This window comes from Nonomuraea sp. 10N515B (assembly GCF_052245915.1).
Taxonomy (GTDB): domain Bacteria; phylum Actinomycetota; class Actinomycetes; order Streptosporangiales; family Streptosporangiaceae; genus Nonomuraea.
The window spans coordinates 57,078-113,648 of record NZ_JBQQBQ010000032.1 but is presented as its reverse complement, the minus strand read 5'-3'; the positions used below and the strand labels follow the sequence as shown (position 1 = coordinate 113,648).

General features: G+C 70.3%; 51 protein-coding genes, 1 other RNA gene and 1 pseudogene (2 of these 53 running past the window's edge). 22 read left to right on the top strand and 31 right to left on the bottom strand.

Annotated elements, in window-relative coordinates; genetic code table 11:
- Positions 1-771, bottom strand: the 5' portion of a protein-coding gene (locus tag ACTWQA_RS36420; RefSeq protein WP_443163509.1) for a hypothetical protein. It extends 102 nt beyond the left edge of the window; the window shows 771 of its 873 coding nt (coding positions 1-771); its start codon is at positions 769-771; the stop codon falls past the left edge of the window.
- Positions 772-844: 73 nt separating this feature from the next.
- Here ACTWQA_RS36420 and ACTWQA_RS36415 point away from each other — a divergent pair, with 73 nt between their 5' ends.
- Complete coding sequence (locus ACTWQA_RS36415; RefSeq protein ID WP_443163508.1) at positions 845-1,639, top strand: tyrosine-protein phosphatase; 795 nt, start codon at positions 845-847, stop codon at positions 1,637-1,639.
- 55 nt (positions 1,640-1,694) lie between these two features.
- Here the strand turns inward: ACTWQA_RS36415 and ACTWQA_RS36410 are convergent.
- Together ACTWQA_RS36410 and ACTWQA_RS36405 are read right to left on the bottom strand one after the other, a co-directional pair.
- A pseudogene (locus ACTWQA_RS36410) lies at positions 1,695-2,734 on the bottom strand (Gfo/Idh/MocA family oxidoreductase).
- 155 nt (positions 2,735-2,889) lie between these two features.
- The gene (locus tag ACTWQA_RS36405; protein ID WP_443163507.1) at positions 2,890-3,798 is read right to left on the bottom strand and encodes a proteasome assembly chaperone family protein; all 909 of its coding nucleotides are present in this window, start codon (positions 3,796-3,798) and stop codon (positions 2,890-2,892) included.
- A 114-nt stretch (positions 3,799-3,912) separates the two neighbouring features.
- On the opposite strand from ACTWQA_RS36405, the gene ACTWQA_RS36400 reads away from it, so the two are divergent.
- Positions 3,913-4,293 (top strand): ankyrin repeat domain-containing protein, encoded by a 381-nt coding sequence (locus tag ACTWQA_RS36400; protein ID WP_443163506.1) that lies wholly within the window; start codon positions 3,913-3,915, stop codon positions 4,291-4,293.
- A gap of 34 nt (positions 4,294-4,327) precedes the next feature.
- Here the strand turns inward: ACTWQA_RS36400 and ACTWQA_RS36395 are convergent, their stop codons facing one another.
- The gene (locus ACTWQA_RS36395) at positions 4,328-5,344 is read right to left on the bottom strand and encodes a terpene synthase family protein (protein ID WP_443163505.1); all 1,017 of its coding nucleotides are present in this window, start codon (positions 5,342-5,344) and stop codon (positions 4,328-4,330) included.
- A 116-nt stretch (positions 5,345-5,460) separates the two neighbouring features.
- Entirely contained in the window at positions 5,461-7,473 is a 2,013-nt protein-coding gene (locus ACTWQA_RS36390) for an ATP-binding protein (RefSeq protein ID WP_443163504.1), read from the bottom strand.
- Positions 7,474-7,836: 363 nt separating this feature from the next.
- Between ACTWQA_RS36390 and ACTWQA_RS36385 the strand changes: the two genes are divergently transcribed.
- Positions 7,837-8,286, top strand: a complete 450-nt coding sequence (locus ACTWQA_RS36385) for a GNAT family N-acetyltransferase (protein ID WP_443163503.1) — start codon at positions 7,837-7,839, stop codon at positions 8,284-8,286.
- A gap of 75 nt (positions 8,287-8,361) precedes the next feature.
- Here ACTWQA_RS36385 and ACTWQA_RS36380 read toward each other — a convergent pair whose 3' ends face one another.
- Entirely contained in the window at positions 8,362-8,679 is a 318-nt protein-coding gene (locus tag ACTWQA_RS36380; protein ID WP_443163502.1) for a hypothetical protein, read from the bottom strand.
- Positions 8,680-8,717: 38 nt separating this feature from the next.
- Here ACTWQA_RS36380 and ACTWQA_RS36375 point away from each other — a divergent pair, with 38 nt between their 5' ends.
- From ACTWQA_RS36375 to ACTWQA_RS36365, 3 genes are read left to right on the top strand one after another with little or no spacing between them, the layout of a single operon-like run.
- Positions 8,718-9,461: a sensor histidine kinase gene (locus ACTWQA_RS36375; RefSeq protein WP_443163501.1), complete on the top strand. Its 744-nt coding sequence runs from the start codon at positions 8,718-8,720 to the stop codon at positions 9,459-9,461.
- Positions 9,458-9,889: a response regulator transcription factor gene (locus ACTWQA_RS36370; protein ID WP_443163500.1), complete on the top strand. Its 432-nt coding sequence runs from the start codon at positions 9,458-9,460 to the stop codon at positions 9,887-9,889. Before ACTWQA_RS36375 ends, ACTWQA_RS36370 begins: the two co-directional genes overlap by 4 nt.
- 55 nt (positions 9,890-9,944) lie before the next feature.
- Positions 9,945-11,048 carry a serine hydrolase domain-containing protein gene (locus tag ACTWQA_RS36365; RefSeq protein ID WP_443163499.1) on the top strand — a complete coding sequence of 368 codons (1,104 nt, stop codon included), beginning with the start codon at positions 9,945-9,947 and terminating at the stop codon, positions 11,046-11,048.
- Here the strand turns inward: ACTWQA_RS36365 and ACTWQA_RS36360 are convergent.
- Entirely contained in the window at positions 11,041-11,889 is an 849-nt protein-coding gene (locus ACTWQA_RS36360) for an ABC transporter permease (protein ID WP_443163498.1), read from the bottom strand. The genes ACTWQA_RS36365 and ACTWQA_RS36360 overlap by 8 nt on opposite strands.
- A complete protein-coding gene (locus ACTWQA_RS36355; RefSeq protein ID WP_443163497.1) occupies positions 11,886-14,570 on the bottom strand; it encodes an alpha/beta fold hydrolase in 2,685 nt (894 codons plus the stop codon). Before ACTWQA_RS36355 ends, ACTWQA_RS36360 begins: the two co-directional genes overlap by 4 nt.
- 171 nt (positions 14,571-14,741) lie before the next feature.
- Between ACTWQA_RS36355 and ACTWQA_RS36350 the strand changes: the two genes are divergently transcribed.
- From ACTWQA_RS36350 to ACTWQA_RS36340, 3 genes are read left to right on the top strand one after another with little or no spacing between them, the layout of a single operon-like run.
- Positions 14,742-16,025, top strand: coding sequence for a cytochrome P450 (locus tag ACTWQA_RS36350; RefSeq protein ID WP_443163496.1), 1,284 nt, complete (start codon positions 14,742-14,744; stop codon positions 16,023-16,025).
- Between the two features lie 59 nt (positions 16,026-16,084).
- Positions 16,085-16,879, top strand: coding sequence for a class I SAM-dependent methyltransferase (locus ACTWQA_RS36345; protein ID WP_443163495.1), 795 nt, complete (start codon positions 16,085-16,087; stop codon positions 16,877-16,879).
- A 48-nt stretch (positions 16,880-16,927) separates the two neighbouring features.
- Positions 16,928-18,106, top strand: a complete 1,179-nt coding sequence (locus ACTWQA_RS36340; RefSeq protein WP_443163494.1) for a hypothetical protein — start codon at positions 16,928-16,930, stop codon at positions 18,104-18,106.
- Here the strand turns inward: ACTWQA_RS36340 and ACTWQA_RS36335 are convergent.
- Together ACTWQA_RS36335 and ACTWQA_RS36330 are read right to left on the bottom strand one after the other, a co-directional pair.
- On the bottom strand, positions 18,064-19,095 hold the full coding sequence (locus tag ACTWQA_RS36335) for a copper resistance D family protein (RefSeq protein ID WP_443163493.1): 1,032 nt from the start codon (positions 19,093-19,095) through the stop codon (positions 18,064-18,066). The two genes, ACTWQA_RS36340 and ACTWQA_RS36335, sit on opposite strands and share 43 nt — an antisense overlap.
- A complete protein-coding gene (locus ACTWQA_RS36330; RefSeq protein ID WP_443163492.1) occupies positions 19,092-19,817 on the bottom strand; it encodes a copper resistance CopC family protein in 726 nt (241 codons plus the stop codon). Before ACTWQA_RS36330 ends, ACTWQA_RS36335 begins: the two co-directional genes overlap by 4 nt.
- A gap of 83 nt (positions 19,818-19,900) precedes the next feature.
- Between ACTWQA_RS36330 and ACTWQA_RS36325 the strand changes: the two genes are divergently transcribed.
- Positions 19,901-20,665 carry a class I SAM-dependent methyltransferase gene (locus ACTWQA_RS36325; protein ID WP_443163491.1) on the top strand — a complete coding sequence of 255 codons (765 nt, stop codon included), beginning with the start codon at positions 19,901-19,903 and terminating at the stop codon, positions 20,663-20,665.
- A gap of 6 nt (positions 20,666-20,671) precedes the next feature.
- Here ACTWQA_RS36325 and ACTWQA_RS36320 read toward each other — a convergent pair whose 3' ends face one another.
- Both ACTWQA_RS36320 and ACTWQA_RS36315 read right to left on the bottom strand, forming a co-directional pair.
- Entirely contained in the window at positions 20,672-21,646 is a 975-nt protein-coding gene (locus ACTWQA_RS36320) for an AurF N-oxygenase family protein (RefSeq protein WP_443163490.1), read from the bottom strand.
- Positions 21,647-21,710: 64 nt separating this feature from the next.
- Positions 21,711-22,310, bottom strand: coding sequence for a TetR/AcrR family transcriptional regulator (locus tag ACTWQA_RS36315; RefSeq protein WP_443163489.1), 600 nt, complete (start codon positions 22,308-22,310; stop codon positions 21,711-21,713).
- Between the two features lie 300 nt (positions 22,311-22,610).
- On the opposite strand from ACTWQA_RS36315, the gene ACTWQA_RS36310 reads away from it, so the two are divergent.
- The 3 genes from ACTWQA_RS36310 to ACTWQA_RS36300 are packed head-to-tail and all read left to right on the top strand — an operon-like array spanning position 22,611 to position 26,343.
- Complete coding sequence (locus ACTWQA_RS36310; protein ID WP_443163488.1) at positions 22,611-23,777, top strand: acyl-CoA dehydrogenase family protein; 1,167 nt, start codon at positions 22,611-22,613, stop codon at positions 23,775-23,777.
- The gene (locus tag ACTWQA_RS36305) at positions 23,774-24,799 is read left to right on the top strand and encodes an acyl-CoA dehydrogenase family protein (RefSeq protein ID WP_443163487.1); all 1,026 of its coding nucleotides are present in this window, start codon (positions 23,774-23,776) and stop codon (positions 24,797-24,799) included. Before ACTWQA_RS36310 ends, ACTWQA_RS36305 begins: the two co-directional genes overlap by 4 nt.
- Positions 24,799-26,343, top strand: a complete 1,545-nt coding sequence (locus ACTWQA_RS36300) for an AMP-binding protein (RefSeq protein WP_443163486.1) — start codon at positions 24,799-24,801, stop codon at positions 26,341-26,343. Before ACTWQA_RS36305 ends, ACTWQA_RS36300 begins: the two co-directional genes overlap by 1 nt.
- 17 nt (positions 26,344-26,360) lie before the next feature.
- Here the strand turns inward: ACTWQA_RS36300 and ACTWQA_RS36295 are convergent, their stop codons facing one another.
- The 4 genes from ACTWQA_RS36295 to ACTWQA_RS36280 form a co-directional block, all read right to left on the bottom strand.
- Positions 26,361-27,317 carry a helix-turn-helix transcriptional regulator gene (locus tag ACTWQA_RS36295; RefSeq protein WP_443163485.1) on the bottom strand — a complete coding sequence of 319 codons (957 nt, stop codon included), beginning with the start codon at positions 27,315-27,317 and terminating at the stop codon, positions 26,361-26,363.
- 55 nt (positions 27,318-27,372) lie between these two features.
- Positions 27,373-27,726 (bottom strand): VOC family protein, encoded by a 354-nt coding sequence (locus tag ACTWQA_RS36290; protein ID WP_443163484.1) that lies wholly within the window; start codon positions 27,724-27,726, stop codon positions 27,373-27,375.
- 33 nt (positions 27,727-27,759) lie between these two features.
- Entirely contained in the window at positions 27,760-29,196 is a 1,437-nt protein-coding gene (locus ACTWQA_RS36285) for an Nramp family divalent metal transporter (protein ID WP_443163483.1), read from the bottom strand.
- Between the two features lie 65 nt (positions 29,197-29,261).
- Positions 29,262-30,044, bottom strand: a complete 783-nt coding sequence (locus ACTWQA_RS36280) for a GNAT family N-acetyltransferase (protein WP_443163482.1) — start codon at positions 30,042-30,044, stop codon at positions 29,262-29,264.
- A gap of 97 nt (positions 30,045-30,141) precedes the next feature.
- On the opposite strand from ACTWQA_RS36280, the gene ACTWQA_RS36275 reads away from it, so the two are divergent.
- On the top strand, positions 30,142-30,543 hold the full coding sequence (locus ACTWQA_RS36275; RefSeq protein WP_443163481.1) for an SSI family serine proteinase inhibitor: 402 nt from the start codon (positions 30,142-30,144) through the stop codon (positions 30,541-30,543).
- Positions 30,544-30,589: 46 nt separating this feature from the next.
- Here the strand turns inward: ACTWQA_RS36275 and ACTWQA_RS36270 are convergent, their stop codons facing one another.
- A complete protein-coding gene (locus tag ACTWQA_RS36270) occupies positions 30,590-31,618 on the bottom strand; it encodes a dipeptidase (protein ID WP_443163480.1) in 1,029 nt (342 codons plus the stop codon).
- Between the two features lie 61 nt (positions 31,619-31,679).
- Complete coding sequence (locus tag ACTWQA_RS36265; protein WP_443163479.1) at positions 31,680-33,134, bottom strand: flavin-containing monooxygenase; 1,455 nt, start codon at positions 33,132-33,134, stop codon at positions 31,680-31,682.
- Between the two features lie 116 nt (positions 33,135-33,250).
- On the opposite strand from ACTWQA_RS36265, the gene ACTWQA_RS36260 reads away from it, so the two are divergent.
- The 8 genes from ACTWQA_RS36260 (at position 33,251) to ACTWQA_RS36225 (ending at position 39,810) form a co-directional block, all read left to right on the top strand.
- Positions 33,251-34,051: a Nif3-like dinuclear metal center hexameric protein gene (locus tag ACTWQA_RS36260; protein WP_443163478.1), complete on the top strand. Its 801-nt coding sequence runs from the start codon at positions 33,251-33,253 to the stop codon at positions 34,049-34,051.
- A gap of 2 nt (positions 34,052-34,053) precedes the next feature.
- Positions 34,054-34,794, top strand: a complete 741-nt coding sequence (locus ACTWQA_RS36255; protein WP_443163477.1) for a zinc ribbon domain-containing protein — start codon at positions 34,054-34,056, stop codon at positions 34,792-34,794.
- On the top strand, positions 34,791-36,008 hold the full coding sequence (locus ACTWQA_RS36250; protein WP_443163476.1) for a bifunctional RNase H/acid phosphatase: 1,218 nt from the start codon (positions 34,791-34,793) through the stop codon (positions 36,006-36,008). The genes ACTWQA_RS36255 and ACTWQA_RS36250 overlap by 4 nt, the downstream gene beginning before the upstream one ends.
- Positions 36,009-36,059: 51 nt before the next feature.
- Positions 36,060-36,449, top strand: an RNA gene (gene rnpB / locus ACTWQA_RS36245) — RNase P RNA component class A.
- Between the two features lie 268 nt (positions 36,450-36,717).
- Entirely contained in the window at positions 36,718-37,128 is a 411-nt protein-coding gene (locus tag ACTWQA_RS36240; protein ID WP_305922331.1) for a TOBE domain-containing protein, read from the top strand.
- A gap of 11 nt (positions 37,129-37,139) precedes the next feature.
- Positions 37,140-37,931, top strand: a complete 792-nt coding sequence (gene modA, locus ACTWQA_RS36235; protein ID WP_443163475.1) for a molybdate ABC transporter substrate-binding protein — start codon at positions 37,140-37,142, stop codon at positions 37,929-37,931.
- 5 nt (positions 37,932-37,936) lie between these two features.
- Positions 37,937-38,782, top strand: coding sequence for an ABC transporter permease (locus ACTWQA_RS36230; protein WP_443163474.1), 846 nt, complete (start codon positions 37,937-37,939; stop codon positions 38,780-38,782).
- Positions 38,779-39,810, top strand: a complete 1,032-nt coding sequence (locus ACTWQA_RS36225; RefSeq protein ID WP_443163473.1) for an ABC transporter ATP-binding protein — start codon at positions 38,779-38,781, stop codon at positions 39,808-39,810. The genes ACTWQA_RS36230 and ACTWQA_RS36225 overlap by 4 nt, the downstream gene beginning before the upstream one ends.
- Before the next feature lie 15 nt (positions 39,811-39,825).
- Here the strand turns inward: ACTWQA_RS36225 and ACTWQA_RS36220 are convergent, their stop codons facing one another.
- The 13 genes from ACTWQA_RS36220 to ACTWQA_RS36160 all read right to left on the bottom strand — a co-directional run.
- The gene (locus ACTWQA_RS36220) at positions 39,826-40,740 is read right to left on the bottom strand and encodes a serine hydrolase (protein WP_443163472.1); all 915 of its coding nucleotides are present in this window, start codon (positions 40,738-40,740) and stop codon (positions 39,826-39,828) included.
- Between the two features lie 593 nt (positions 40,741-41,333).
- Positions 41,334-41,720, bottom strand: a complete 387-nt coding sequence (locus ACTWQA_RS36215) for a hypothetical protein (RefSeq protein WP_443163471.1) — start codon at positions 41,718-41,720, stop codon at positions 41,334-41,336.
- 392 nt (positions 41,721-42,112) lie between these two features.
- Positions 42,113-43,489, bottom strand: coding sequence for an L-serine ammonia-lyase (locus ACTWQA_RS36210; RefSeq protein ID WP_443163470.1), 1,377 nt, complete (start codon positions 43,487-43,489; stop codon positions 42,113-42,115).
- Entirely contained in the window at positions 43,486-44,049 is a 564-nt protein-coding gene (locus tag ACTWQA_RS36205; RefSeq protein ID WP_443163469.1) for a sarcosine oxidase subunit gamma, read from the bottom strand. Before ACTWQA_RS36205 ends, ACTWQA_RS36210 begins: the two co-directional genes overlap by 4 nt.
- Positions 44,042-46,816: an FAD-dependent oxidoreductase gene (locus ACTWQA_RS36200; RefSeq protein WP_443163468.1), complete on the bottom strand. Its 2,775-nt coding sequence runs from the start codon at positions 46,814-46,816 to the stop codon at positions 44,042-44,044. Before ACTWQA_RS36200 ends, ACTWQA_RS36205 begins: the two co-directional genes overlap by 8 nt.
- Positions 46,813-47,091: a sarcosine oxidase subunit delta gene (locus tag ACTWQA_RS36195; protein WP_327590414.1), complete on the bottom strand. Its 279-nt coding sequence runs from the start codon at positions 47,089-47,091 to the stop codon at positions 46,813-46,815. The genes ACTWQA_RS36200 and ACTWQA_RS36195 overlap by 4 nt, the downstream gene beginning before the upstream one ends.
- An 11-nt stretch (positions 47,092-47,102) precedes the next feature.
- Positions 47,103-48,335 (bottom strand): sarcosine oxidase subunit beta family protein, encoded by a 1,233-nt coding sequence (locus ACTWQA_RS36190; RefSeq protein ID WP_305922340.1) that lies wholly within the window; start codon positions 48,333-48,335, stop codon positions 47,103-47,105.
- Positions 48,332-49,588, bottom strand: a complete 1,257-nt coding sequence (gene glyA / locus ACTWQA_RS36185; RefSeq protein WP_443163467.1) for a serine hydroxymethyltransferase — start codon at positions 49,586-49,588, stop codon at positions 48,332-48,334. The genes ACTWQA_RS36190 and glyA overlap by 4 nt, the downstream gene beginning before the upstream one ends.
- A gap of 12 nt (positions 49,589-49,600) precedes the next feature.
- Positions 49,601-52,006 (bottom strand): GcvT family protein, encoded by a 2,406-nt coding sequence (locus ACTWQA_RS36180; protein WP_443163466.1) that lies wholly within the window; start codon positions 52,004-52,006, stop codon positions 49,601-49,603.
- 169 nt (positions 52,007-52,175) lie between these two features.
- The gene (locus ACTWQA_RS36175; protein WP_443163465.1) at positions 52,176-53,159 is read right to left on the bottom strand and encodes an ABC transporter substrate-binding protein; all 984 of its coding nucleotides are present in this window, start codon (positions 53,157-53,159) and stop codon (positions 52,176-52,178) included.
- A gap of 46 nt (positions 53,160-53,205) precedes the next feature.
- Positions 53,206-55,206 (bottom strand): ABC transporter permease subunit, encoded by a 2,001-nt coding sequence (locus ACTWQA_RS36170; protein WP_443163464.1) that lies wholly within the window; start codon positions 55,204-55,206, stop codon positions 53,206-53,208.
- Positions 55,206-56,264, bottom strand: coding sequence for a quaternary amine ABC transporter ATP-binding protein (locus ACTWQA_RS36165; RefSeq protein ID WP_443163463.1), 1,059 nt, complete (start codon positions 56,262-56,264; stop codon positions 55,206-55,208). The genes ACTWQA_RS36170 and ACTWQA_RS36165 overlap by 1 nt, the downstream gene beginning before the upstream one ends.
- A gap of 23 nt (positions 56,265-56,287) precedes the next feature.
- Positions 56,288-56,571: the final stretch of an aldehyde dehydrogenase family protein gene (locus ACTWQA_RS36160; protein WP_443163462.1), read on the bottom strand. Its footprint extends 1,177 nt past the window's final position; only the last 284 of its 1,461 coding nucleotides appear in the window; the start codon falls outside the window, past its right edge — the gene reads right to left on this strand; it ends in the stop codon at positions 56,288-56,290.

The window sequence follows — 56,571 nt, the reverse complement described above, 5'->3', positions numbered from 1 at the left end:
CCTGATGTGCTGGCGGGCCAGCTGGTCGTGCACGGTCTCGGCGATCAGCTGCTGGTATTCCGGGGTCTTGGCGGCCAGCGCCTCCAGCCGCTTGTGCGTGTGGTAGACCTTGTCCGCCTTGATCACCTGCTTGGCGTACTTCTCCAGGTGGCGCACCCGCTGCGACAACGACGTCCAGGCGGCGTCCAGCGCGCTCGTGTACGGCTTGAACGCGTCCTCCATGCCGGGCGGCAGCTCGCGGGGGATGAGCTTGCCGTGCTCGGCGTGCATGGACGACAACTTGCGCAGCCGCTGCGCGATCTGCCAGACCTCCTCCGGCAGCGTCACCTGGTTGTCGATGCTGTCGATCAGTCCCGCCCGGTGCACCTTGGAGTTGAGTATCGCCTCGACCGCGTTCTGCGCGCGGCGCAGCAACATCTGGCAGGGATAGTCGAGGTCCTCGGCCATGATGTAGTGCTCGGCATGGGTCTGCGCCAGCCGGAGTCTTCGTTTGGTCGTGCGATAGGAGCCGTCCAACGCCATCCACCGGATCAGCGCGATCATGCTGATGCCGAGACTTGCCACGAAGACGCCGTACACACCGGTCACCAAGAAGATCAGCAAGAGGAAGCCGGGGAGCACGAACAGCAGGGCGGGGTTGTACGAGGTGTCCATTCGCTTGCCGGTTCGAGCCATGCGCAGGATGTGCGGGCTCGACCGCAGCTCTACCGAGATCTCCGGGGGCAGCGAGGGATCGATCACCAGCCGTGGAGGCAGAGCTCGTGGATCCATACGTTCATGCTGCGTTATGAACCTCGAATCCGCTCATATTTGGTGGACATATAGGGTCGAGACAATGAGCGAGATGACAAGGTGGATTGATCTTGAAGGCGCGGTCAACGCGCGTGACCTGGGCGGGCTTCCGACGCGTGACGGCGGCGTCACACAGCGCGGGCGGATCTTCCGGGCCGACAATCTCCAGGGGCTCACGCCCCGGGACGTGGGCCTGCTGGTCGGCGAGCTGAAACTGCGGCACGTCGTGGACCTCCGCTCCAACGCGGAGGTCTCGCTTGAGGGCCCCGGCCCGCTGACCCTGGTGCCGGAGGTGCGACATCACCATTTGACGCTGTTCGCCGAGGGCGGCCGGCACACCGACGTCGAGGCCGATACCGCTCCTGGCGCCATCGACGGCGACCGGGTGCTGCCGTGGGCGGAGCGAGTGCTCGACGAGGAGCTGCGGGTGACCGGCTTCTACTTCGGCTACCTGCGTGACCGCCCGTCCGCGGTGGTGGCGGCCCTGCGCACGATGGCGCTCGACGAGGGGGCGGCGCTGGTGCACTGCGCGGCGGGCAAGGACCGCACGGGCGTGCTGTCGGCACTGGCGCTCGAGGTGGCCGGCGCCACCAGGGAGGCCATCGTGGAGGACTACGTCGCCACGGGGGAGCGGCTGGAGCTGATTCTCACACGGCTGCGGGGCAGCGACACCTACCGCGGCGACCTGGACTCCCGGCCGGCCGACGACCACAAGCCCCGGGCGAAATACATCGAGCAGTTCCTGGACGTCCTGGACGACCGCTTCGGCGGCCCGATGGGCTGGCTGATCAAGCACGGCTGGACGACCACCGACACCGAGGCCCTACGCTCCCGCCTGCGGGACTGACGTTCGGCGCAGCCGGGCGTTCAGGGCAGGCGGGCGATTCAGGGCGGCCGGGCGTTCAGGGCAGCCGGACGACGATGCGCCGATCGGCCGACAACCGTGCCGCCTCGATGACGGAGAGCGCCTCGACGGCGCTCTCCGGATCCACCGGCGGCGCCGCCCCGTCCCGCACCGCCGCCACGACGCCACGGTAGAAGTCCAGGTACGCCCCCGGCTCGGTACGCACGACCCGGTGCTCGTCATCCGTGCCGAGCACGCCCCAGCGCGCTTCCTCGTCCTCCCCGAACCCCGGCGCATCGGGCGCGACCCCGGCCCGCAACCGCTCCTCCTGCACATCCATCCCGTGCTTCACGAACCCCGCCGCCGACCCCAGCACCCGAAACCGCGGCCCGAGCCGCGCCGCCACAGAGCTGACCCACAGATGCGAGCGCACCCCGCCGGCATGCGTCAACGCCACGAACGTGTCGTCGTCCGAGGCCACCCCGTCACGCCGCACGTCACTCTCGCAGTAGACCTCGTGGACCGGCCCCAGCAGGTGCAAGGCCTGATCGACGAGATGACTCCCGAGGTCGTACAGCAGCCCGCCAACCTCTTCCGGTCCGCCGGCCTCCCGCCATCCGCCCTTGGGCACCGGCCGCCACCGCTCGAACCGCGACTCGAACCGCCGCACGCCACCCAGCGCCCCCTCACCGCCCAGCCGCCGCACCGTGAGAAAGTCACCATCCCACCGCCGATTCTGGAACACGGTGAGCATGACCCCGCGTTCCTTGGCCAGCCGCACGAGCTCCCGCCCTTCCTCGGCGGTCCTGGCGAGCGGCTTGTCGACGACCACAGGTAGCCCTGCTCGAGGGCCGCCGCGGTCAGGGCGACATGCGTCCTGTTGGGCGACGCCACCACAACAAGATCACACCGCCCCCAAAGATCCTCAACCTCCGCCAGCCCAACAGCCCCGTACCGAGCACCGACCTCGGCCTGCCGCTCGGGATTCCGGGTCACGACGGCAGCCAATGACAACCCAGGAGTGGCATGGATCAGCGGCGCATGAAAGACCGCCCCCGCCACGCCGTAACCGACCAGCCCCACCCTGATGTCGCTCATCGGCCCAGGCTATCGAAACCACGTAGTCGGCCCAGAATGCGCTCCGTAACGGCGGCCCGCCGGTGAAGGGCTCAGAGGCCGTGTTCCTGGAGGGCCCTCAGCCGAAGTACGCCGAGTGGCGGCCCACCTGGCACCGCCGTAAAAGAAAATCGTCTTTACGGGTTTTGGGGGTCGTCACGTTCGGCGAGAAACCGCTCAAACTGAGCAGCGAGCTCATCCCCCGTCGGCATCGGGGTCGACTCGGCGATGAGGTTTTCGCGCTCGCTGCCGCCGGCGAACGCGTCGTACTGCTGCTCGAGCCCCGTGATGGCGGTGGACAGCTCGGCGGACGCCTGGATCTGCTCTTCGATCTCCACGTTCGTACGCTGGGCAGCATCACGCAGCGTGTCCATCGGGAACACCAGCCCCGTCCCCCGCGTCACGGCCTCCAGCGCGGTCACGGCGGCGGTCGGGTATTCGGCCTGGGACAGGTAGTGCGGCACGTGCACCGCGTATCCCAGCGCGTCGTGCCCCTGCGCCCCCAGCCGGAACTCGATCAGCGCCGCCACGCTCCCCGGCACCTGGACACGCCCGAACGCGCTCGTTTGCGAATTTATTAGCTCGGGCCTGCTCGCGTGCATCGTGAGACCCAGCGGGCGGGTGTGCGGCACTGCCATCGGGATCCCGTGCATCGTCACCAGCTTGCTCACCCCCAGCCGCGCCACCAGCGTCCCCACGGCTTGGGTGAACAACTCCCACTCCCGATCGGGCTCAGGCCCGCTCATCACCAGGAACTGTGTCCCCGTCGAGTCCCTCATGACATGAACGGCCAGCTCTGGGCTCTCACACTCGACCCAGCGGTCGGTGTCGAAGGTCATGATGGGCCGGCGTGACCGGTAGTCGAGCAACCGGTCCACGTCGAACGTCGCCACGACCCGGTGCTCCAGCTCGGCCAGCAGGTGGCCCAGCGCGAGACGTCCGGTGCCGCCCGCGTCGACGAAGCCGTCGAAGTGGTACAGCAACACCGGATCATGCAGCTCGGGCGCGTCATCTGCGAGCTTGTAGAGATCCTTCGGGTCGAACACGATTGGACAGCCTTTCCGTAGGTACTCTCCTCAGAACCTATGGCGAGCCGGAACGATTCCGTGCCTGTGGCGGGGGGCCGAATCATTCCGTGGGGGGCACCCTATCGGGGCACAATGAGGTCCATGGACGGGGACCCGGAGCTGGAAGAGTTCGCCGCCAGGATGTTCGACCTGGCCCGGGCGGGCGACACCGAGACGCTGCGCGCGTACATCGAGGCTGGGGTGCCGGTCAATCTGACCAACGGCAAAGGTGACACTTTGCTGATGCTGGCGGCGTATTACGGTCACGCGCCGACGGTGCGGATGCTCATCGAGCTGGGCGCCGATGTCGACCGGCCCAACGACCGCGGTCAGACCCCCTTGGCCGGAGCGGTCTTCAAGAAGGAGCTGGACGTGGTCACGGCGCTGGTCGACGCGGGCGCCGACCCCCATGCGGGCGCGCCCTCGGCCGTGGACACCGCCCGCATGTTCGGTATGGAGGGATTGTTCTCATGAACAGGGGGTTGTTCTCATGAACAGGGGAGTCGTTCTAGTCGACTAACTCGCGCTGGAAGCCGGTGACCTCGCCCCGCAGCACCGGGTCGGCGAAGCGACGCGTCTCCTTGGCCCAGTCGAGGTAGCCGCGCATCCAGTTCTCGAGCCCCATGACGCAGCGCAGGGTGCTGTGCCGCCGGTTCTCGTCGATGCCGAGCTCGTCGAAGACGCGCACGAGGTCCACCTTGGCCGCCTCGAAGATGCCGATGCGCTCCGAGATCTTCTGGTCGACCATCTCGACGGCCTCCTGGAGGGGGCAGCTCAAGGCCTTCCAGTAGACGATGACGAGGTTGTGGAACTCGCCCTGCAGCAGCTCGCGCCGCAGGCCGATGAGATCGTTGGTGCACACGACCACGTGCCCGGCCTCGTGGACGAGAGTGCGGTATGCGGCCGACGCGCGGATGGCGTCCGGCACCTCGAACTGCTCGGCCAGCTCGATGAGGTCGAACGAGGGCGGGACGTAGGCGATGTTGAGCTTGTGCTCGACATAGCTGTCGGGGTCGGGGATCCGGCCTCTCGTGCGGTTGTCCACCTCCCACTGGGCGGTCTCGAAGCAGTCCTGGAGGTGGGTGGCGAAGCGGTGCCACCATCGCGCGCCGGCGTGCAGCCGCATGCGGTCGCGGATGTCGGCCAGGCCGTGGAGTATCGGCCCCGCGGTGGCCTCGAGCGGCGCGCCGTCCAGCACGGCATGGAACTTGTCGGCCATGCGCCGCGCGAGGTCCGGGTCTGACCCCACCTCGGCGAGCTCGAACTGGTCGTCGTAGACGTGGAACCAGCTGTTGAGATCGGCGGCCAGTGCGAGCACCGGCACCGAGGCCTCCGGGTAGAGCCGTGCGACGAGGCGGGAGTAGGACTCACCTGCGAATCGCGAGGTCGCGGTCTCGTCTTCGATGAGCTTCAACCTCCGCGCCCAGGCGATGGTGTGCTCGGCCACCACAGCCTCGAAGGGGTTGAGCTTGGACGGGTACGGGATGAAAGGGTCAGGAAGGGACACGGAGGGAATGTCGGGCATGGGTGCGCAGCCTCCACATGAGAAACTGTGGCAAATGCCCCCTCGTCGGGACAGATGTCGGTTCTCGTGGGGCGTACCCGAAGCAGAATTTTTCCAATCGCTCTCTGATTTACGGGTTATGAGCCGAAAGTATTGCGGTCCTGGTCTTCGGGACTGTCGGGTGCTTCCTGTGCAAGAGTGACCGCTTCGTCCAGATCCAGTTTGGCGCCCGCCTCGAATTCCAGTTTGTAGCCGTCCTCACCCAGGGCCCTCTTGCACTCTTGGACGCACTTCTCGTGCTCCGCCGTGAGGAACGGCGCGCCCAGCATGGGCAGGCCGGAGGTTCGCCAGTTTTGATGCAGCGCCCCGAGCAGCCGCGAGGCACGCTCGATCTGGCCCTGAGACGAGTAGATCTTGGCGACCGTCTCGAGCACCATGAGCGTGCCGACGGTGTCGTGGAAGTGACGCTTGATCCGCAAGCCCTCCAGGGCGGTGCGCAACGCCTCCTCCGTCCTGCCCATCGCCAGCATCGGCAGCGACAGCGCCCAATGCGCGTATGAGCTCAGCCACAGCTCGCCGCGCTCGCGGCAGACCTGGAGGCAGTCCTGCAGCAGCGACTCGGCCTCAGGGAGCTCCCCTTGGGTGGTGAGGACGATCGACAGCTCCACGATGGCCGGGAGCAGCCCCGGGTTGAGCTCCTTGTTGTCGGTGTTGAACTCGATCGCCACGCCGAGCAGGGCGCTGGCCTTCTGGAGGTCGCCCTGCAACATCGCGGCCGTGCCCTGCATCTTGGAGGCCAGGATCACGGCCTTGGAGTCACCGACCCTGACGGCCTCGTTGCTGCACGTCTCGGCCGCGTCCCGCGCGCCCACGCTGTCGCCCTGGGCGCTCTTCACGTAAGAGAGCACCCACAGCGCCTTGCATCGTTCCCTGCTGAGATCCGGGTTGGCCCCGAGCGCCCGCTCGAGGTAGAGGCGGCCCTCGCGGGCGAAGCCGCAGCACACCCACATGAACCACAACGACGACAGCAGGGTCAGCGCCAGGACCTCCATGCCCGGCGTCTTGAGCGCGTGCTCCAGCGCCACCCGCACGTTGTCGTGCTCCTGGCGCATGCGGACGAACCAGTAGATCTGCCGCGGCCCCGACCAGGCGTCCTCGCTACGCTGCGCCAGGCTCAGGTAGTAGTCCAGATGGCGCTGGCGCATCTGCTCCTTCTCGCCGAGCTTGTCCAGCCACTCGTCGCCGTAGTCCGCCAGGGTGTCGATCAACTTGTATCTGACCCCGGCGTGGTTGCTTCTGATCAGCAGGATCGACTTCTCCACCAGGCCGGTGACCAGGTCGGTGATCTGCCCCGACGGCAGGCGCGCGTCCGAGCACACGAAGCGCGCAGCGTCCAGCTCGAAGTCGTTGGCGAACACCGACAACCGGGCCCACAGCAGCCGCTCGGCCGGCTCGCACAGCTCGTGGCTCCAGCCGATGGCCGCACGCAGCGTCTGGTGCCGCGGCAGCGCCGTGCGGCTGGCGCCGGCCAGCAGGCTGAACCGGTCCGCCAGCAGCCCCAGGATCTGCTCCACCGACAACGCCCGCAGCCGCACCGCCGCCAGCTCGATCGCCAGCGGGATGCCGTCGAGCCGCCGGCACAGCTCGGCCACCGCGTTGATGTTGTCCTCGTCCAGCTGGAAGTCGGGCACGCTCGCCCCGGCCCGGGCCGCGAACAGCTGCACGGACTCGTTGACGAAATAGGTCTCGGCCGGGTCCTCTCCCGGCACCTGCAGCGGCGGCACGGGGAGCACGTGCTCGTAGGGCAGGTTGAGCGACTGCCGGCTGGTGGCCAGCACCTTGAGGTTGGGCGCGACCTCGAGCAGCTCCTGCACCAGCTCCGCCGCTCCCTGCACCACGCGGTCGCAGGTGTCGATGATGAGCAGCATGTCCCGCTCGCCCACCCATTCCGACAGCGTCTCGGACTCCGCGCGCGTGGACTGGTCGGCGATGCGCAGCGCCGAGGCGATGGTGTGCTTGACCATGCCCGTGTCCTGCAGCCGGGCGAGATCGGCGAACCAGACGCCGTCGGGGTAGTGGGCGCGGACCTGGTGGGCCAGGCGAAGCACCGTGCGCGACTTGCCCACACCGCCGATGCCCGTGACGGTCACCAGACGTGATTCGCCGAGGTACCGTCTGAGGTTGGCAAGCAGACGCGTGCGACCGATGAAGCTCGTGAGCTCCGCCGGAAGATTGCCTTCTCGCCGCCAGCCTGTAGGGGTGGCCATGGGCAGCCTCACGGGGGGTAGGCGACACCTGCTCCCGCATCGTACCGCCGTAGCCCCGACATGTCCCTGGACCTGCGGACACACCGGGTATTGCTTTGTCCGTCCGGGTAGCATGTCAGCCGTGGAAGATTTCTACACCGAGCAGACGGCGGACGACAGGGACCTGGGCTGGGGCGACGACCTGCCGGAAGAGGACCCGGACGACTTCTTCGTGGAGAACCGGCCGCCGCACTGGGAGTGACCCCGTTGACCGGACACGTGCTGCGCCCCGCCACGCCTGCCGACTACGACGCCGTGGCGGCCGTGGTCGACGAGTGGTGGGGCCGTCCCGTCCTGGCCTCCCTGCCCAGGCTCTTCCTCGACCACTTCCACCGCACGAGCATGATCGCCGAGGGCCCCGAGGGCATGGCGGGCTTCCTCGTCGGCTTGCTCTCGCCGTCGGTCGAGGATGAGGCGTACATCCATTTCGTCGGCGTCTGTCCCGCCGCACGGGGCGGGGGTGTGGCGCGGGCGATGTACGAGCGTTTCTTCGCCCTGGCCCGCGCCCATGACCGGCACGTGGTCAAGGCCATCACCTCGCCGGTCAACGAGGCGTCCATCGCCTTCCACCAGCGCATGGGCTTCACGGCGAGCGAACCGGTCCCGGACTACAACGGTCCCGGCACACGCCTGGTCACCTTCGCGCGCGGCATCTGACACGTGCCCCGGTCCAGGAGGTCGTCCTGGAACCGGGGGCCCACTCACCGCCGGCGTCCTGGAATCGGCGGCCGCTCACCTCTGCGGTTCGTACTCCTCGTCGCTCATCCTGGCCAGCGTGAGCGCCGCGGCGGCGAACCCGAGCGCCGTCAGCCCCCACGCGCCCCCATCCAGGATCTTGGGGGCGCCGGTGAGTACGAACAGCAGGTGGACCGGCTGCGAGGCGACCAGCGCCGCGCCCGCCCAGGTGGGGATCACCCGCGCCCGCCACAGGGCGGCGCCCAGCAACACGGTGCCGAGGACGTGGCCGAGCACGAAGAGGCCGACGCCGGTGACAGCGGGGGAGCGGTGGTGGAACGCACCTCGTATGGCACCGCCCCCGAACGCCTCCACACCGTCCCCTCGTCTACGGCGGCGACCGTGTAGGCGAGTTGATCATCGGCCTGCGGCCGGGGGAGAAGGCGATCTCCGTGGCCGACGCCCGGGTCCTGGAGCTGCTGGCCGTGCCACTGGCGGTGGCCGTGCACGCCACCGGCCTGTCCGAGGAGCGGCAGCGGATCCGCGAGCACATCGTGGTGGCCCGCGAGGACGAACGCCGCAGGCTCCGCCGCGACCTGCACGACGGGCTCGGCCCCACCCTCACCGGCGTGGTGTACCAGGCCGACGCGGCCGGGAACGTGCTCGCCGACGACCCCGCCCGCGCCAAGGAACTGCTCCTGAGGCTGCGTGCCGAGGTGACGTCGGCCATCGAGGACATCAGGCGGCTGGTGTACGGCCTGCGCCCGCCCGCACTCGACGACCTCGGCCTGGTGGGCGCGCTGCGGCGGCAGGCCGGACGGTTGTCGCTCGACGTCAGCATCCGGGCTTCCCGCGACCTGGCCGCGCTGCCCGCCGCCGTGGAGGTCACCGCGTACCGCATCGTCACGGAGGCGCTGAACAACATCGCCCGGCACGCCCGCGCCACGACCGCCCGCGTCGACTTCACACTCGGGGACCGTCTCCGTGTCGAGGTGAGTGACTACGGCGCGGGTGGCGGCGTGTGGCGGCCGGGGGTGGGCCTGCGGTCCATGCGGGAGCGCGCCGAGGAACTCGGCGGCACCTGCCAGGCCGGTCCGCGGGACGGCGGCGGACGGGTGGTGGCACTGCTGCCGCTGGCGCGGGTGGTGGCATCATGAGCGTGCGCGTCTTGATCGCCGACGACCATCCCGTGGTACGCGACGGGCTCGCGGCGCTGCTGTCCACGGTGCCGGGCATGGAGGGGGCGGGGACCGCGTCCAGCGGACGCGAAGCGGTGCGGGCGACGGTCGTGCTGGCACCGGACGTCCTCGTCCTCGACATCCAGATGCCGGAAATGTCAGGCATCGACGCCGCCAGGGAGGTGGCCGCGGCCGCGCCGGGCGTGGCAGTGCTGATGCTGACGATGTATGAGGACGATGAGTCCGTGTTCGCGGCCATGTGTGCGGGGCCCGCGGGCGAGCCTTTCCCTGAGCTCACGCCGCGGGAGCGGGAAGTGCTCGGCCTGATCGCCGCCGGCCACGGCAACGCCTCCATCGGGGCCCGGCTGTCGCTGGCGCCCAAGACGGTCGGCAACCACATCTCCTAGCCGGCGCCGGTAAATGCGTGGCCCCCGCGCGCTCGGCGGGGCTAGGTTCCGTGCCATGGCGGACATCCAGGGCACATGTGAGGCCCGGTTCCACGAGGTGCGCGAGATGCTGGCCGCCTCCCTGGACGGCGGCGACGACGTGGGCGCCTCGGCGGCGGTCTACGTGGACGGCGAGCCGGTCGTCGACCTCTGGGGCGGCTACGCCGACGCCGGTCGCACCGTCCCATGGCAGCGTGACACCATCACCAACGTCTGGTCCACCACCAAGACCATGACCGCGTTGTGCGCGCTGATCCTCGCCGACCGCGGCGAGCTCGACCTGACCGCCCCGGTGGCCGCGTACTGGCCCGAATTCGCCGCCGCGGGCAAAGAGCGCGTGCAGGTCCGGCACGTCCTCTCCCACACCGCGGGCCTGCCGGGCTTCGATGCGGGGACGACGGTCGAGGACCTCTACGACTGGGAGAAGACCACGGCACGGCTGGCCGCTCAGCCGCCGCTCTGGGAGCCGGGCACCGAGAGCGGCTACCACGCGGTCACGCAGGGATACCTCATCGGAGAGGTGGTCCGCCGTATCACCGGGCGCACGCTGGGCACGTTCCTGGCCGAGGAGGTGGCCGGACCGCTGGGCGCCGACTTCCACATCGGCCTGCCCCCGGAGGACGACCACCGCGTCGCCCCGGTCATCCCGCCCGCGGACCCGCCCGGCGCCGCCCGCCCTGACACACCGCCCGGCCCCGAGATCCGGGCCGCGGACGCGAACACCGCCGCCTGGCGGCGCGCCGAGATCCCGGCGGTCAACGGACATGGCAACGCCCGCTCGGTCGCCGCCATCCAGTCCGTCCTGGCCTGCGCGGGCACCGTCAACGGCGTGCGCCTGTCGTCCCCGTCCGGCTGCGAGCGCGCCTTGGAGGCGCAGCACTACGGCGTGGACCGGTATCTGGGCGCCCGCATGCGCTACGGCATGGGCTACGGCATCTACGGCGGCCAACGGGCCTGCTTCTGGGGCGGATGGGGCGGCTCTCTGGTCTTCATCGACTTCGACGCCCGGATGACGGTGGCCTACGTGATGAACCATATGGTCGACCAGGGCGGCCTCGGCGACGAACGCGGCTTGGGCATCGTCCTGGCCGCCTACGGCGGCCTCGCCGCGGCTAACTGACCACGTCCTTGCGGCGGAAACGGCGGAAGGCCACGGCGATGAGGATGGCCGCGTACGTGATCGACACCGAAGCCCCCTTGGCCATGCCGCTCCAGTCCAGCTCCGGCGCCAGGGCGTCGACCCAGGCGGTGTTCCAGAACGTGGGCAGGAACTCGCGCAGCGCTCCCAGCGCCTCGACCGCCTGCAGGATGTTGCAGACGATCCAGAGCCCGACCGCCCCGCCGACCGCGCCCAGCGGGGAGTCGGTGACGGTCGAGATGAAGAACGCCAGCGCGGCCACCACGAGCTGGCTGACCAGCGCGTACCCGATCACGATGCCGAAGCGTGGCAGCACGTCGAACGCCGGAATCGTCTCACCCGTGCCGGGCACCTGGATGTCGTTCCACCCGAACGCCAGCGTGCCCGCCAGCAGCGCCATCAGCGGCAGGCAGATCACGGACGCCGCCGAGTAGCCCAGCGCCACGATCAGCTTCTGCCGCAGCAGCCGGTCCCGGGGGATCGGGGCGGCCAGCAGATAGCGCAGCGACGACCAGTTGGCCTCGCTGGCCACGGTGTCGCCGCAGAACAGGGCGACCGCCACCACCAGCAGGAAGCTGGCCGACACTGACAGGGCGAACGCGGAGAAGTTGAGTCCGCTCTCGGTCGCCAGGTCGGAGATGCGCAGCGCTGCCTGCTGCTGCCCGCTGGACTGCGGCCCGAACTGGAACGCGATCACCAGGATCCACGGCAGCGCCAGCAGCAGGCCGAACATGACCATCGTCCGCCGCCGCTTGAACTGCCTGATGATCTCCACCCGCAGCGGCAGCGTGCGGCGGGGCGCGTAGCCCGGCGCGGCGGTCATGACTTGTCTCCAATGAGGTCGAGGAACACGTCTTCCAGCCGCGGCCCGTGCCCGTTGCCGGTGGCGGCAGAGGTGAGTAGCCGCGACACGGGCCCGCTGGAGACCAGCCGGCCCCGGTGCATGACGACGACGTGGCTGCAGGTCTGCTCCACCTCGGCGAGCATGTGACTGGAGACGATCACGGTACGGCCGTCCCGCGCGTAGCGCTTGAGCACCTCGCGCATCTCCCTGATCTGGGGTGGGTCGAGACCGTTCGTGGGCTCGTCGAGCACGAGCAGGTCCGGCAGGCCGAGCATGGCCTGCGCGATGGCCAGCCGCTGCCGCATGCCCTGGGAGTAGGTGCGTACGGCACGTTCCAGCGCCTTGCCCAGGCCCGCGATCTCCAGCGCCTCGTCGAAATGGGCGTCGGCGGCCGGGCGGCCGGTGGCGGCCCAGTAGAGCTCGATGTTGTCCCGCCCCGACAGGTGCGGCAGGAACCCGGGGCCCTCGACGAACGACCCGAGCCTGGAGAGCACCGGCGCCCCCGGCGTCACCCGGTCGCCGAAGATCCGGACCTCACCGTCGTCCGGCCGGATGAGGCCCATCATCATCCGCATCGTGGTCGTCTTGCCTGCGCCGTTCGGCCCGAGCAGGCCCAGCACCTGGCCCTTCTCGACCCGGAACGACAGGCCGTCCACGGCCAGCTCCCCGTTCCTGTACGCCTTCGTCAGCCCGCTGATCTCCAGCGGCACCGGCTCGCCGCCCGGTTCGGCCGGGCCGTCGTCGGCGCTTCGGCCGGTGACGGCGGCGGGCACGGCCCTGCGGCGCACCCCGGCGCCCGCCGGCGCGAGGGTCGAGGCGCGGCCGGTCGCCAGCAACGCGGCGGCGATCACCACGGCGGCCAGCGGCATCGCCCACACCCACCACGCGACCCCGGACGGCGGGGCGGCGAGCGTGCGCACCGTGGGCACGGCGAGGGCGGGGGAGGCCAGCGACACCTGGTAGGCGGCGGGCTCGGCAGGAGTGGCGAACCCCATGTCCGTGGTGGTCACCACCAGGCGGAGCCGGTGGCCGACGGCGAAGCGGTGGTCCACGGCGGGCAGGGTGATCGTGGCCTCCACGCTGCCCGCGCCCTCCGGGATCGTCACGCGGATCGGCGCCACCAGCCCGGCGGGCAACGTCGGTGGCTGAGTGGCGGTGTCGGCCACGTCGTACAGCTTCGCGAACAGCGTCGCCTCGCCCTTGCCCGACACTTTGATCTTGGCTGTGGTGGTGCCGGTGAGCTGGAGCGGGGCCGTGAGGGGCCGCGAGTCGAAGGCGGCGCTCTGGCCGGGCATGTCGATCGAGATGCCGGCGGTGTTCTGGCCGCCCAGCAGGCCGCCGATGCCCGGCACCGTCGAGATCGAGGCCGGGGCGCCGCCGGGCGGGTTGACGATGCTCTGCTCGGGGCCGCTCAGCTCCACCGTCGTGGTGTCGGTGCCGGCGAGGCCGGGGTAGGAGGCGGCTTCCGGGTGCAGCCGGATGCGCTGGCGGGTGCCGGGGTCGCGCCCGCCGTCGCGCGTCACCGTGAACGCGCTGACCGGTGGCGCCGTCTGAGCCGAGCCGTCACCCTTCAGATAGCGGGCGAACCAGGCCGAGGACTGCTCGAAGAGCCAGTCGGCCTCGCCGTTGCCGCCGTCGTGCCCGCCGTCGAACCACGCCAGGCTGACCGGGGTGCCGGCGGCGGCGATCGCCTTGGCGTTGGCGTCGGCGTGGCTGAGCGGGAACAACGAGTCGCGCTGGCCCTGCAGGAGCAGCGTCGGCGCCTTGATCTGGCCGGCCACGGTGATCGGGCTCGACTTGCGCAGCAGGGCGACGGCCTCCGGTGTGGCCTTACCGTCCTTGGCGACCTGCTGGTAAATGTCGCAGATCGCAGGCAGGAACCTGCCGCAGCGCGCCTGCTGGGGCGTCAGCGGCCCGGCCGCCTGCCGCTGCCCCTGCAGCGCGAAGCTCTCCAGCGAGACGCCCTGGCCGAAGAAGATGCCCGCCCACATGCGCTTGAACACGCCGCTCTCCGGCTGCCCCAGGCCGTTCGCCGTGGCACCGGCCGGGCTCGGGGCGGAGGCCGCGCCGGAGGTGTCCTGGTCTGTGGCGGCGGGGGGCTGGACGGCTGCGTTGGGGAAGAGGGCGTCGGCCAGGTCGGACCAGGTGATCTGCGGCACGATCGCGTCGACCCGCTGGTCGTGGGCCGCCGTCATCAGGGCGATGGAGCCGCCGTACGAGCCGCCCACGATGCCCACGCGCGGGTCGCCCGAGGCGTCCAGCAGGACCTCCGGACGCTTGGCGAGCCAGTCGATCAGCTGCTTGACGTCCTTGACCTCGTAGTCGGGGGAGTTGAGCGCGATCTCGCCGGTCGAGCGGCCGAATCCGCGCGCCGACCAGGTCAGCACCGCGTAGCCGTCCTGGGCGACCCGCATCGCCTGCTGCCTGACGCTCTGCTTGCTTCCGCCGAAACCGTGGCCGATCAGCACGGCAGGCGCCTTCCCGCCCCCTGACGGCGGGAAGAACGTCGTATCGAGCTCCACCCGTTGGTCGTCGGCGGGTCCGTCGACGACGGTTATCTTCTGGTCCTGGGCCCGCACCTCAGGAGCCGACGGCCACACCAGCCACGTCGTCACCCCGATGAGGGCGAGTGCCGCTACCAGCGCGGCCACACGCTTCATGACGAGGAGCTTACTTACGGCACCTGAGAGATCCCTGAGACGGGGCTCGCCGCCCTCGGGCCGCGCCGCCTGTGGATGACCCATGGGCGCTTGCCTGAGAGCTACGGAAAGGTCAATATCGTACGCGGAGGACGCGATCTTGGCGTATGCCCGACGAGGTAAGGAGCTCAAGTGACGGTCCAGCCCGCAGTGGAGGCGTTCCTGCCGTCCACCTACGCGAAAGCCGTGCCGTACGACTTGTTAGCCCACCTGAGGCGGGAGGCCCCCGTCTGCTGGATCCCCGAGCCCGCCATCGGCCCATGGCGTGAGGGTCCGGGTTACTGGGCCGTCTTCAAGCACGCCGACGTCAAGCAGGTCCTGCGGAGCACGGAAGACTTCTCCTCCCACCTCGGCGCCACCCAGCTCCGCGACTTCGACACCCCCGCTGACCTGGCCTTCGTTCAGAACATGATGGTCAACATGGACGCGCCCGGCCATGCCAGGCTGCGCAAGATCGTGGCGGCGGCCTTCACGCCGCGCGCCGTGCGGGCGCTGGAGCGGGCGATCGCCGAACGCGCGGCGGCGCTGTTCGCGGAGGGCGAGTGCGACTTCGTGGAGGTGACCGCCGATCTGCCCGTGTGGACGCTGGCCCACGTCATGGGCTTCCCGGAGCAGGACAGGCGACTGCTGTACGACTGGGCGTCGCGGGTCATCGGCTACCAGGACGCCGACCACGCGGACCTTTCGACAGCCGAAGCGGAGTCCCTCACCCCGATGGGCCGCCGCGCCGTCGCGCTGCGTCCCCGGCTCGAGCCTGGGACGAATCCGCGTTCCAAGGCGGCGCTGGCCGACGTGTTCGCCTATGCGCACGACCTCGCCGAGGCTCCCGTCGACGACGAGTCCCTCATGGCCGCCATGATGAAGGGCGGGCTGACCGTAGAGGAATTCGAGAACATGTTCTCCCTCTTCGCCGTCGCGGGCAACGAGACCGTCCGCAACGGCATCCCCGGCGGCCTCCTCACGCTTCTCCAGCACCCGGCCGAGCTGGCCCGCCTGCGCGACGACCCCTCCCTGCTCGACTCCGCCATCGAGGAGATGCTCCGCTTCTGGCCGCCGGTCATGCACTTCCGCCGCACGGCCACGCGCGACCTCACCCTCGGCGGCCGCGACATCCGCGCGGGTGACAAGGTGGTCGTCTACCACATCTCCGCGAACCGCGACCCGTCCGTCTTCCCCGATCCCGACCGCTTCGACATCGCCCGCACCCCGAACGACCACGTCAGCTTCGGCTTCGGCCCGCACTTCTGCATCGGCGCCCACCTGGCCCGCGCCCAGATGCGCTCGATCTTCAGGGAACTGCTCGCTTGGGATGTCGAGCTCGCGGGCAGCCCGCAAAGGCTCACGTCGAACTTCCAGAACGGCCTCAAGCACCTCCCCGTACGCCTCACCAGGCGCCCCTCACCGAGCCGCCCATAGAACCTGCCGGCCGAAAAGCGAATGCGGCACGATCAAGCCCGCCCCTAGGCTCGTGCGTCATGGACTACTTGACGACGAACCGGGCCAACTGGAACGCACGCGTCCCGATCCACGTCGCCAGTGACTTCTACGACGTCGAGGGCTTCAAGGCGAGCGGCCGGAGCGTCCTGAGGCCGTTCGAGGTCGCGGAGGTGGGCGACGTGTCCGGCCGCCGCCTGGCGCACCTGCAGTGCCACCTCGGCCTGGACACGCTCTCCTGGGCCAGGCTCGGCGCCGAGGTGACCGGGCTCGACTTCTCGTCCGACGCCATCCACCACGCAAGGCGGATCGCGGCCGAGGGCGGCATCCGGGCGAGGTTCGTCACCGCCGACGTGTACGACGCGGCCGAGGCGCTCGGCGAGACCTACGACATCGTCTACACCGGCATCGGCGCCCTGGTGTGGCTGCCCGACCTCACCCGGTGGGCCGAAACGGTCGCCGCCCTGCTCAACCCGGACGGGTTCCTCTATCTCGCCGAATTCCATCCATTCGCCGACATTCTTGACGACGAGACCGGCACCAAAGTCACCCACGACTACTTCGCCAGCGGCCCGCACGTCTGGGACGAGCCGTACACCTACACCGGTGGCGAACTGAGCGAGCACCGGACCTCCGTGCAGTTCCAGCACGGCCTCGGCGAGGTCGTCAGCGCGGTGGCGGCGGCCGGCCTGCGCGTGGAGTTCGTGCATGAGCACGACCACACGCTCTTCCGCCGCTACGCCACGCTGTCGAACGACGGCACCGGCTACCGCCTGCCGGAAGGCGCTCCCAAGATCCCGCTGATGTACTCGTTGCGCGCCGCCGCCCCTGCCTGACGCGGTCCTTGCGATCCCGCCCCGGCGATGACCGTAAGATTCCTTCCCGTGAAGTCTCCAGCATCGTTCAAGAAGGCCGCAGAGTGGGCCTTGCCCTACTGGACCCGAGGCCAGGCGGGGCGCGAGACGCCGCAGGATCTGTTCAGGGTGCTCTACTTCGGCTGGCTGGCGGCGTTCACGCTCAAGGTGCTCGGCTCGGCCTGGGACGTCTCGTGGCACTTCAAGTGGCTGCGTGACGACCTCGCCCCGCCGCACCTGCTCAACTCCGCCGGCACGGCCCTCGCCCTCGCGCTGACGATCGTCCACGGCTACACCGGCTACGGCGTGGACAAGGTGGCGCTCAGGACGATCCAGTGGGGCACCGGGATCTTCCTCGTCGCGGTCCCCCTCGACCTGATCAACCACCGCGTCAACGGGCTCGACATCACCTCGTGGAGCCCGTCGCACATCATGCTGTATCTTGGAACGTTCTTCATGATCGCCGGCGTGATCCGCGGCTGGTTCATGGGAGCCCCTCCGGGCAGGGAACGCACGGTCGTGCTGGGGGCGTTCTTCGCCTTCTTCCTGGAAAACGTGCACTTCCCCGAGCAGCATCAGGAATACGGCATCCTGTCGATCGGCGCCTGGGACAACAAGGCCGTCTACGCCGAGCCGATCCTGCTCCAGTTCGCCGCCGACCAGATGGGGCGGCCGGTGGACCGGACGATGATGACCGGGTTCGCCCTGCCCGTGCCGGACTTCCTCTACCCGGTCTTCGCGGTGGTGGCCGGCCTGTCGGTGCTGGTGGTGGCGCGGTTACTCATCGGCAGATTCGGCGCGGCCACCCTCGTCGCCGCCGGCTACGTGGGCTTCAGGACGCTGATCTGGCCGCTCCTGACCTTCACCGGGTTCCCGCCGTCGGCGGTGCCGTTCTTCCTGGTCGTGGCCGGTCTCCTGGTGGACCTCGCCTTCCTGGTACGGGTGCCGGTGGCGCGCGCCGTGCTGGGGACCGCCGGCGCGACCGCGGCCGCGTACGGCGCACTGGCGGCGCAGAGCGCGATCATGGGCCCGGTGTACGGCGCCATCAAGGGCCAGGACGGGCTGCTGGGCGCACCTCCCCTGGCCACGTCGTCCGCCGTCTGGGCCGGGCTCGGCCTGCTCGCCGCCTGGCTGGCGGTCGAGTGGATCGCCGGGAGACGCGGCCGTCAGGCGATGGAGGCCCGCGTGATCGCCACCGCCACCCCGTAAGCCAGGCCCATCACCGACACCTCGGCCGCCGCCCACCCCACCAGGGCGGTGGCCCTGCCGTGGCGTACGGCAGGCAGCAGCCGGAAGCGGATGTGCGCGGCCAGTGGCACCAGCGACGCCATGAGCAGCGTCTTGACCACGACCAGCACCCCGTACGGGCTGGTCACGATCGCGCCGGGCAACGTGACGCCCGGCGTCAGCGCCATCGTGCCCAGCCCGGTGATCAAACCCGACAGACCGACCAGGAGCAGGCACACCGTCGCCATCCTGGAGAACTTCGGCAGCACCGCGGCCAGGAGCTCCTTGTGCGGCGCCACGAACACGGCCGTCGCCACCAGCCCGCCCGTCCACGCCGCCGCACCCATCACGTGGATCTCCATCGAGACCATGAGGGGGTCGTGCCAGACCGAGTTCACGGCGTGTCCGGTGACCGGTATGGGCAGCAGCCCGAACAACGCCACGATCACCCGCAGCTCGGCCGGCACCTTCTCGCCGAACCGCACCGCCATGAGCCCGATGCCGGCCGCCGCCAGGGCACAGGCCGCGCTGAACAGCAGCCCCTGACCTGTGCCGACATCGCCGACATATGCGGCGATCATCCCGAACGTCGGCACGCCGCCCGGATTGAGCTCGGCCGTCTGGAACACGATCGTGAGCAGTGCGCAGATCGCCCACGCCCAGGCGGCCATCACAGCCAGCGGCCGCACCCTGAGCAGCACCGGCTCCGTGCGCTCCGGGTCATCGAAGCCGAGCAGCTTGGGCAGCAGACTCAATCCGACCACCGCCACGGCGGCCACGTCGAGCAGGACCCGGACGATCGGCAGCCCGAAGGACACGATGGGACCTGGCAGCGGAATGCCGGGCACCGCCTCCTGACCCGTGAACGAGCTCGCCGCCACGGCTGCGACGACCGCGCACACCCCGAACCCGCCGGCAACCAGCCGCCCGCCGGCGTCTCGCCGGGGGAGCGGCGGAGCGCTGACCGTCACGACCGCGCCCCTTCGTCCCCGGGCACGTGCACGACCTCGCTGCCAGACGCCTCGGCCGCCGGCCGCTGCTCGGCAGCCGGTTCGGCCGTCGTCGCACCGCGAGCGCTCACCGGGCCGGTGGGGGCTGAGGGGGCGCGGCGGAGGGCCACGGCCGTGCCTGCGGCCAGCACCAGCAGCGCGCCCACGATCCACACCACGGCCATCCCCGCCCCGCCGTTCGCCGCCGCCTCGGCGGCGTCCGCGCTGGAGCCTGGGGCGCTCTCCTGGGCGGCGGCTCCGGGCGCGGCGGCGGCGCTGGAGGCCTGGGCCGGCTGACCGGCGGCGTCCGGGCTGGTGCTCTGGGCCGGCTGACCGGCGGACTCCGCGGCCAGGTTGAAGGTGATCTTCCCGGTCACCGGATGCCCGTCGGCCGACAGGATCCGATAGCCCACCACGTACGGCCCTCCGGCCGGCAACGGCTTGACCTTCACCGACACCCGCTCGGCGGCGACCACGGCCGCCCCGTCGGCCCACGCGGACCCATCCGCCCCCGTCACGCCGACCTGCGCGTACCCCTGCCGCACCGCCTGGTCGAACACCAGCGTCACCCGCTCGGGCGAGGCCGTCAGCGTGGCCCCGTCCTTGGGATCGCTGCCGATCAGCACGTTGTGCGCCTGCGCCGCCGGCGGGAGGACCCCCACCGCGGCGCAAGCGAGCAGCAGGACCGTAAGTAGCCGCCTCAAGAGCTTGAAGCCTTCCGTCGAACTTCAGAACCGAACGCGTCAAGGACATCGGACATGTCCCGAACCCGTATATGGTGCCATCCATGCCGGACCTGTTCGGCGGCGCGGCGCCGTACTACGCCAGATACCGGGCCGACTACGGCGAGGAGGCCATCAAGCACCTCGCCACCACGTTCGGCCGGGACAGCAGCGTGCTGGACCTCGGCTGCGGTCCAGGAACGGTGGCGATCCCGCTGGCCCGCCACGTCCGCGAGGTCACCGCCGTCGACCCGGACGAGGAGATGCTGGCGGAGGGCAGGCGCCTGGCCGCGGACGCGCCCAACATCCGCTGGCTGCGCGGCGACTCGACGATGCTGCGCGAGTTTCCGCCGTTCGACCACGTCGTCATGGGCAGGTCGTTCCATTGGATGGACCGCCGCACGGTGCTGGCCGAACTGGACGAGCTGCTCCCGCCGGACGGCGTCGTGGCGCTCGTCGGCCCGACCCGCGACCCTGGCGAGGAGCCGTGGGAGCCCGTGATGCGGCGGGTACGCGAGGAGTTCGGCCTGGGCGCGATGACGGCCACGAACTCGCACCAGGCGACCGGCGAGCACCACGATGACGTGCTGGCGACCTCACCCTTCCCGGACCTGCGCTCGACCGTGTACGAACGCCGCCTCGTCTACGATCTGGACGCCGTGATCGGCCTGCAGCTGTCCTACTCCTACAGCGCCCCCGCCCGCCTCGGCGACCGGCTGGAGGCGTTCACCGACGCGGCGAGGGAGGCGCTGCTGGCGAGCACCCCCTCAGGCAGGTGGGAGTACGTGACGGAGACAGAGGTTCTCACCGCCAGGCGCGCCCCCGCCTGAGGCCGGTCAGCGCGGGTCCGCCCAGATGCCCATGGCCCGCCAGATCCGCCGGGTGACGGCGTTGACCAGCCCGAGCTCGGCGCACAGCTCCCGCGTCTTGCCGACCGAGTCGCGGATCTCGTCCTTGGCGGCCGCATTGCGCAGGTAGACCTCGGACACCACGTTCGAGGGGATCCTGAAGTGCCTGATCATCGCCATCGGAGGCGACAGCATGATGCGGGCCATCACCCCGAGGACGATCGGCGCGGCGATGCCGAGCATGAGACGCCGAGAGGCGGGCATCCGGGGCACCCGGTTACGCAGGTAGTGCCGGGCGAACGAGATGTGCCTGGCCTCCTCCGCGATGTGGATGCGCATGATCGTCTCTTCGAGCGGGTGGTGCGCCCGCCCGTCCTTCAGGACCTTGCGCTGCACGTGGTCGATCGGGTCCTCGCCGCCGAGCACGAACACGAAGAACAGCTCGGTCGAGATCAGCGGGATCCATGGCGCAACCTGGGCGACCGCCGACAGCGGCCCGGGCATGCCGCGGATCGGCAGACCGGTACGGTTCACGAACTCCTGGAACATCATCCCGTGATGTCCCTCTTCGATGGTCTCGTGGTAGACGTACCGGAACTCCGGCGACCCGTTCGGCAGCCGGTAAGCGTAGTTGAGCAGGCCGCGCTTGAGCAGGTTTTCGAACTGCAGCCCGACCTTCATGGCGGTGGCCACCCGCCACAGTCCGATCGCGGCGCGCACCTCGGGGGGACGGCTGCGATACCAGGGATGGCCGCCCAGCTTGTCCACGCCGGGCAGCTCCCACCGCGGGTCGGCGGGGTCCACCAGGAACTCCGGGTCGTCCCACGGGATGTCCCGGTACGGCTCCCAGTGTTTGTCGACCGACGCCTTCGAGAGGCGTTCGATGACCGCTTCGTAGGCGCTGCGGCTCGCAACCCGCTCGTCGCGCTCCCGCGCGGTGGTAGAGCTCGGTGCAGGTGTCATCACGCGCACTCCTCTCCTCGCCAAGTAATTGTACGAAGTGTCCAATAACTCGGGAAGAGTGGTGTCACAGCTTTTCCGGCGACACCCCCAGCTCGTTCGCCGCGGACTCGCGGATGAGCACGTTGACCCGGCGCCGCGACAGCGCCTTGGGGTGCACGTGGGTCTGAATCGCGAACCCGTCGATGAGCGCGAAGATCCGCCACGCCGTCCCGTCGGGGTCCGCGCAGTCGAACTCGCCGCGCTCGACCCCGGCCTCGATGATCGCGCGCAGCAGCAGGCGGCCCCGCGTGTCGATGCGCCGCGAGATCTCCTCCAGTTCCGGGCTGCGCATCGCCTCCGCCCACGCGTCGATCCACAGTCGCCAGCCCTCCGAGGGGATGGCGGGGGAGCAGAGCCTGAGCAGGGAGACCAGCCGTTCGAGCGGGGTGCCCGTGGAGTGTTCGACGTCGTCGAGCGCGTTCATGTGAAGGCGGGCCGCGTACGTGAAGGCCTGCGCGAACAGCCGTTCCTTGTTCTCGAAATGATAGAAAAGCAAGGCCTGACTGACGCCGGCGGCCCTGGCGATGTCGATGGTCCTGGTATGACCGAACCCCTGCTCCGCGATCACCTCGCAGGCCGTCTTGAGAAGATCCTCACGCCTTAATCGGCTGAAACCTGATGTCACTGTGAGTAACTCTTGCGTCTGATCATTGCTTTTGTGGGACAAACCGGGCGTCGAGCGCCTCTGTTGCGGCTGGTCCGCTCCTCCTTCTGGTCTTCATGGTGATCATGGTAGTGACACCATCGAAAACCTTTCATTACCCGCTCTGGGGCCCCGTCAGTCCTTTCCGGTCGGCATTCGCAGCACGAATCGGGCGTCGCGGTTGCGTGCGGCGTCCAGCCGGGTGAAGCAGACAGAACACTGCTCTATGCGTGTTGTGGTCGTCTGATTAGAGTAAGTGGACACTGATACCAAGGAGGCGACGTGGACCTTGCTGAGTATCGGCGCGCCGCCAGGGCCTGGCTCCAGGACAACACCCCGACGGACGAATCCGCTGAAGGGGACGGCATCGCGCGGGCCAAGCACTTCATGGCCAAGCTCTACGACGCCGGTTATTCGGGCATCACCTGGCCGAAACGCTGGGGCGGCCAGGGGCTGACGCAGGCGGAGGAGCGGGCGTTCGCCGTCGAGGCACGCGACTTCACCCTCCCCACGTACGTCTTCTCGATCGGCCTCGGCATGACCGGCCCGACGCTGGTGGACCGGGGCACCGACGCGCAACGCGAGCGTTTCCTCAGGCCGCTGCTGCGCGGCGAGGAGATCTGGTGCCAGCTGTTCTCCGAACCGGGCGCGGGCAGCGACGTGGCCAGCCTGCAGACCAGGGCGGTCCGCGACGGAGACCAGTGGGTCGTCAACGGCCAGAAGGTGTGGACCTCCGTCGCCCACCACGCCGACTGGGGTCTGCTGCTCGCCCGCACCGACGTGGACGTGCCCAAGCACAAGGGGCTCACCATGTTCGTGGTGGACATGCACCACCCGGGCGTGACGGTCAGGCCGCTCAAGGACATGTCGGGCAGAGCCAATTTCAATGAAGTCTTCTTCGACAACGTCACGATCCCGGATGAAAATCGCGTGGGCGAAGTTGACGACGGCTGGAGCGTGGCCGTCACGACCCTGTTGCACGAGCGGCTGTCGATCTCGGCCGGCGTCGGCATGGGCGGGCAGAAGGACAACCCGGCCTCGCTCGAAGCGCTGCGCCAGGCCGTGGACACCAGCGATCCGCTGGTCCGCGACCAGCTCGTCGAGCTGCACATCCGCAGCCGCGCGCTCGCGCTGTTCAACCAGCGCCTGGCCCAGGAGACCGAGGCAGGGCTCTTCCCCGGCGCCCGCGGCAGCGCGGCCAAGCTGCTGCTGGCCGAGCTGACGCTGTTCCAGGCCGACCTCGCCACGCAACTGGTCGGGCCCGAGTCGGTGCTGGCCGATCATCCGCTCGCCCAGGCGATCTCTCTTGCTCCGGGCCTGGCCCTGGGCGGCGGCACCAACGAGATCATGCGCAACATCGTGGGTGACCGGGTGCTCGGCCTGCCGCCCGAGCCCCGCGTGGACAAGACCGTGCCGTTCAAGGACCTGAAGGTGGGGACGCAGGCGTGAAGCTCACACTCAGCCACGAGCAGCAGCAGCTGCGCGAGTCCGTGCGGTCCTTCCTGCGCGCGGCCTCGCCGCTGCCCAAGGTCCGCCAGGGTTATGATCCGCAGGTGTACGCCCGGCTCAACGGCGAGCTCGGCCTGTCGGGCCTGATCGTTCCCGAGGAATACGGCGGCGCCGGCGCGGGCCTGACCGAGCTGGCCGTCGCGCTGGAGGAGACCGGCGCGGCCCTGCTCCCCGGACCGTTCCTCGCCACGACGTTCGCGGCGATCGCCCTGACCAGGGTGCCCGACAAGGAGTTGCTGACCGGCATCGCCGAGGGCCGGATCGCGGCCACACTCTCCGGTGAAGAGATCGCCTACGACGGCGTTGCCGTGCGCGGGAGGCTGACTCAGGTCCTCAGCGGCATGGAGGCCGACGTGCTGGTGGCGCCCGCGCGAAGTGCCGACGGCACCGTGATGGTCGCCGTGGACCTGGCCGGGCCCGGCGTCACCAGGACCGACCTGGAGACGCTCGACATCACGCGCGGCCAGGCCGAGGTGGTCATGGACGGCGCGCCGTGCCGGGTGCTGGGGCCGCCGCCGGAGACCGGTATCGGCGACCGCCTGTGCGTGGCGCTGGCGGCCGAGCAGCTCGGTGTGATGCGGGCGGCGCTGGACGCCATCGTCGCGTACGCCAAGATCCGCTTGGCCTTCGGCCGCTATATCGGCTCTTATCAGGGCGTCAAGCACAAGCTCGCCGACATGCACTGCAAGCTCGAACAGGCCGAGTCCATCGTCAGGTACGCGGCCTGGGCAGCCGACGAGTCACCTGCCGAGCTGCCCGGTGCCGCCGCGCTCGCCCAGGCGTACGTTGGCCGCGCGTGCTTCGAGGTGGCCCGCGACCACCTGCTGCTGCACGGCGGCATCGGCTTCACCTGGGAGCACGACGCGCACCTGTTCTACAAACGGGCCAAGGCCGACGAAGTGCTGATGGGCCCGCCCCGAATCCACCGCGCCCGTCTGGCCGAGCTGCTGGAGGTGCTGTGATGGATCCGCAGCGGAGCGAGGACATCCATCACAGCTCTCCGAGCGGAGCTCGGCGATCAGACGCTGACGAGACTCCGGGCTTCTATGCCATCGCCGCCGCCGACCCCGACCGCCTCGCCCTGATCGACACCGACGGCACGCACACCACGTACGGGCAGCTGCTCGCCCGGGTCAACCAGGTCTCGCACGGCCTCAGGGCCCGCGGGCTCGGCACCGGCGACGTGGTGGCGGGAGTGCTGCCCAACGGGATCGACGCGGTGGTCATGCTGATGGCGACCGGGCAGATCGGCCTCTACTACGTGCCGATCAACTGGCACCTGACCCCGTCCGAGGTGGCGTACATCCTTCAGGACTGCGGGGCCAAGGTCGTCGTGACCGAGGAGACCGGCACGGCGGAGCTGGCCGAGGGGCAGCCCGAGGACGCCCCGGCGGACCGCACCTCCGGGGCGGTCATGTGGTACACCTCGGGCACCACCGGCTTCCCCAAGGGCGTGCAGCGGCCGCTGCCCGGCGCCCCGCCGGAGGCGATCGTGCCGCTGTACACGTGGTTCCTCGGCGAGGTCGTGGACCTCAAGCCGGGGGAGGAGGTCCACCTGGTGACCTCGCCGATGTACCACTCCTCGCCGTGCGCGCACACCCAGTTCGCGCTGCACTTCGGGCACACCGTGGTGATCGCGCCGCGGTTCGACCCGGTGACCATCCTTGAGCTCATCGAACGGCACCGGGTGTCCAACGCGATGATGGTGCCGACCATGTTCCACCGCATGCTGCAGCTTCCGGAGGACGTCCGGAGCAAGTACGACGTGTCCAGCCTGCGCCAGGTGATCCACACCGCCGCCGCCTGCCCGGTCGCGGTCAAGCAGCGGATCATGGACTGGTGGGGGCCGGTGCTCTACGAGTACTACGGCTCGACCGAGTCGACGATCGCGTTCGCCGTCAAGCCCCAGGAGTGGCTGGCCAGGCCGGGCACCGTGGGGCGGCCCGCGCCCACGTTCGAGGTCAGGATCCTCGACGAGTCGGGCGAGGAGCTCCCACCCGGTGAGCCCGGCATGATCTACGTCAAGTCCAGCCTGGGCACGTTCGAATACCGCAAGGACCCGGAGAAGACGGCCGCCAGCATGCGCGGGGAGTGGTACGCCCCAGGCGACATCGGCTACCTGGACGCGGACGGCTACCTGTTCCTGTGCGACCGGCGCACGGACCTGATCGTCTCCGGCGGGGTGAACATCTACCCCGCCGAGATCGAGGCGGCCCTGCTCGAGCACCCCGCGGTGGCCGACGTGGCCGTCATCGGGGTGCCCGACGAGGAGTGGGGCCACAACGTGGTCGCGCTCGTGCAGCCCGCCGAAGGCGTCGAGCCGGGGCCCGAGCTCACCGCCGAGCTGCTGGAGCACTGCGGGCCCCGCATCGCCAGGTTCAAGCACCCGAAGGTGGTCGAATACCGCCCGCGGCTGCCGCGCACGCCCACCGGCAAGCTGTCCCGCTCGAAGGTGCGTGCCGACTACCTCGCGGAGAACACCGGCCGCTCGCCGTCGCCCGGATAGGAGCGGGTCGACAGGCCTTACCGGCCGCTGACCGCCCGCCTGTAGCGCTCCGACAGCCGCAGCACGTGCTCGGCCAGCTCCGGCGGGTCGAGCACCTCGAAGTCCACGCCGATGAACCCGATCCACACGGCCATGCCGTTCAGGTCGTCACCGCCCAGCTTGAGCAGGCAGGACGAGTCGTCGACCGGCTCCACCTCCAGCCCGAGCGGCAGCGCGGTGAGCTGGTCGGCCGGGGCGTGCACCAGCACGGTGCCGCGGTAACGCCACATGGCCGTGTTGACGCCTTTCTCCACGTACGCCGCCACGTCGCCGTTCTCCGGCAGCTCGCGGGGGATGAACCGGGGCCCGCCCGGCGTGCGAAGGAACACCCGGTCCACCCGGAACGTCCGCCAGTCCCGCCGCTCGACGTCGTATCCCACGAGATACCAGCGGCCGCGCCGGTGCACCAGACGGTAGGGGTCGACGTTGCGCATGGTGGTCTCGCCGTCGTGGCCCGTGTAGTCGAAACGCAGCCGCTCGTGGTCGCGGGCCGCGTTCGCGATCGTGGTCAGCACCTCCGGGTGCACCGACGGGCCGCTGCGGGCGATCTGCACGGTGTAGGTGTTGAGCGCGTTGACCCGGCGGCGCAGCCGGTTCGGCAGCACCTGCTCCAGCTTGGCGAGTGCGCGGAGCGAGGTCTCCTCGATGCCCTCGACGCCGCCGCCCGCAGCCCTGCCGAGCCCGACCGCGACCGCCACGGCCTCCTCGTCGTCGAGCAGCAGTGGCGGCAGCGCGGCCCCCGCGCCCAGCCGGTAGCCGCCCGCGACGCCCGGCGTGGCGTGCACGGGGTATCCCAGCGAGCGCAGCCGCTCGATGTCGTTGCGGATCGTCCTGGTCGAGACCCCGAGCTTGGCCGACAACGCGGGGCCGGACCACTCGCGGTGCGCTTGGAGGAGGGAGAGCAGTTTGAGCAGGCGGGCCGAGGTTTCCAGCATGGCACCCAGTCTGCCTGCTCATGCGGAAAGATTCCTTCCGCATTCGTAGAGCTCGTCAGCTCAGGTCGTGGGCCGTCTGGTGGCGTGGCTCGTACAGCCCGAGCCGCCCGCCTCCGGGCAGCGTGATCGCCGTGAGCAGTCCCCACCCCTGGTCGCTGACCGGATCGGCGAACTCCACCCCCTTGGCCCGGAGCTCCTCCATCGTGCGCTTCAGGTCGTCGCACATCAGATAGAGCTCATGGGTCTCGGCCGTGTCCGTGGGATGCACGGCGACCTCGGCGGGCGGCAGCTTGAAGATCAGCCAGCCGCCGCCCGCGTCGACGTTCGGATAGCCGAGCACGTCGCGGAGGAACGTGCGATCGGCATCCGCGTCCCGGCTGTACATGATCAGATGCGCTCCATTGATCATCTGACCACAATACGCTCGCGGGTCAGCGAACCGTCACGACCCGCCGAACAACCGCTGCGCCTGCTGGATGCCGACGATCACGGTCAGCGTGCCGAAGAAGGCCACCGACCAGATCAGCGCCCCCAGCCGGAACGAGCGCACCTTGATGGCGTCGGGCAGCGCCCGCCGGTTGAGGATGATCAGCAGGATCGAGTACACGAACATCATCACGGCCGCGAAGGACGCCGAGAAGACCAGCAGGATCAGCGGCTGGTCGAAGCCCAGCAGCAGGATCCCGATGCCGATCAGCACCATCGCCCAGACGGTGTAGAAGTAGATCGTGTTCACGGACGCCGGCTTGTCGCGCAGGTAGACCGTCTTGATCGTGTCGGAGGCCAGCCGCGAGGTGTAGTCGACGATGCCCATGGCCGAGGCGAACAGGGCCAGCGCCCCGATCAGCCAGAACAGCACCCCGAACCAGGGACCGACGAGGCTCTGCAGCGCCTCGCCCTCGACCTTCAGGAAGCCGATGCTGTTGGCCAGCCCTTCCTTGCCGAAGACGGTGGAGTAGGCCAGCATCGACATGAGCGCGATCGTCACGAACGACACCATCGCGAAGGTCCACGCCTGCTCGACGTTCGCGAAGCGCCACCACTGCCGCCACCGCGCCAGGTTCTCCTTGGTGGGCGCGAACTGGAACCCGGTGGACGCGGCCGCTTCCTCCTGCCCGGTCACGGGGCTGACCAGGCGCGGCACGTACGCGCCCATGCCGAAGCCCTTGTCACGGATCCAGTTGCTCTGGCACAGGTTCTGGCCGCCGCCCGCGCCGGCGTAGGCGATGGCGCCCATCAGCAGCGCGAAGTCCAGCGGCGGCACCGGGAACCTGGCCCCGACGGTGAGCCCCTTGCCGAGCTCGACCCAGCTGTCGGCGTTGATCGCGAAAATGATCGCGACCACGATCAGCGTCGCGACCAGTCCGATCTTCACGAAGATCACCCGTTCCAGCGCCGTGTAGATCACCGGCGCCAGTGTCAGTCCGAGCGCGATCACGATGAGCATGCCGATGGCGATCCACCGGACGCTGCTCGCGTTGGAGCCGGTCAGGTAGGTCACCATGGTCGCCGAGCTGGTCACCCATCCCGGCCACAGGTTGGAGGCGAGTGTCATCAGCACGAAGACGAGTCCCCAGTGCCGCCACATCCGGCTGAAACCGGTCAGCGCGGTCTCGCCGGTGGCCAGCGTGTAGCGCTCGATCTCCATGTTGAGGAACCACTGGGTGATGATGCCGATCGCGGCTCCCCAGACGAAGATGAGCCCGACCTGGGAGGCGATGTAAGGCCAGAGGATGAATTCGCCCGACGCCAGCCCCACCCCGGCGCCCACCAGACCGGGGCCGATGATGCGCCACTTCGAGGAGGGCGGGTCGGGCAGGTCGCGAAGGGTGACGGGGGGCAGGACACGCGCAGGAACAGTGGGGGTGAACTCCGCCATGCGGATCTCCTTGTTCGACTTACCTATCCGTCACATTACAGAGACCCGAAACACTGGTGGAATAGCTAGTTAACCACCACTATGTACTGTCCGCGGTCCGTGAATCCCACCACGCGTCCACCCCCGCCCATCAGGCCGCCGAGCACGGTTCGCACTGCCGTCCGCCATTCCCTCGCGGCCGCCGGATTCGCCCGCCGCAATGCCTCGATGTCGTGTGGCGTCCCCACCAGAACCACGTCCCCCTGCACCCCTCTCACGACGGGCCACTCACCCTCGCAGTCCAGCAGGACGGGCAGGGTCTCGACCTGGAGGTCACCCGGGCCATGATCGTCCTGGGCCACCTGCCACACTGCGAGCAGCCGGTCGGAGGCGTCACCCTCGTTGATCGCATCCGCCATCGCCCCGTAGAAGTCCTCCAGGTACGTCTTCGGCATGGCGCCCAGCTTGACGAGGTTGAACCTGGCGTTTCTCCGTACGAGCGGGTCGAACGTCCATGTGATCTTCTTCAGCCCGTGCTCCAGGCACCAGTCCCGCTGGTGCAGCTTCAACGCGTAGCCGATGCCCCGGCCCATGAGGGCGCCGGTCACGTGCGAGTGCAACGCCTGCCCGGCGGCCAGGAACCCGACGGACGCGCCGGCGAGCGTGCTCCCGTCGAAGGCGCCGGCCACGTAGTTGCCCGTGTGCGCGAACCCGATCATCAGGTCCACGGGGGCGGGTGCGTTGTGCGGATCCGGATGCCAGATCTGGTCGAAGAGCCGGTAGGCCTCGCGGAACTCGTCGATCTCCCGCAACTCCCTGACGACCACGCCGGCCTTGGCCGCCGCTTCCTCGCTGCTCTGCCTGCTCATGCCCCCATTGTGACCGTGTCGCCGCGAGAAGATGGCCATCCACGCTCAGTCGTGGTCCAATTACCCTCTGTAGTATCCTGTTGACCAGGGAGGTCTCATGAACGTCAGGCTCACTGCCGCCCGCAGGGCGGCCGCGTTCGGGATCTGCGTCGCCGCGATCCTGACCACGCCGTTCGGCGCGCTGCCCGCCGGCGCCGCCGTCGCGGGCGCGAAGCTGCGCATCACCGTCACTCCCGACGCCGGCGGCGGCGCCTACGCGGTGCGGCTCATGTGTGACCCCGACCGAGGGGGTCACCCGCGTCCGGCGGCGGTGTGTGACGCGTTGCGCGCGGTCGACGGGCGCATCGAGGCCCTGGACCTCAATCCCGGCGCCTGCCCGATGGTCCATCTCCCGGTCGAGGTGGAGGTGGCCGGGGACTGGCGCGGCCGGCCGATCGCGTATCGCAAGGTGTTCTCCAACACCTGTGTGATGAACAGGTCGCTCAGCCCGCTCGTCTAGCCGCGTTCGCGTCCCGGCCTGGCCTGTTCGCCGGCTCCGCCGTCGATCAAGCCAGACGCTCACCGAAGAACCGGTGCACGTTCCCACCGATGATCTTCATGACGTCCTTCTCCGGCAGGCCGCGGGCGAGCAGGCCCTCGGTGACCATGGGCAGGCCGGAGGGCCCCTCCAGGCCGGGCACCGCGGACTTCGGGTTCACCCCTCTGGAGAAGACGCCCTCGCAGCACGGTGGCGTCAGGTCCTCCATGACCTCGCGGATGAAGTCCGGGCCGAGTCCCACGTGGTCGATGCCGGCCACGTCGGCGACGTGTTCGATGTGATCGAGCAGGCGCTCGAGCGTCATGTCCTCCTCCCGGTCGGCCAGAAAGGGGGCGAAGAAGTTGACGCAGACCACGCCTCCGGTGGCGGCCACCCCGCGCAGTTGCTCGTCGGTGAGGTTGCGGTGGTGGTCGCGCAGCGCGCGGGCGGCGGAGTGGGTGGCCATCACCGGCTTGGTGGACAGCTCCAGGACGTGGGCGACACCGGAGGCGCCCAGGTGGGAGACGTCGAAGACGATGCCGAGCCGCTCCATCTCGGCCAGGGCGGCGACGCCGTGCGAGGTCAGCCCGCTGCCCGTGGCGTCCTCGCCGCTGCCGTCGGCCAGCGGTGTGCGGCCGAAGTGCGCGATGGAGGCCACCCGCACGCCGAGGCGGTGCATGGTCGAGATCAGCTCGACGTTGGCGTCCAGGCCGGGCATGCTCTCCAGCGCCAGCAGCAGGGCGATCTTGCCGTCGGCGAGTGCTCTGTCGATGTCGCCGGCGTCGAGGCAGATGCGGACGTGGTCGGCGTTGGCCTCGGCGAGCACGTGCGCGCACTCGATCATCCGCAGCGTCTGCCGCAGCGCGCCCTCCGGCCGATATTGGTCGTCGATGAAGACGGGCAGGACCTGCAGATCGACCCCGCCCGCGAGGAGCTGGGGCAACCATTGCTCGCGGAAGAACGAAGCCCACTGCTGCGGCGGGCGGGCGGAGACGGCCATCAGCAGATCGTTGTGAGTGTCGGCCACGACGGCACGCTGGTGCAGGGCAAGCGTCATGATTGGACGTTACCCTGGGCGCTCGGCCCGGTCATAGCCCGCGGCTTGAGCGCCTGATCATCTAGCCCGCGGCGACCGGCTGATAGGCGGGGAGCGGCGGCTTGGCCGTCAGCCTGCGGTAGAGCGTCGTGGTGCCGGGCCAGTTGTTCGTGACGCGGCCCTGCGGCGTCTTGTACCAGCTGTGACAGCCTCCGCCCCACACCATCCGGCTCATCGCCGCGTCGAGTTGCCTGCTCCACGCCTCCATCGCCGCGGGCCGCACCTCGATCGGGCCGTGCGCCGACACGTGCGGCAGGCACGACATGATGTGGTGCACCTGGCATTCGATCATGAAGATGATGGAGCTGTGCCCGAGGTTCGTGTTCGGGCCGTAGAGCACGAACATGTTGGGGAAGTTCGGCACGGAGATGCCCAGGTACGCCTCCGCCCCGCCGGTCCACTGCTCCCGCAGCGACCGGCCGCCGCGCCCGGTGATCTCCATCGGGGCCAGGAACTCGGTGCTCTGGAAGCCGGTCGCGTACACGATCGTGTCGACTTCGCGCAGGCCCTCCGTGGTCTCGACGCCCTCCGGCGCGATCCGGACGATCTTGTCGGTGACGACGTCGACGTTGTCCCTCGTCAGCGCCGGATAGAAGGTGCTGTCGATGACGACCCGCTTGCAGCCGGGCGGGTAGTCGGGCGTGAGCTTGGCCCGCAGGTCCGGGTCGGGCACCTGGTCGCGCAGGTGCCGCAGCGCCCGCTTCTTCAGCAGTCCGGCGCTCCAGCCCTGGGCGAGCGCGGGGTAGAGGGTGGCCTCGGCGTACCGGTAGATCCACTCGCGGTAGGCCCGCTGGAGGCCGGGGACGAAGCGGAACGCACGTGTGGCCAGAGGTCCGAACGTGGCGTCCGGCTTGGGGATCACCCAGTTGGGGGTGCGCTGGAAGACATGCAGCCGCTCGACCTGCTCGGCGATCCGCGGGATGAACTGGGCCGCCGACGATCCGTTCCCGATCACGGCGACGCGCCTGCCGGTGAGGTCGTGGTCGTGGTTCCAGCGGGCGGAGTGGAAGGAGACGCCCGCGAAGTCCGGCAATCCCGCAATGTCCGGCAGGCGGGGGCGGTTGAGCTGCCCGACGCCCATGACCATCACGTCGAACGCCTCCGTACGCTCCTCGCCGGCGCCTGAGGCGGTGGTGAGCCGCCACTGGGAGTCGTGGAAGGCGGCTCGGCGGACCTCGGTCCCGAAGCGGATTTTTCGCCTGACGTCGTACTTATCGGCGCAATGCTCTAGATATCCGAGAATTTCTGGCTGCGCCGGGTAGCGGCGGGTCCAGCTCGTGTACTTCTCGAACGAGTAGGAATACAAATGCGAGGGAATGTCGCAGCCTGCCCCCGGATAACTGTTGTCACGCCAGGTGCCGCCGAGGTCCCCTGCCTTCTCGAACACGGTGTAGGAGCGGATCCCGGCCCGTTCGAGCTGGATCGCCATGCACAGTCCGCCGAATCCCGCTCCGACGATCGCGACGTTTGGTGCCATGCCGTCCTCCGCGTGTCAGTATCCACTTACCGTATGCCGAACCCCGTACCGGCGACACCCCCTGCAGAGCCCCACGAACCCCTCCCGCGTGCCGATAGTCTGCGCAGGTGGCTGCTGTGACGTTGACGGATGTGATCGAGGTGCTCGAGGCGGCCTATCCGCCCGCCCGGGCCGAGTCGTGGGACGCGGTGGGGCTGGTCTGCGGGGATCCGGCCCAGGAGGTGCGGCGGGTGTTGTTCGCGGTCGATCCGGTCGCGGTCGTGGCCGAAGAGGCCCTGGAGTGGGGCGCCGACCTGATCGTCACCCACCATCCTCTCTACCTGCGCGGCACCACGAGCGTCGCCGCGACGACCCCCAAGGGCCGGCTCGTCCACACTCTGATCAAGAACGACGTCGCCCTCTACACCGCCCACACCAACGCCGACGTCGCCAACCCCGGCGTGTCGGACGCCTTGGCCAGAGCCGTCGGGCTGACCGGCGACCTGGTGCCGCTCCAGCCCTTCCCCGACGACCCGTGGCGCGGGCTGGGCCGCATTGGGGAGCTGCCGGAGCCCGCGACGCTGGGCGAGTTCGCGGCCCAGGCCGCCAAGGGGCTGCCGCACACCTCGTGGGGGGTCCGCGCGGCCGGCGATCTGTCCAGGACGGTGCGGCGGGTGGCGGTCAGCGGCGGTGCGGGCGACTCGCTTCTCGGCACGGCCGCGGCCGCCGGGGTCGACGTCTTCCTCACGGCCGATCTGCGCCACCACCCGTCGAGCGAGTTCATCGAGGCGGGCGGGCCCGCGCTGATCGACGCCGCGCACTGGGCGACCGAGTGGCCGTGGCTCGACAGCGCGGCGTCCATCCTGCACGCCAGTGGCGTTAACGTTGAAACACGTGTCTCCGCCACGGTCACCGATGCTTGGACAAGAGGATATTGATCATGAAAGCAGCCCCTGAAGCCCAGAAGAGACTGCTCGACCTGGCAGAGCTCGACTCCGTGATTGACCGGCTGGCCCACCGCCGCCGCACCCTTCCCGAGCTGGCCGAGATCGATGAGCGGTCGAAGCAATATGCCAGGCTCGCCACGCAGGTCATCGAGGCCCAGACCGAGGCCGGCGACCTGGCCCGCGAGCAGACCAAGGCAGAGAGTGACGTCGACGCCGTGCGCATGCGCGCCGACCGTGACCAGAAGCGCCTGGACTCCGGCGCCGTGACGTCCCCGCGTGATCTGGCGAGCCTCCAGTCCGAGATCGCCTCGCTGCAGAAGCGCCAGGGCGATCTGGAGGAGATCGTCTTGGAGATCATGGAGCGCCGCGAGGCCGCGGACACCAAGGCGACCGACCTGGTGGCGCAGCGCGACGAGGTGGCCGCCGCCGTGGCCGCCGCTGAGGGCCGGCGCGACGCCGCGCTCAAGGAGATCGACAAGGAAGCGGCCGAGGTCCAGGGCCGCCGCTCCGCCGTCGCCGGTGACATCCCCGCCGACCTGATGGCGCTCTACGTGAAGCTCAGGGACCAATACGGCGTGGGCGCCGCCATGCTGCACGGCGGCCGGTGCCAGGGCTGCAAGGTGGCCCTGTCCATCGCCGAGATGAACCGCATCAAGGCCGCACCCCACGACGAGGTGCTGCGCTGCGACGAGTGCCGCCGCATCCTCGTACGGACGGCAGAGTCCGGGCTGTGACGCACTACGTCATCGAGGCTGACGGCGGCTCGCGCGGCAATCCCGGCCCCGCCGGCTACGGCGCGGTCGTCACGGACGCCGCGGACGGCCAGGTGCTGACGGAGTCGGCCGAGGCCATCGGCGTCACCACCAACAACGTCGCCGAATACCGCGGGCTGATCGCCGGCCTCGAGGCCGTGCTCCGCCTGGGCGGCGAGGGCGCGCAGGTGGCCGTGCGGATGGACTCGAAGCTGGTCATCGAGCAGATGGCGGGCCGCTGGAAGATCAAGAACGAAGGGCTGCGCCCGCTCGCCATGGAGGCGGCGGCGCTGGCCCGGCGGCTGCGGGTCACGGAGTGGACCTGGATCCCGCGCGAACGCAACAAGCACGCCGACCGCCTGGCCAACGAGGCCATGGACGCCGCCGCCAAGGGCCTGACCTGGAAGGCCGGCGGCACCACCGACCTCCACGCGCAGGAGGGGGTGCGCACCCCGGCCACCCGCCGGACGGACCTCCTCGACGCCGGCGACATTTCCGAGATATCCGCCCCAGCCGCCTCCGTCGCCGCGGCTCAGCAGCGCGTCAAACCCACTGGCACCGGCTGGGCTCCGCCCACCCGCGTAGCCACCTCGCTGCTCCTCCTCAGGCACGGCGAGACCGAGCTGTCCCTCGAACGCCGGTTCTCCGGCCTGGGCGACCCCGAGCTCACGCCCAACGGGCTCGCGCAGGCGTCGGCCGCCGCCGACCGGTTGTCGCGCGAGCCGTACCGGCCGGATGTGATCGTCACCTCCCCGCTCAAACGCGCCCGCCAGACCGCGGCCGCCGTCGCCGGGCGGACCGGCCTCGACGTCGAGGTGGTCGAGGACCTCAAGGAGGCCGACTTCGGCGCCTGGGAGGGCCACACCTTCACCGAGGTCCAGCGGAAGTGGCCGGCCGAGCTCGCCGCCTGGCTCGCCGATCCCGCCACCGCCCCGCCCGGCGGGGAGAGCTTCGCCACGGCCGCACGCCGCGTCCAGGCGGCGGGGGAGCGGCTGGTGGAGCGATACGAGGGCAAGACCGTTCTGGCGGTCTCGCACGTGACCCCCATCAAGATGCTCCTGAGGCTCGCCCTCATGGCCCCGCTGGAGTCGATTTACCGGATGCACCTCGACCTGGCGTGCCTGTCGCTGATCGAGTACTACGCGGACGGCCCGGCCGTGGTGAAGTCGTTCAACGACACCTCGCACCTGCGCTGAGCTGTCGGGGCCGAGTTGGGAACCGCTTGGGACTTGATAGTGTTCGATAGACGAGTCGGCCGGGCGACCGCGTCGAGCCCGCGAGGGCTCGCCGAGGAAGGTCCGGGCTCCACAGGGCAGGGTGGTCGGTAACGCCGACCCGGGGTGACCCGCGGGACAGTGCCACAGAAAGCAGACCGCCTCCCGGTCCACGGGCGGTAAGGGTGAAAGGGTGGTGTAAGAGACCACCAGCGCCCACGGTGACGTGGGCGGCTAGGTAAACCCCACCTGGAGCAAGGTCAAGAAGGGACGCTCTCCGGAGCGTTCTGCGCGCGACGTTCGAGGGCGGCCCGCCCGAGCCGCGCGGGTAGACCGCTTGAGGCCGCCGGCAACGGCGGTCCTAGATGGATGGTCGCCCCTTCGCACGAAGGACAAAACCCGGCCTACAGGCCGACTCGTCACTCTCCGCCTCTCTGACCTGGGGCGGAGCTGTGTCTTTGATGGTTCGACACCCTTCACGGGATGGCCCTCCCTCGCACTTCCACGCTCGTGGTTCGGCATTCGTTTCCCCTATCAGGCCGAGTTCGCGCTATGGCGGGGTGGGATTCACGCAGCTCGCGGAGCGTTCCCTGCCGTCTCGTGGATGCCATGGCAGAAGGCCGAACTGCGCTGCTGTTGCGGCGGAAGATAGGCCTTCAGGCTGGCATGTGCGAGGGGTATGGTGTGGGTTGTGACGACGTTCCGGATCAGCGAGGCCGCCGCGTTGCTGGGGGTGAGCTCCGACACCGTGCGCCGCTGGGTGGATGCCGGACGGCTGACGGCCGAGCGGGACGAGCACGGTCATCGGCAGGTGAACGGCGCGGACCTGGCCGCGTTCGCCCGCACCCAGGTCGAGGCGCCCGACGGCGGTCGTTCCTCGGCGCGCAACCGCTTTCGCGGGATCGTCACCGAGGTGATCCGCGATGCGGTGATGGCGCAGGTGGAGATCGCCGCGGGGCCGTTCCGGGTGGTGTCGCTGATGAGCCGCCAGGCTGCCGACGAGCTCGGCCTGGAGGCGGGGGTGGTGGCGGTCGCCGTGATCAAGTCCACCAACGTCGTCGTCGAGACTCCCGGTCAGGAACGCGTGGCCGGCAGCCCATGAAGGAGCTCTTGGTGTCCAGGCGTCTTGCCCGATGGGTTCTCGCCCTTCCCCTCGCGCTCGTGGTCGCGGGGCTGTCCGGCTGCGGCTCCGGCCGACCGGCCGGCACGTCGGCGTCCTCTGCCGCGGGCGGGGCCAAGGAGGTGACGGTGTTCGCGGCCGCGTCGCTGACCGGCACCTTCACCGAGCTCGGCAAGGCCTTCGAGGCCGCTCATCCGGGCACGACGGTGAGGTTCAACTTCGGCTCCAGCGCGACTCTGGCCCAGCAGATCACCCAGGGCGCGCCGGCCGACGTCTTCGCCGCCGCCAGTCCGGCCACCATGAAGACGGTGACCGATGCCGGGCTGGCGAGCTCGCCGACCACTTTCGTCCGTAACAAGCTGCAGATCGCCGTGCCCGCGGACAACCCCGGCAAGGTGGACGAGCTGAAGGATCTGGCCGACCCGAGGGTGAAGGTGGCGCGGTGCGCCGAGCAGGTGCCGTGCGGGGCCGCCGCGATCAAGGCGCTGGCCGCGGCGGGGCTCAAGGTCACCCCCGTCACCTTGGAGCAGGACGTCAAGGCCACACTGACCAAGGTCGAGCTGGGCGAGGTGGACGCGGCGCTGGTCTACAAGACCGACGTGATCGCCTCGGCGGGCAAGGTGAAGGGCATCGACTTCCCCGAAGCCGACCAGGCGATCAACGACTACCCGATCGCCGCGCTGACCAAGGCGCCCGCCGGTGAGCTGGCACGGCAGTTCGTGGACCTGGTGCTGTCGCAGCAGGGCAAGGACGTGCTGGTCAAGAGCGGCTTCGAGGCGCCCTGATCCGCATGGTCACTCCTGAGCGCGCCGATCCGGACAGGGCCGCCGGACGTTCGGCGGCCCCTCGTCAGAGGTCCGGCCGCCTGCCCTGGATGCTGGTGCTGCCCGCGCTGTTCGGGCTGGCGTTCCTGGTGCTGCCGCTGGCCGGGCTGCTGATCCGCGCTCCCTGGTCCACGCTGCCGCAGCGGCTGGCCGAGCCGCACGTGCTGGAGGCGCTGCGGCTGTCACTGGTGTGCGCCACCATCGCCACCGCGCTGTGCCTGCTGCTCGGCGTTCCGCTGGCCTGGCTGCTGGCGCGGGTCGACTTCCCCGGCCGGCGGGTGGTGCGGGCCCTGGTGACCGTCCCGCTGGTTCTGCCTCCGGTGGTCGGCGGTGTGGCACTGCTGCTGGTGCTGGGGCGGCGCGGCCTGCTCGGGCAGTGGCTGGAGTCCACGCTCGGGGTCACGTTGCCCTTCACCACGGCGGGGGTTGTCGTGGCCGAGGCGTTCGTGGCGATGCCGTTCCTCGTGATCAGCGTCGAGGGTGCGTTGCGCGGCGCCGACCAGCGCTTCGAGGAGGCCGCCGCGACGCTCGGGGCCTCGCGCTGGGTCGTCTTCCGCCGCGTCACCCTGCCGCTCATCATGCCGGGCGTAGTGGCCGGGGCGGTGCTGTGCTGGGCTCGGGCGCTGGGCGAGTTCGGCGCCACGATCACGTTCGCGGGCAACTTCCCCGGCACGACGCGGACGATGCCGCTGGCGGTCTATCTGGCGCTGGAGACCGACCCTGAGGCGGCGATCGTGCTCAGCCTCGTCCTGCTGGCCGTTTCAGTGATCATCCTGGCCAGCCTGCGCGACCGGTGGGTGAACAGCCCATGACCCTCGACGCTCACCTGCTGGTCACCCGGCCCGCCTTCGCCCTCGACATCGCGCTGCAGGTCGCCGCCGGGGAGGTGGTGGCGCTGCTCGGCCCCAATGGCGCGGGCAAGACCACCGCACTGCGCGCTCTGGCCGGCCTGACCGCCATGACCGGCGGGCACGTGGTCCTGGACGGCGACCCCGTGCACGACCTGGCCGCCGAGCAACGCCCGATCGGCATGGTCTTCCAGGACTACCTGCTCTTCCCGCACCTGTCCGCCCTGGACAACGTCGCCTTCGGGCCGCGCTGCCAGGGCGCCTCCAAGAGCGAGGCCCGCCGCACCGCCGCCGCCCTGCTGGAGCACGTCGGCCTGTCGGCCCACGCCGCCGCCAAACCCCGGCACCTGTCCGGCGGCCAGGCCCAGCGCGTCGCCCTGGCCCGCGCGCTGGCCGTACGCCCACGCCTGCTGCTGCTGGACGAGCCGCTGGCCGCGCTGGACGCGCACACCCGGCTGGAGGTGCGCTCCCAGCTACGCCGCCATCTGGCGGACTTCGACGGCGCCACGGTCCTGGTCACCCACGACCCGCTCGATGCCATGGTGCTGGCCGACCGGCTGATCGTCATCGAGAACGGCGCCGTGGTGCAGGAAGGCGCCCCGGGCGAGGTCTCCCGCCGGCCGCGTACTGACTATGTCGCCCGCCTGGTGGGACTCAATCTGTACCGAGGGACGGCCGACGGGCCCCGGGTCAAGGTGGGTGACCTGTTGATCACCACGTCGGACCGCCTGGAGGGGCCGGTGTTCGTCGCGTTCCCGCCGGCGGCCGTGGCCCTTTACCGCACCCGGCCGGACGGCAGCCCCCGCAATGTCTGGCAGGCCCGCATCGACGGCATCGAACGCCACGGCGACAACGTCCGCGTGCACCTCGACGGCCCGATCACCGCCTTCGCCGACATCACCCCCGCCGCCCTGGCCGACCTCGACCTGACGCCCGGCCAGCAGGTGTGGGCCTCCGTCAAGGCCACCGAGACCCACACCTATCCCGCATGAGCGCGGCCCCACCGCCTACGAAGCCGCTCGGGACAGGGCCTTGGTGACGAGCCGGCTCACCCGCTCCACCATCTTGACACCGGCCCCCATCGAGCCGTGCCGCTCCGAGATCACCGCGATCAGGTACGTATGCCCGCGATCCCGTACCCGCCCGATGCTGTTGACCGTCCACAGCCCTCCGTGCCGTGGGCGCGGCAGCCAGCCGTTCTTGAGCGCGACATCGGCGCCCTCGCGCCCAGACGCGCTGACGCCCCACGCCTGCTCGGCCGCCACATCGGCCATCAGTCCGAGCACGTACCTGCGGTTCTTCGCCGACAGCGGGCTCTTGGGCGAGGTGAGCGCGGTCAGCAGGCGGACCTGGTCGGCGGCGCTGGTGGTGGTCGCTCCCCACGCCCCGCCCGGTCCGGGGCGCGTGTCGCGCAGGCCGAACTTCTTGTTCGCGGCGGCCAGCCCGGACGCGCCGCCGATGGCCGACCACAGCGCCGAGGCGGCGGAGTTGTCGCTGACCTTGATGGCCCGCGCGGCGGCACGCCGTTCCCAGGCGCTGAGGCCGCGGGGCTGGCGCTGAGCCCTGAGCAGCAGCGCCATCACGATGTCCACCTTGACGATGCTGGCCGTCGCCGTCCTGAGCCCGCGGTTGTAGGAGTAGGACCGCCCGGTGGACAGGTCATGAGCCGTCACCGCGAACCGGCCTGGGAGGTCCTTCAAGGCGCGGGTCAGGGCCTTCTTGTACGAGGACCGCTTCGGCTTCTTCACCGTAACGGGGGCCGGAGCCGCAGTCGTCGTCATGGCGACGGGGACCGGGTTGAGGGGAACGGGGTCGGGCATCGGGACGCTCGAGGTGAGGACGATCAGCGGCGCGACCGCCGCCACGACCGACCCCATCGTCGTACGCCATCGCTCCGGCTGTGCCCCGGGCTTGACCGGCACCGCCGTATTACCCGGAAGTGGACATGAAAGGGGACCTGGGACTCATGGCAGGAGCATCCCGATACGGGTGTTTCCGCCGCGTTAGCCGTGGGTAACAGTGCTCACCGCCCTTTGCGCCGCGGCAGCGGAATGACCTAAGCGGGACAGACCTCCTGGTATCTCAGGTCGGCTCCCACGTGCTCGCGCCACTCCTCCTGAGCCAGCCGGCGGCCCGCCGCACGCACACGGCCGGGGCAGCCCGCGCAGGCTCGACCGGCAGCTCCTGGAACGTGCCGTTGACCCCACCGCGCCCAGGACGGTGCCGTCGAGTGTGAAGGCGAGCGCGGGCATGAGGTCGTCCGTCGCGTACGCATCGAACGGGCCGGTGGTCATCTTCCAGGCGGCCCCGAGCTGACGGCCCGCGACAGTGTCGAACAACGTCACCTGGTGTCGTGGCGACCGTCAAGATCCGCCCGTCGGGGGAGAACTTGGCCCCCACCACGTCTCCCGGTACCGTGAACACCCCGCCCGTCGTGCGCGAGGTACGGGGTCCCACAGGACCACGGCCCTCTTTCCGTACGGCGAGGCGCCCAGCGGGCCTTTCGGCGCGAGCGTCATCCACTCCTTCGCGAGCGTGCCTGGGCCTTCCGTCTGGGGCGCACCTTGTGGGAGGTGAGGTCGATGACATCGGCGCCCCCAGGATCCGCGGTGACGAGGAACCTGCCGTCGGCGCTGAAGGCCAGCGCGCCTCCCGCGACGGGGCTGAACCGCATCACCTTCTTGCGTTGCGCGAGGTCGATGATGGCGACGTCGCCGTGGCCGTAGTAGTCGTTGGGCATGAGGTAGCTGATGGCGAGCAGCCGACCGTCGGGGCTGATCTGCATGTCCGCCCGGTTGTCTGCCGAGTCCAAGGGCACGTGGCCCGGCTTGCGCCAGGACGCCGCGGCCCAGAACGTGGGGCCGTGGTGAGATCCTCCGAGGAGATGGTGACGACCGTGCACCCGTCGGGGCTCCCCCGCATGATCGGCCCGCCCTTCCTGGGGACGAGGAGCCGCCCGGTCTCCGTGAAGCCGGGCCCCGACCGGCTGCGCACGGTGTCACCCGCCCGGGCGAACACCAGGTCTTCCGAGGCGGTGAACCGCGTGTGGAGGGCATCGGCAGGCAGGGCGCGCCGGGGACCGGTCTGCCGGCTGACGTCGTAGGGGTCACCTGTCCGGCGTCGTCCAGGATGCTCAGCGTGCGGTTCCCAGGGCCGCTTGCTCTGTGCAGGTTCTAACTGCTGTCGGCGCTCGCATGCGAACCTGCGGCTACCCGTAGAACTGTGGTTCGGTTTCTCTGGCTCGATATCGTCTCAGGAGACCTCCACTGAAGATCGCTCACATGCGGAACGGGGCTAGCACTCGATGACGTTGACGGCGAGGCCGCCGCGCGAGGTCTCCTTGTACTTGTCCAGCATGTCCCGGCCGGTGTCGCGCATCGTCTTGATGGCCTTGTCCAGTGAGACGAAGTGGCGGCCGTCGCCGCGCAGCGCGATCCTGGCCGCGGTGATGGCCTTGATGGAGGCGACCGCGTTGCGTTCGATGCACGGGATCTGGACCAGGCCGCCGATCGGGTCGCAGGTCAGGCCCAGGTTGTGTTCGATGCCGATCTCGGCGGCGTTCTCCACCTGCTCGGGCGTGCCGCCGAGGACCTCGGTGAGCCCGGCGGCGGCCATGGCGCAGGCCGAGCCGACCTCGCCCTGGCAGCCGACCTCCGCGCCGGAGATCGAGGCGTTCTCCTTGATCAGCACGCCGATCGCCGCCGCCGTCAGCAGGAAGCGGACCACGCCCTCGTCGTCGGCGCGGGGGATGAATCTCGTGTAGTAGGTCAGGACGGCGGGGATGATGCCGGCCGCGCCGTTCGTCGGCGCGGTCACGATGCGGCCCCCGGCGGCGTTCTCCTCGTTGACCGCCAGCGCGAACAGCGACACCCAGTCCATGGCCTGCAACGGGTCCTTCTCCGCCGACTCGCTGCGCAGGCGCCGGTGCAGGCCGTGCGCGCGGCGCTTGACGCGCAGGCCGCCGGGGAGCACCCCCTCCCGCGAGATCCCGCGTTGGACGCACTCCGACATGACCCAGCACAGGTTCAGGATCCCCGCGCGGATCTCCGCCTCGGTGCGGCCGAAGGCCTTCTCGTTCTCCAGCATCAGCCCGGAGATCGACAAGCCCGTGTTCGAACAGTGCTTGAGGAGCTCTTCCCCCGTGGTGAAGGGGTAGGGGAGCACGGTGTCGTCGGGCTTGATGCGGTCGGCGCCGGTGGCGTTCTCGTCCACGACGAAACCGCCGCCGACCGAGAAGTAGACCTTTTCCCGCAGCGTGTCGCCGTCCGCGGTGGAGGCGGTGAAGCGCATGCCGTTCGGGTGTTCGGGGAGGGAGATCTTGCGTTCGAAGATCAGGTCCTGGCCGACGACGAAGGGGATCTCGTGGGTGCCGTAGAGCTTGACGGTGCCGGAGGCGCGCATCGCGGCCAGGCGGTCGTCGATGGTGTCCACGTCCACGAGTTCGGGCTTCTCGCCCGACAGGCCCAGCAGGACGGCTTTGTCGCTGCCATGACCCTTGCCGGTCAGGCCCAGCGAGCCGTACAGGATCGCCTCGACGCGGGCCACGCGCGGCAGCAGGCCGTCCTCGTGCAGGCCGCGGGCGAACTTGTGCGCGGCCGCCATCGGCCCGCCGGTGTGCGAGCTGGACGGGCCGATGCCGATCTTGAAGAGGTCGAAGACGCCGATGCTCATGTCACATATTCCGTCGCCGCGTCCAGCAGCCACTCGGCCAGATAGGCCGCGAACGACGAGCGTACGAGCACCAGGAACCCGTCCTGCTGGGGGAGCAGCACGACCTGGGCGCGCGCCAGCATGGTCTGCGCGCACGCGCCCGGGCCGAACACCGAGGGGTGCAGGTCGAGGGCGCAGCCGTGGGCCAGCAGGTCGCGTGCCCGAGGGCCGCCGACCAGGAGGGTGGTGCGTTGCGCCGACACGTCCACCACGGAGCCGTGCCGGTCGCCGAGGGCCGCGCGCAGCGGCTCGGCGTCGTACCCGTCGGGCCCGATCACCAGCCACTCGTCGGGCCCGAGCCAGGCCACGGTCACCTCGCCGGAACGCACGGCGGTGCCCGGCGAGACCGGCAGCGCGACGCCGAGCGCCCGCCCGAGGCCGGCGGCGGCCGGGCTCTCCGGGTCCACACGTACGTTGATATGGCGGAGAAAGGGGATCTCCGCCAGCGTCAGCGCCTCGCTCTTGGACGCGGTCGCGAACCGGTCGGCGAAGGCCGCGGCCGGACTCCTGCGCTCAGCCATCGCGGCGTGCTCCTTCCGGGTCGTACAGGACGTGAGAGGTCACGGTGACGGGCACCAGGGCGTCGCCGACCGGTGCGTAGAGCCGTTCGCCGACCCGTCCCTGCCCGCCGCTGACCAGCGCCAACGCGAACGTGCGGCCCAGCGCGGCGCTGCGGTAGCTCGAGGTCACGTGCCCGAGCATCGGGACGGGCGGCTCGGGCAGGCCGGCGAACTCCACCACGTGCGTCCCCTCGGGCAGCAGCAGAGCGGGGTCCTCGGGGAGCAGCCCGACGAGCTGTTTGCGGTCCGCGCGGACCGTGTCGGCCCGGGCGAACGAGCGCTTGCCGATGAAGTCGGCCTTCTTCTTCGACACCACCCACGACATGCCCAGGTCCTGCGGCGTGACCGTGCCGTCGGTGTCCTGCCCGACGATCGGGTAACCCTTCTCGGCCCGCAGCACGTGCATGGTCTCGGTCCCGTACGGCGTGACGACCCCGGTGTCCATGATGGCCTCCCACAGGGCCAGGCCCTCCCACGAGGTCACGTTGATCTCGTAGGCCAGCTCGCCCGAGAAGCTGATCCGGCACACCCGCGCGGCCATCCCCGCGACCTCCGCCTCCCGCCAGGTCATGAACGGGAACTCGGCCGCGCCGACGGCCAGACCGGGGGCGAGCCCGGCCAGCACCTCGCGCGAGCCGGGACCGACCAGCGCCACGGTGGCCCACTGCTCGGTGACCGAGGTGAGGTGCACCCGCAGCCACGGCCACTCGGTCTGCAGCCACTCCTCCATCCAGTCCAGGACGGCCGCGGCGTTGCCCGTGGTGGTGGTGACGAGGAAGTGGTCCTCGGCGAGCCTGATGACGGTGCCGTCGTCGAAGACCATGCCGTCGGCCCGGCACATCACGCCGTACCTGATGGCGCCGACGGCCAGCGTGCTCATCAGGTTCGTGTACAGCCGGTCGAGGAACTCCGCCGCGTCGGGCCCGATCACGTCGATCTTGCCGAGCGTGGAGGCGTCCATCGCCGCCACACCCTCCCGCGCCCCCCGGCACTCGCGCAGCACCGCGGCCTCCATGTCCTCGCCGGGACGGGGGTAGTACCACGGCCGCTTCCACTGGCCGACGTTCTCGAACAGCGCGCCGTGCGCGACGTGCCACTCGTGCAGCGCGGTGACCCGGACCGGATCGTGCAGCGCGCCGCGGTCGCGCCCGGCCAGCGCCGCGAAGCTCACCGGCGTGTACGGCGCCCGGAACGTCGTGCTGCCCAGCTCGCCCACCGGAACGCCCAGCGCGTGTGCCATGGCGGCCGTGGTCAGCAGGCCGGAGGTCTTGCCCTGGTCGTGGGCCGTGCCCGCGGTGGTGTACCGCTTGACGTGCTCAACCGAGCGCAGCCCCGCGCCGGTCGCCCGCAGCACGTCCGCCACGGTCACGTCCCGCTGCAGGTCGACGAAGTGGGTGCCGTAGTCCGTGGCGGGCACCAGCCAGTACGGCTCGCCCGCGGCCAAGGCCGGGCCGCCACCGCCGCTCGCGCCGTCCTCCAGGCATCCGGCCAGCGTGAACACGCCCCTGGCCGCGCCTGCCACTTCCACCGCCTGCCGGGACGCGGCGGGCACCAGCGTGCCCAGCGCCTCGTCGTAGCGGAGCGTCCCGCCCGACTGGCTGAACAGGTGCACCACCGGGTTCCAGCCCCCGGAGACCAGCAGCGAGTCGGCGTCGAACGACCGCTCGCCCGCGGCGGCCGCGCCGTTGTCCGGACGCCGCCCCACCAGGACCGAGGACACCTGCCCGTCCCCGGCGGCGGCCGTCACCACGTGCCCGGTCAGCACCTCGATGCCGGCCTCGCGCGCCCGCTCGGCCCAGCCCGCGCCGGGCGCCGGCCGCACGTCCGCGATGGCCAGCACGTCCACGCCCGCACCGGCGAGGTCCAACGCGGCCGCGTAGGCGCTGTCGCCGGTCGTGAACACCACCGCCCGGCTCCCGGGCAGCACGCCGTACCGGTTGACGTACGTCCGCGCCGCACCCGCCAGCATCACGCCGGGCAGGTCGTTGCCCGCGAAGGCGATCGGCCGCTCGTGCGCGCCGGTGGCCAGCACGACCCGCCGCGCCCTGATGCGCCACACACGCTCCCTGGCCACGTGCGCGGGCGCCGCCCCACCGAGGTGGTTGGTGCGCCGTTCGACGGCGATGAGGTAGTTGTCGTCGTAATAGCCGAAGACCGTGGTACGTGGCAGCACCGTGACCTCGGGCAGGCCCGCCAGCTCCGCCGCGACGGCCCCGGCCCATTCGGCGGCCGGCAGGCCCGCCAGCTGCTCGGCCGTGCCGAGCAGGCTGCCGCCGGGCTCGGGCTGCTCGTCGGCGAGGATCACGCGCGCGCCGGTGCGCGCGGCGGCCCGGGCCGCGGACAGCCCGGCGGGGCCCGCGCCCACCACCAGCACGTCGCAGTGGGCGTGGATGGCGTCGTAGCGGGCCGGGTCGGGCTCGGCGGCCAGGCGGCCCTGGCCGGGCAGCCCGCTCGCGACCAGGCCGTCGTACAGTTCGACGGTGGTGGCCGTCAGCATGGGCTCGGGGAACGGCTCCTCGATCTGCACCAGCGCGCTGGGCTCCTCGCTGCCCGCGGCGACGATCCCGCGCGGGCGGCCGAGCTTGACGCTCGTCGCGACCTGGCGCACACCATTGGCCAGCAGCGCCGAGGCGAGCGTGTCGCCGGGGTGGCCCGTGTAGTCGCGGCCGTCGAAGCGGAAGCGGAGCGTGCGGGCGCGGTCGACGCGCCCGCCGGTCGCGCGCCTCACGGCGTCACCGGCCGGCGCTCGCCCACCCGGTAGACGGCGTGGATCTCGTTCGTGGCGGTGTCGCGTACGGCGTTGAACCAGCGGCGGCAGCCCGCGGAGTGGCTCCACCGCTCGGCGAAAGACCCCTTGGGGTTGTCACGGAAGAACAGGTAGCGGGCCCACTCCTCGTCGGAGAGCGCACCCGGGTTCTCCGGGTAGGCGACGTGGGCCTGGCCGCCGTAGTGGAACTCGGCCTCGTCTCGAGGGCCGCACCAGGGACAGGGGATCAGCAGCATCGTGGCGTTCCTCAGTGCGCGACCGCGGCGGCGCCGTGCTCGTCGACGAGCGCCCCGGTGACGAATCGGTCAAGGGAGAAGGGAGCGTTGAGGGGGTGCGGCTCGTCGTTGGCCACGGTGTGGGCGAAACACCAGCCCACGCCCGGTGTCGCCTTGAAGCCGCCGGTCCCCCAGCCGCAGTTGAGGTAGAGGCCCTCGACCGGGGTCAGGCCCATGATCGGCGAGGCGTCCGGTGAGACGTCCACCACGCCGCCCCAGGTACGCAGCACGTGCGCCCGGGCGAAGACGGGGAACAGCTCCAGGGCCGCGGCCATCTGCTGTTCGATGATGTGGAAGGCGCCGCGCTGGCGGTAGGAGTTGGCCGCGTCGATGCCCGCCCCCATGACCAGCTCGCCCTTGTGCGCCTGGCTGACGTACACGTGCACGGCGTTGGACATGACGACGGTGGGGTGCACGGGCTCCAGCAGCTCGGAGACCAGCGCCTGGAGGGGGTGGCTCTGCAGCGGCAGGTCGATCCCCGCCGTGGCGGCCACGACCGAGGTGTGACCGGCGGCGCACAGCGCCACCCGGCCCGCGGCGATCGGGCCGCGGCTGGTCTCCACGCCGGTCACCCGGCCCTCGCGCACCTGCAGCCCGGTGACCTCGCAGTGCTCGATGAACTCGACGCCGAGCGCCGCGGCCGCCCTGGCCAGGCCCCAGGCGACGTGGTCGTGCTTGGCGATCCCGGCCCTGGGCTGGAAGGTGCCGCCGAGCACCGGGTAGCGGACGTCGGGGGAGACGTTGACGATCGGGCAGACCTCCTTGACCTGCTGGGGGTCCAGCCATTCCGCGTCCACGCCGTTGAGCCTGTTGGCCTCGACCCGCCGTACGCTGTCGCGCACGTCCTGGAGGCTGTGCGCGAGGTTGAGCACGCCGCGCTGGCTGAACAGCAGCGGGTAGTCGAGCTCCTCCTCCAGCCCCTCCCAGAGCTTCAGCGCGTGCTCGTAGATGCCGGCGCTCTCGTCCCACAGGTAGTTGGAGCGGATGATGGTGGTGTTGCGGGCCATGTTGCCGCCCGCGAGCCAGCCGCGCTCCAGCACGGCGACGTTCGTGATGCCGTGGTTCTTGGCCAGGTAGTAGGCGGTGGCCAGGCCGTGCCCGCCGGCTCCGACGATCACCACGTCGTAGGACGCCTTGGGCTCGGCCGCGCTCCACAGCCGGTCGGGGTGCTCGGGCAGGTCGGCGCCCGGGGTGCGGGGGCTCATCGGACCTGCCCGTAGAGCGGGTGCTTGGCGGCCAGGGTCTCGACCTTGCCGCGCAGGAAGGCCAGGTCGGCGTCCGGCGTGAGTGCGGTCGCGATGATGTCGCTCACCTCGCTGAAGTCGTCGGGGCCGAATCCGCGTGTGGCCAGTGCCGGCGTGCCGATCCGCAGGCCGGAGGTGACCATGGGCGGGCGCGGGTCGAACGGCACCGCGTTCCTGTTCACCGTGATCCCGGCGGCGTGCAGCCGGTCCTCGGCCTGCTTGCCATCTAGCTCCGAGTCGCGCAGGTCGACCAGGACGAGGTGCACGTCGGTGCCGCCGGTCAGGACCTTCACCCCGGCCGCGGCGGCGTCGGGCCCGAGCAGCCGGCCCGCGAGGATCCCGGCGCCCTCCAGCGTGCGCCGCTGGCGGTCGCGGAACGCGTCCCCGGCAGCGATCTTGAATGCGACGGCCTTGGCGGCGATGACGTGCTCCAGCGGCCCGCCCTGCTGGCCGGGAAAGACCGACGAGTTGATCTTCTTGATGAGGTCGTCCGTCGTCAGGATCACGCCACCGCGCGGGCCGCCCAGGGTCTTGTGCGTGGTCGTGGTGACCACGTGGGCGTGCGGCACGGGGGAGGGGTGCAGGCCCGCGGCCACCAGGCCGGCGAAGTGCGCCATGTCCACCAGCAGGTACGCGCCCACCTCGTCGGCGATCCGCCGGAACGCCGCGAAGTCCAGGTGGCGGGGGTACGCCGACCAGCCGGCGATGATCAGCTTGGGCCGGTGCTCGCGGGCCAGCCGCTCGACCTCCTCCATGTCCACCAGGTGGTCGCTCGCGCGCACGTGGTAGGCGACCACGTTGTACAGGCGACCGGAGAAGTTGATCCGCATGCCGTGCGTGAGGTGGCCGCCGTGGGCCAGGTCGAGCCCGAGGATGGTGTCGCCGGGTTCGAGCAGCGCGGCCATGGCCGCGGCGTTGGCCTGGGCGCCGGAGTGGGGCTGCACGTTGGCCGCCGCGGCGCCGAAGAGCGCCTTCACCCGGTCGATGGCGATCTGCTCGATCACGTCCACGTGCTCGCACCCGCCGTAGTACCGCCGGCCCGGGTAGCCCTCGGCGTACTTGTTGGTGAGCACCGAGCCCTGCGCCGCCATGACGGCGACGGGCGCGAAGTTCTCCGAGGCGATCATCTCCAGCGTCGAGCGCTGGCGGGCCAGCTCGTCGCCGATAGCCGCGTGGACCTCGGGGTCCACGACGTCCAGCGGGGTGTCGATCATGTGCGTCCTTTCCTAACCGCGCAGCCGCTGCATCGTGGGGTCGAAAAGCGGTTCCTCGGCGACGACGGCGCGTACGTACCGGTCGAAGTAGCCGATGGTCACCTCCTGGCCGGGGTCGGCCAGGTCGGCGGGCAGCCAGGCGTAGGCGATGCCGCTGCCGATCGTGTATCCGTAGGCGGCGCTGGTGACGTAGCCGGCCGGGCCGCCGTCGCGGTCGTAGACGGGCTCCTTGCCCATGACGACCTCGTCGGTGAGCAGGCAGGTGAGCTTGCGGCGTACCGACTCCTTGCGCTCCAGCAGTGCCGCCCGGCCGACGAAGTCGCCCTTGTCCAGCTTGACGGCGAAGCCGAGCCCAGCCTCGTACGGGTCGTGCTCGAAGGTCATGTCCGTGCCGAAGGAGCGGTAGCCCTTCTCCAGGCGCAGGCTGGTGAACGCGCCGCGGCCGCCGGCGATGACGCCGTGCCGCTGCCCGGCCTCCCAGAGCGTGTCCCAGAGCTTGAGTCCCATGTCGGCGGTGGTGTAGATCTCCCAGCCCAGCTCGCCGACGTACGACAGGCGCAGCATGGTGACCGGGACGTTGCCGATGTAGCCGCGGGCGCCGCGGAAGTAGCGCAGCGCGGTCAGGTCGATGCCGGTCAGCGGCTGGACGAGGTCGCGGGCACGCGGGCCCCACACGCCCACGCAGCAGGTGCCCGCGGTGATGTCGCGGATGTGGACCGCGCGCGGTCGCCGCCGGTCCAGCCAGTCGAGGTCGAGGTTGCCGTTGGCGCCCACCTGGAACAGCTCGGGCCCGAGGCGCGCGACGGTGATGTCGCTGCGGATGCCGCCGTCGGTGTCCAGGAGCAGGCAGTACGTCACGGAGCCGACGGACTTGTCGATGTCGCCGGTCACGAGGGACTGCAGGAAGCCCACCGCGCCGGGGCCGCTGATCTCCAGGCGCTTGAGCGCGGTCATGTCGTACATCGCGACGGACTCCCGGGTGGCCTGCGCCTCCGCGCCCACGATGGGCGACCAGTACTGCGCGGCCCAGTCGCCAGGCGCCGGGATGTCGCGGCCCTGCAGCAGCGGGGCGTTGGCGCCGTACCACTGCGGCCGCTCCCAGCCGGAGGCCTCCAGGAAGATCGCGCCGAGCTCCTGCTGGCGGGCGTGGAACGGACTGGTCCGCATCGGGCGTGGGCTTTCCATGGGCTGCAGCGGATGAATGATGTCGTAGACCTCGACGTAGTTCTGGCAGCCGCGCTCCCGCACGTAATCAGGGGCGATCTGGTGCTGCTCGAACCGGTTGACGTCGCATTCGTGCAGGTCGAAGGAGGAGCAGTGGCCGTCGACCAGCCACTCGGCCATGGCCTTGCCGACGCCGGCGGAGTGGGTGACCCAGACGGCCTCCGCCACCCAGAAGCCCTCCACCTCCCGCGACTGGCCCATCAGCGGCATGTGGTCGGTCGTGAACGAGAACAGGCCGTTGATGCCCTCCTCCACCTTGGCCGACCGCGTCCCGGGGAGCAGGCTCTGGGTCTCGGTCCAGGCGTCGGCGAAGTCGTCGGGCGTGAAGGTCAGCACGGAGGGCATGACCTCGGCCGCGTCCACCGAGAGGATGTCGTCGGGGCTGACCGGCATGGGCCGGTGGCCGTAGTAGCCGATGCCCAGCGTGTCGTACCGCTCCCGGTAGTACAGGTCGGCGTCCTGGTGGCGCAGGATGGGCCGGGTCGCCTCCTCGCTCTGCCCGGCCAGGTCAGGGACCTGCCCCGTCCAGGCCAGCTGGTGGGCCAGCGGCGTGAGCGGCAGCTCCATCCCGGCCATCCTGGCCACGCGCGGCCCCCAGATGCCGGCGCAGCAGACCACCACGTCGGCGGGGATCTCGCCGTGGTCGGTGACCACCGCGCTGACCCGGCCGCCCTCGGCCCTGATGTCCAGCACCTCGTGCCTGGCCAGCACCCGCACACCGCGCTCCATCGCCCGGGTGAGCTGCGCCTGGACCGCCTTGACCGCCTTGGCCAGGCCGTCGGTGGGGATGAACAGGCCGCCGAGCACCTTGCCGGGGTCCAGGAGCGAGTGCTTGGCCACGCACTCGGCCGGGGAGAGCAGCTGTGTCTCCAGGCCCCACGCCGCCGCCCAGCCGTGGCGGCGGTGCAGCTCGGCGAGGCGCTCGGGGGTGGTCGCCACCTCGAGGCCGCCCACCTGGAGGAAGCTGTCCAGTTCGACGAACTTCTCCACCGTGTAGCGGGCCATCTCGGTCATGGTCTTGGAGCCGTTGGTCTGGAACACCAGACCGGGCGCGTGCGAGGAGGAGCCGCCGGTGGCGGGCACGTCTCCCTGGTCGACCACCGTGACGTCGGTCCAGCCGCGGGCCGACAGCTCGTCGGCGAGTGCCGCGCCGACCACGCCGGCCCCGATGACAACGACTCTCGGGCCCGTCATAGCCACCTCCGTTGTTGCGGGATATGCAACCCAAAGCGCTTTCCGCAACAAGCGTCGCTCGCCGGATTGCGGGTGTCAAGGGGCGATCTGTCTAATTTCAGGCGGTGTCGCTGGACATGCGAACCCGGCCCGACCGCGCAGCGCGATCGGGCCGGGTCCGGCCGTGCCGTCAGCTCTTGGGGAGCCAGGCCTTGACCTTGTCCGGGTTGTCGGCCACCCACTTGGCGGCCGCCTCCTCGGCGGTCATCTTGTCCTCGGTGATGTACTTCGCCACGAGGTTCTGGTCGTCGTTGCCCCAGGTGAAGTTCTTGACCAGCTCGTAGGCGGGGCTGCCGGAGTCGGCGAACTTCTTGCTCACGATCTTGTCGAGTTCGTACGGCGGGTAGTCGCAGGCCACCTTGGCGGCGTCGGCGTCGCAGCCGGCCGTGTAGGCGGGCAGGTTGACCTTGACCAGCTTGAGCTCCGACAGGAACCACTGCGGCTCGTAGAAGTAGCCGATGAGCGGTGTCTGCTGCTTCTGCGACTGGCGGAAGGCCGTGATCAGCGCGGTCTCGCTGCCCGCGTAGACGACCTTGAAGTCCAGCTTGAGGTTCTTGACCAGGGCCTCGTCGTTGGTGACGAAGGAGGGGTCACCGTCGAGGAGCTGGCCCTTGCCGCCGGACTCGGAGGTCTTGAACAGGGAGGCGTACTTGTTGAGGTTCTTCCAGTCGGTGATGTCCGGGTACTTCTCGGCCATCCACGGCGCCACGTACCAGCCGATGACGCCCTTGTTGCCCGTAGACCCCGCGGAGACGGCGGTCTTCTGCTCGTCGATGTACTTCTTCTTCAGGTCGTCGTGGCCCCAGTTCTCCACGACCGCGTCGACCTCGCCGGTGCCGAAGCCCTGCCAGGCCACCTCCTCCTTGAGGTCCTTCTTCACGACCTTGCAGCCGAGGTTCTTCTCGGCCACATAGCCGATCACGGCGGCGTTGGCCTCGTACCCCACCCATGGGTTGATCGCGAGGTTGAGGGTCCCGCACGCCTTGGCGCTGCCGCTGCCGGCGGCGGGCGCGGCCGTCTCGCCGACCTTCGCACCCGCGCAGGCGTTCACCAGGAGGCCCATGCCGGCTACGAGCACGAGTGCCCTGATTCTTCTGCTTCTCGAATTCGTCACCTAGGTCCTCCTAGTGGTTCCCGGGCCGAGGGGGCCCGTCATCTGGCTATTGGTGCGGTTGCCCCCCGTGAGCGGCCGCGTCGGCGCGCTGCGTGGCGGCGCGCATGACGCGGTCGAGCACGATGCCGAGCACGACGATCGCGAGCCCGGCGGCCAGCCCCTTCCCCCGGAGCTGGTGCTGCGAGAACCCGGCCACGACGTCGTAGCCGAGCGCTCCCGCTCCCACGAGGCCGCCCACGACGACCATCGAGAGCACGTAGATGAGTCCCTGGCTCGCCGCGAGCGTCACGCCGCTGCGGGCCATCGGGAGCTGGACTTTGGAGATGAGCTGCCAGGCGTTCGCCCCCACCGAGGTGGCCGCCTCGACCGTGGTGGGGGAGACCCGCCTGATGCCCTCGGCGACCAGCTTGATCGCGACCGGCGCCGCGAAGACCACGGCCGCGATGATCGCGGTGAACCGCGTCGGGCCGAACAGGCCGAGGATCGGCACCAGATAGACGAAGGCGGGCATGGTCTGCCCGGCGTCGAGCACGGGGCGCAGCACGGTGTCGGCCCGGTCGCTGCGGCCCATCCACACGCCCACCACCACGCCGAGCATCATGACGAGGATCGTCGCGACCAGGGTGGAGGCCAGCGTGACCATGCTGTCCTGCCAGAGCCCGAGCAGGACCAGCAGCGCCAGGCCGACCGCGGTCGCCAGGGCCGCGCGCGCGTTGCCCACCAGCAGCGCCACGGCCACGGCCACGGCGAAGACCAGCCACCACGGAGAACCGGTCAGCAGCGACTCGAACGGGTTGAGCAGCCCGTTGGTGAGCAGGTTCTTGATCGCGTTGGTGAAGCCGACCAGGCTGTCCTGCACCCAGACGCTCGCCGCGTCGGCGGCGCGGCGCACGATGGGGCCGAGGTTGGCCTGCGCGGGGAACTCCGCCGCCCACACGTAGGTGTACGACAGATAGCCCAGCACCGCCGTGACGCCGAGCACGCCCGCCACCTGCAGCCGCCGCCGTCCGGGAGTGAGCAGCCGGCCGGCCCTGCGCTCGGCCTCGACCCGGCGGCTGGCCGCCGAGGTCACCCGGTCCAGCACCACCGCCATGATGACGATGGCCAGGCCCGCGTTGAACGCGGTGCCCACGTCCAGGGTCTGCAGCGCCTTCAACACCGTCTTGCCCAGGCCCGGCGCGTCGATGAGGGCCGCGATGGTGGCCATGGACAGGGCGGCCATGATGGTCTGGTTCACCCCGACGATGATCGTCTGCTTGGCCATCGGCAGCCGCACGTGCCGCAGCGACTGAGCGGTGGTGGCGCCCAGCGAGGCGCCGGCTTCGAGGGTGTCCGGCGAGACCTGGCGGATGCCGTGCGCGGTGATGCGGATGGCCGGCGGGATCGCGTAGATCATCGTGGCGACCGTCGCGCTGGCCGGCCCGATGAGGAAGAAGAGCGTGAGCGGCGCCAGGTAGACGAACGTCGGCATCGTCTGCATGAAGTCCAGCACCGGGGTGACCAGCCGGTGGAAGCGGTCGCTCATCCCCGCCAGCACCCCGAGCGGGATGCCCACGGCCAGCGACAGCACCACCGCGGTGAGCGTGAGGGCGAGCGTGTCCATGCTCTCCTGCCACAGCCCGAGCAGCCCGAAGGAGATCAGGCCCGCCGCCGCGAGCAGCGCCGCCTTCCTGTTGGCATACAGGTACGTGACCGCGGTCGCCACGGCCGTCACGCCCAGCCAGCCCAGCACGGGGACCGGGCGGCCGAAGGACGGCTGGCTGATCAGCGCCTGGACGAACGTCACGGCCTCGTCCAGGAAGAGCCGGATGTAGTTGATGAAGTAGAGGAAGAACGGGTTGCTGTTCCTGCTGTCGTCGATGGCGTCCATGCCCTCGCTGAACGAGGTGTGCAGCGGCGTCAGCTCGGCCCCGCCGAGTGCCAGCGTGTCGCGCCCGTTCAGCAGCGCCCACCCCAGCACCCAGACCGCCAGCACCGCCACGATCAGGAGCCCGCGGCCGCGTAGCCGCGTGGCCACCGCCGTGACCGCGGCCGTCACCGGAGCCATCAGGACTGCCCTCCCGCGATGACCTCAAGGATCTCGGCGCTGGTGACCACGCCCAGCAGGGCGCCGTCCCTGGTCACGCGGACCGGCCGGTCGGCCGACATCACGCTGTGCACCGCGTCCCGGATGACCACGTCGGGGCCCAGCTCGGGGCCGTCCATCGGCTCGCCGGGCAGCGGCTCGCGCATGATCCAGCGCAGCGTCAGCACGTGGGAGCGCGGCACGTCGCTGACGAAGTCCCGTACGTAGTCGTCGGCCGGCGCGCCCACGACCTCGTCGGGCGTGCCCATCTGGACCAGCTCGCCGTCGCGCATGATGAGGATGCGGTCGCCCAGCTTGAGCGCCTCGCTCAGGTCGTGGGTGATGAAGATCATGGTCTTTCCGACCTCGTGGTGCAGGCGGATGACCTCGTTCTGCATCTCGCGCCTGATCAGCGGGTCGAGCGCGGAGAACGGCTCGTCGAACAGCAGCACCTCGGGATCGGCGGCCAGCGCGCGGGCCAGGCCGACACGCTGCTGCATGCCTCCGGAGAGCTGGTCGGGATAGGAGTTCTCGAACCCGGTCAGGCCGACCAGCCCGACGACCTCGCGGGCCCTGACGTAGCGGTCCTGCTTGGGCACGCCGCGGATCTCCAGCCCGAAGACGACGTTGTCCAGCACGCACCGGTGCGGCAGCAGCCCGAAGTGCTGGAAGACCATGGCCATGCGGTTCCTGCGCAGCTCCCGGAGCCGTTTCTCGTCGGCCTTGCGGACGTCGTCGCCGTCGAGCAGGATCTCGCCGGCCGTGGGCTCGATCAGCCTGGTGAGGCAGCGGACCAAGGTGGACTTGCCCGAGCCGGACAGGCCCATGACCACGAACACCTCGCCCCGGCGTACCGAGAAGGACACGTCGCGGACGGCGGCGACGCAGCCGGTCTGTTCCTTCAGTTCCGTGCGGCTGAGCGTGCTGCCGACTACGCGGTCGGCCTTGGGCCCGAACACCTTCCAGAGCCCCTTCACCTCGAGGATGGGGGGTGTCTCGGTGCCGAGCGGCGTGCGTTCGGTCAGTGACGGTACGGTCATGACCACCTCTTGGTCGTCAGGCGTCAGTTCGCTGGGAACCACCGCTGGGGGCGTGGGCGGATGTTCTGCCAGACATGCTTGATCTCGCGATACTCGTCGAGACCGGTGGGCCCGAGCTCACGGCCGATGCCTGACTGCTTGAAGCCACCCCACTCGGCCTGCGGCACGTAGGGGTGGTAGTCGTTGATCCACACCGTGCCGTGCCGCAGCCGGCCCGCGACCCGCTGCGCCTTGCCGGCGTCCTGGGTCCAGACGGCGCCGGCCAGGCCGTACTCGGTGTCGTTGGCGAGGCGCACGGCCTCGTCCT

What these genes read in the sequence shown, in the direction of transcription:
- ACTWQA_RS36255 (WP_443163477.1), top strand. Translation starts at nt 34,054, where the DNA reads ATGAAAGCAGCCCCTGAAGCCCAGAAGAGACTGCTCGACCTGGCAGAG.
- ACTWQA_RS36275 (WP_443163481.1), top strand. Translation starts at nt 30,142, where the DNA reads ATGAACGTCAGGCTCACTGCCGCCCGCAGGGCGGCCGCGTTCGGGATC.
- ACTWQA_RS36180 (WP_443163466.1), bottom strand. Translation starts at nt 52,006, where the DNA reads ATGACGGGCCCGAGAGTCGTTGTCATCGGGGCCGGCGTGGTCGGCGCG.
- ACTWQA_RS36355 (WP_443163497.1), bottom strand. Translation starts at nt 14,570, where the DNA reads ATGAAGCGTGTGGCCGCGCTGGTAGCGGCACTCGCCCTCATCGGGGTG.
- ACTWQA_RS36415 (WP_443163508.1), top strand. Translation starts at nt 845, where the DNA reads ATGACAAGGTGGATTGATCTTGAAGGCGCGGTCAACGCGCGTGACCTG.
- ACTWQA_RS36170 (WP_443163464.1), bottom strand. Translation starts at nt 55,206, where the DNA reads ATGGCTCCGGTGACGGCCGCGGTCACGGCGGTGGCCACGCGGCTACGC.
- ACTWQA_RS36230 (WP_443163474.1), top strand. Translation starts at nt 37,937, where the DNA reads ATGGTCACTCCTGAGCGCGCCGATCCGGACAGGGCCGCCGGACGTTCG.
- ACTWQA_RS36400 (WP_443163506.1), top strand. Translation starts at nt 3,913, where the DNA reads ATGAGGTCCATGGACGGGGACCCGGAGCTGGAAGAGTTCGCCGCCAGG.
- ACTWQA_RS36285 (WP_443163483.1), bottom strand. Translation starts at nt 29,196, where the DNA reads ATGGCGGAGTTCACCCCCACTGTTCCTGCGCGTGTCCTGCCCCCCGTC.
- ACTWQA_RS36280 (WP_443163482.1), bottom strand. Translation starts at nt 30,044, where the DNA reads ATGAGCAGGCAGAGCAGCGAGGAAGCGGCGGCCAAGGCCGGCGTGGTC.
- ACTWQA_RS36325 (WP_443163491.1), top strand. Translation starts at nt 19,901, where the DNA reads ATGCCGGACCTGTTCGGCGGCGCGGCGCCGTACTACGCCAGATACCGG.
- ACTWQA_RS36360 (WP_443163498.1), bottom strand. Translation starts at nt 11,889, where the DNA reads ATGACCGCCGCGCCGGGCTACGCGCCCCGCCGCACGCTGCCGCTGCGG.
- ACTWQA_RS36225 (WP_443163473.1), top strand. Translation starts at nt 38,779, where the DNA reads ATGACCCTCGACGCTCACCTGCTGGTCACCCGGCCCGCCTTCGCCCTC.
- ACTWQA_RS36320 (WP_443163490.1), bottom strand. Translation starts at nt 21,646, where the DNA reads ATGACACCTGCACCGAGCTCTACCACCGCGCGGGAGCGCGACGAGCGG.
- ACTWQA_RS36290 (WP_443163484.1), bottom strand. Translation starts at nt 27,726, where the DNA reads ATGATCAATGGAGCGCATCTGATCATGTACAGCCGGGACGCGGATGCC.
- ACTWQA_RS36265 (WP_443163479.1), bottom strand. Translation starts at nt 33,134, where the DNA reads ATGGCACCAAACGTCGCGATCGTCGGAGCGGGATTCGGCGGACTGTGC.
- ACTWQA_RS36370 (WP_443163500.1), top strand. Translation starts at nt 9,458, where the DNA reads ATGAGCGTGCGCGTCTTGATCGCCGACGACCATCCCGTGGTACGCGAC.
- ACTWQA_RS36365 (WP_443163499.1), top strand. Translation starts at nt 9,945, where the DNA reads ATGGCGGACATCCAGGGCACATGTGAGGCCCGGTTCCACGAGGTGCGC.
- glyA (WP_443163467.1), bottom strand. Translation starts at nt 49,588, where the DNA reads ATGATCGACACCCCGCTGGACGTCGTGGACCCCGAGGTCCACGCGGCT.
- ACTWQA_RS36190 (WP_305922340.1), bottom strand. Translation starts at nt 48,335, where the DNA reads ATGAGCCCCCGCACCCCGGGCGCCGACCTGCCCGAGCACCCCGACCGG.
- ACTWQA_RS36165 (WP_443163463.1), bottom strand. Translation starts at nt 56,264, where the DNA reads ATGACCGTACCGTCACTGACCGAACGCACGCCGCTCGGCACCGAGACA.
- ACTWQA_RS36300 (WP_443163486.1), top strand. Translation starts at nt 24,799, where the DNA reads ATGGATCCGCAGCGGAGCGAGGACATCCATCACAGCTCTCCGAGCGGA.
- ACTWQA_RS36205 (WP_443163469.1), bottom strand. Translation starts at nt 44,049, where the DNA reads ATGGCTGAGCGCAGGAGTCCGGCCGCGGCCTTCGCCGACCGGTTCGCG.
- ACTWQA_RS36295 (WP_443163485.1), bottom strand. Translation starts at nt 27,317, where the DNA reads ATGCTGGAAACCTCGGCCCGCCTGCTCAAACTGCTCTCCCTCCTCCAA.
- ACTWQA_RS36270 (WP_443163480.1), bottom strand. Translation starts at nt 31,618, where the DNA reads ATGACGCTTGCCCTGCACCAGCGTGCCGTCGTGGCCGACACTCACAAC.
- ACTWQA_RS36195 (WP_327590414.1), bottom strand. Translation starts at nt 47,091, where the DNA reads ATGCTGCTGATCCCCTGTCCCTGGTGCGGCCCTCGAGACGAGGCCGAG.
- ACTWQA_RS36345 (WP_443163495.1), top strand. Translation starts at nt 16,085, where the DNA reads ATGGACTACTTGACGACGAACCGGGCCAACTGGAACGCACGCGTCCCG.
- ACTWQA_RS36210 (WP_443163470.1), bottom strand. Translation starts at nt 43,489, where the DNA reads ATGAGCATCGGCGTCTTCGACCTCTTCAAGATCGGCATCGGCCCGTCC.
- ACTWQA_RS36395 (WP_443163505.1), bottom strand. Translation starts at nt 5,344, where the DNA reads ATGCCCGACATTCCCTCCGTGTCCCTTCCTGACCCTTTCATCCCGTAC.